Consider the following 46,522-nt stretch of genomic DNA (forward strand, 5'->3'; position numbering starts at 1 on the left):
GCCTTGGAGTGAAGTACCTGCCGGCGAAGGAATGGGGAGAGTTTATGGTGGAGGCCGACACGCAGCTGGGCGCGGTCATGAAGGAAGCCGGAATCGCCAAGTAGAAAATAATTCAGCGAGTATTGAGCCGCCCCCGGGTTTACGCCGGAGGCGGCTTTAATTTATCGGTTTATTTACTTTCAAACAGAGCAATAATCTCATTCGCCATTATGTTGTTAATACCAATTTGCTTTCAACCGAGCGTTAATGAAGAAGCTAATGTTTGAATATCACTGCTTTTAGCTATTCTAACTTTAGGCCTTTTATTTCAAATTGGTATAAAATCATACGGAACCTGAAATCCCTTGAGTTCATCTTTAAGAAAGCCTGTTCGAGCCGCCGGTTTCTTCGAATATTCGGAGGCAATCGCCTGGACAATCACCTGGGGTTTGCCATGGCTGGTTATAATAAAAGGAAATCCCGCTTTTTGATTTCTTTCAGGAACGATTGTTTAAGTGAGTATCAGTGAGACTCGGCGTTTTGTCATCTTATGTCCCGGTCCATCTCCAGGGTGGAGGAGGACCAGGCGAACAGCACCCAGAAAATCCCCGCGTCCAGAAGAAAGTTCAGGAGACCGCTGCCGTAGTCGTTGCCTCCATTGAGCCACTTCAGCAGAAAGACGCAGATCATCGCGCTGAACAGGGCATACATCCAAAAAAAGGCTTTCCCCGGTTTTCTGCGGGCGTTCATCATCATAAAACGCAATATAAAAAAGACAATCCACAGGCCAAGCGTCAGTAGTCCCGAGGTAAACCCGAACTGACTGATGACCCTGAACGGCGAAGGCACCCGGGCGGCCGAGGCCAGAAACATTTCACTTATGGTAGAAAACACGGCGATGGCAAGACAACACAGAAAGACCGTCCCGATCAGTTTTTCCCGCAGGAGATAGTCTTTCATCGTATAGCTCTCGGCCTTTTGCTTCTGCGCCTCGCGGATTCTACGGAAAAGCTCCTGAGGATCCATGGGCTCCGCTGCCTTCTTCGGCGGCTGAGGGGGCGGCGGCGTCTGCTTCTCATGGGAAACGCTCTGGGGCTCCGAGTGAACGGAAGCGTCATAAATGGGTGAATTCGCCGCGAAACCATGAGTGTGGTCGTAATCAAACCGCTTCGCCGGCGTGCTCAGTACGTCATAAGCCTCCAGCACAGATCTGTATTGCTCTTCAAAACCCTCTCCCGGGTGAAGGTCAGGGTGATACTGTTTAATGATTTTTCTGAAATGATTTTTCAGATCTCTGGGCGAAATCCTGGGGTCTACACCCAAAATTTCGTAATAACTTTTTTTCTCACCTGCCATATCTCTTTCCCTCCACCCGACACCAACCTGCCTGACTGTGGGGTCATTTTATCAGATGATCCCACCCCCGCAAGCCACCATGTCGCAAATTCACCTCTCAAAATCGCTCTCATGCCCAAATAATCTTCCGCGACATACAGGCTGTTTCTCCAACTCTCCGTAAACGTGAACCTGCCAGCTTCCAATTTCCGAATATATTGACAGAGATATAAATAATGTTAATTTCCAAACATGGCTATTGAGTTTTTTCAGCAAGCTTTGGCCCCACGAGTTGGGGATAAGTTACTGTTACAGCAGAGGTCAGCCCTCCAATAATTTAGTGAAAGCTGTTTTCCAAAGTTCAGAACATATCCATCATACATAATAGTCATGATCTGTATTAGTATACTATACGTACGTATTTTTTCGGAAACATCACTCACCTTCTCAGGAAAGGCCGAACGCAGACGGGTGTGGGAATATGCGTTTCGAAGACCTCATCCAGGCTGCCCCATTGGGAATCTATTCTGAAAACCACGAGATTATTCGTGTCCTGGTTGGCCACCAGAAGATAGCTGCCCTCCGCAGTGATGGCAAAGCTCCTTGGGGTTTTCCCCCGACTGGAGACGTTTTCTCTGAGAGACAGGAACCCTTCGGAGGTGATTTCCAGGATGGACAGGGTATCGAGTCCCCGCACGGACGCATAGAGATATTTCCCGTTCGGTAAAATACCGATGTCCGCTCCAATGCTTCCGCTCCGGTCCACGCCGTCGGGCACCAGAGAGACCGTCTGACGATGGATGAGAAAACCCTTTCCGTCGTACTCGAAAGCGCTCACCGAGAGTTCCAGCTCGTTGATCACGTAACAATACCGTCCGGATGGGTGAAATACGCAATGCCGCGGCCCGGCTCCGGCCGTTACGGACACGGGAGGCGGCCCCTTTTTCAGGCCTGCGCCCGAAAAATCCGTTTCATAGACCACGATTTTATCGATGCCCAGATCCGGAACAAAAGCGTATTTTTCCTCCCGGTCGAAAACCGCGGAATGGGCATGGGGACCCTGCTGCCGCAATGGATGAAGGCTTTTTCCCTCGTGCTGGGCGAAAAAAACGCGCTCCCCCAGGCTTCCGTCTTTTTCGACGGGGAAAACGCAGACGCTGCCGCTCATGAAATTCGAAACGGCCACATGAGTATTTTTCGTGTTGACGCTGATGTAACAGGGATCGGTTCCCCCTGTGGCGCGGCTGTTCAAAAAACGGAGCTGCCCGCCCTCTTCCACGGCAAAAGCGCTGGCCGCTCCCGAGGCAAGGCCTTCATATTCTTTCAGTTCGTTTACGCAATACAAAAAACTTCCGCAGGACGAAAGAGTGAGATAAGATGGATTGGGCACGTTCTCCGTCACAAACAGATACGTCAGCTCCCCTGTTTCAGAATCCATTTTATAGCAATAGATACCCTCGCCTTTTCCCACCAGAACGTTTCCCGTTCCGAAAAGAACCGGCTGAGTGTATGTGCCGACGTAAACAAACACCTCTTCCCTCATGAAACAACCCCCGCTCTGCCGCTTTCGAACTGCGCTCTTTTTCAGCTATATTTTTTTATTATAACGTATGAATTAAATATTCTTTGACCATGCGACAAAAATGCGACAAAAAACAATGCAAACCATGAAATGAAAAAACAATGAAAAAAGCGATCTCCCCGTCGAAATTTCTTTCGAAACGAGGAGATCGCGTTCGATGCCGCCAAAACAAAAATTTACGAAAAAAACGTCAATAACTCTATTTTGCGGCAGCAGATCGGCTCTTTTCTCTTTTTGCCAGATACCGCTGGATGAGGAAGAGCGCGACGAAAATCGCGAGGCCGATGAGGTCTGTGCTCATTCCGCTGTCGATGAGGCACAGGGCTCCTCCAAAGACGACAATTCGCAGAAGCGGGTTTATCGTCGTAAAGAGATACCCCTCCACCGCCGCGGCGATCATGAACACGCCGATGCAGGCTCCCGCCGCCACCCTCAAACCACCCAAAAGCGACGTATTGATCAGCAGCAGCTCCGGACAGTAAATAAACATATAGGGGACGATAAAACCGCCTATCGCCAGTTTCACCGAGGCGACACCCGTTTTCATGGGATCTCCCCCCGACAGGCCCGCCGCCGCAAAAGCCGCCAGCGCCACAGGCGGCGTCAGATTCGCGAACATGGCGAAGTAGAAGGAGAACATGTGCGCCGAAATGGGCGGAATCCCCAGTTTCGCCAGCGCCGGAGCCGCGATGGTCGCCGTGATGATGTAGGCCGGGATGGAGGGAACCCCCATACCCAGAATCATGCAGGTGATCATCGTGAAAATCAGCGTGAGAATCAGGCTCTGACTGCCCAAAGTGATGATCGTGTTGGCCATGGTGAGGCCAAATCCCGTTTTGGAGGTGACGCCGATGATGATTCCCACGCAGGCGCAGGCCATCGCCACCGGAACCGTGGCCCTGGCGCCCTCCGCGAAGGAGTCGCATATGTCCCTGAAGCTCATTCGCGTGGCTTTTCTGATGCAGGCGATAACCACTGTGGCCGCAATGGTTATGACGGCTGAAAACACCACCGTCGTCCCGGAAAAGAGAAGCAGATAGAGAAGAAGCACGATGGGAACCAGCAGATGGCCCTTGTCCCTGAGAACGGCGCCGATGCGGGGCAGTTGCTCCCGGGGCAGACCGTGAAGGTCGTTTTTACAGGCTCGCAGATGGACCTGGATGATGATGCCCAGATAGTAGATCAGCGCAGGGATGGCCGCGTGCACGATGATCACCGAGTAGGGAACGCTGAGAATTTCGGCCATGATGAAAGCCGCCGCTCCCATGACGGGGGGCAGCAGCTGACCGCCCACCGAGGCCGAGGCCTCCACCGCGCCGGCAAACTCTTTGCTGTACCCCATTTTTTTCATCAAAGGAATGGTGAAAGCTCCCGTCGTAACCACGTTGGCCACGGCCGAGCCGTTGATGGACCCCAAAAAGCCGGAAGCCACCACGGACACCTTGGCCGGTCCGCCCTTGGTGTGACCCGCCAGAGCCATGGCAACGTCGTTGAAAAACGCCCCCATCCCCGACTTTCCCATCACCGCTCCGAACAGGATGAACAGATAGATATAGCTGGCCGCCACGCTCACCGATGAACCGTAAATCCCCTCCGTGTTGGCGAAGAACTGATTGGAGAGCTGAAGCCAGGAGTATCCCCGATGCCCGAACAGGCCGGGAAGGCTGATGTGCCACAGTCCGCGGGGACCGCAAAGCCCGTAGGCTATGAAGACGATGCTCAGGATGGGCAGGGCCCAGCCGGTCATGCGCCGGGAGCCTTCCAGCACCAGCAGAACCAGCAGCGTGGCCACGATGAGATCGGGAGTGTTCGGGTTTCCCGCCCGGCTGATGATGCCGAGGTAATCCACCCATACATACAGGGGCACCGCCGCCGACAGAAGAATCAGAATCCAGTCGAACCATGTCACTTTTTTCCCGCTTTTGCCGCTGAAGGGATACATGATGAACCCCAAAATCAGCATCATGCCCACGTGCAGCGAACGATGCTTGAGCACCACCGGCGTTCCCAGGAAGGAGGTGATGAAATGGTACAGGGTGACCGCGATGCAGGCCACGTAGAAAAGCTTCGCGACGAAAGCGCTGTCCAAAGAACGCGTCGCGGATTCCTTGTCGAGTTTTTCGATGAGCTCCCGCTGCTGCTTCGTCAGTTTGCCTTCCATGGCTCTGGCAATGGCTTCCTTCGAAACCTCGTCCTCCAGGGGTTGGGACGCTGCCTCCTTTCCCTGAGAATTTTCATGCTTGTCGTCAAAATCCATGCAAAACCACACCTCTCAAAATTATTAAATCATTTGGCAAAAGCCGCAATTGCCCATTGGTATCAGTGCATCAGCAGCGTCGGAAGCCAGGTGGAAAGCGCGGGAATGTAGGACACCATCAACAGAACAATGAGGCAGACGATCAGATAGGGCATGTTGGCCCCCACGATTTTGCTGATGGAAATTTTTCCGATGCTGGAGGCCACGAAAAGACACACCCCCACCGGCGGAGTGATCAGGCCGATGACCAGGTTCAGCACGCAGATCATCGCCGACTGGATGGGGTCCACCCCCACCTGGGTCAGCACGGCCAGAAGCGTCGGAAACAGCGTCATCAGCGCCGCGATCGTCTCCATGAACATCCCCACGAAAAGCAGGAAGATGTTGATAATCAGGATAATCAGAACTTTGTTGCGGGTAAGCGAGAGCATCGTTTTGGCGATGAGCTGAGGGATCTGCTCGCTGGCCAGAATCCACCCGAACACGTTGGCAAAGGCCACCAGCGTGATGATCGACGCCGACATAATCGCGGACTCCTTCAAAACCCGCGGAACGTCCTTAATGTGAAGGTCTCTGTAAATGACCAGTCCCACGAAGAGCGCGTAGACGCAGGCAACGACCGAGGCCTCCGTGGGGCTGAACCATCCGCTGAGAATTCCGGCAAAGATGATGACGATCATGAAGATAGCCCAAATGCCCCCGAAAAATTCCCGCAGGAAAACCCTCCAGGTCGGTTTGGGATACTTGGGATAACCCCGTTTCACCGCAATCCAGTAGGTTATCACCATCATGAACCCGCCGATCAGCAGGCCCGGAATGGCTCCCGCCAGAAAGAGCTTGCCCACGGAAAGCCCCGTCAGCGTCCCCGCGATGATCATGGGCATCGAGGGCGGGATGATGGGACCCAGACAGGAGGAAGAAGCCGTGACGGCACAGGAAAAATCCATGTCGTAACCGTCTCTGTGCATGGCCGGTATCAAAATGGCCCCCAGACTGGACACGTCCGCCACGGCCGTCCCGGACACCCCCGCGAACACCATGGAGTCCACCACGTTGGCCAGGGCCAGCCCTCCGCGAATGTGCCCCACCAGCGCGTTGGAAAAACGCACGATGCGGTCGGAGATGCCCCCCTGGTTCATCAGGTTCCCCGCCAGAATGAAACCCGGTACGCACAGCAGCGTAAAGGAGTTGATTCCCGCGAACATGCGCTGGGGAATCACAGAGAGGGGAATCCCCGCTCCCATCAGATAGAGAAGGGAGGACAGACCCAGAGAAAAGGCCACGGGAATGCCCATGAACAGAAATACCACGAAGCTAAGAAACAGCAGCGTTACCATGATTCACTTCTCCCTTTGCCAGAGATTTGAGGTCTTCGACCACGAGCATAACCGTATAGAGCAGAATACTTCCGGAGTGGAGAACCATGCTGGCGAAGATCCAGTGCATGGGGATCTCCAAGGATGCCGAGGTTTGAATTCTCCCCACGAGGGCGTTTTTCCAGCCATACCAGACCGTGGCCACCATCAGGGCGATGGTCAGAAGGTCGATGACGAGCTGGATCAGGGTTCTCAGACGACCTCTGGTGAAATTGATGAACACGTCCACGTTGACGTAGGCCCGTTCTTTCGCGGCCAGCCCCGCGGCGAAGGCCACCATGTAAAGCATCAGGAAACGGGAGGCCTCCTCCGTCCAGTGGGGAGATTTGGGCAGAAACATCCTTGCGTAAACCTGCAAAAGCACAACGGCAATGAGCCCGGCAAAGAAAATGGAAGACATCCATTCCAGAAAACGATCCAGCGTATTCCTGAACACAATTTCCACCTCCACACACGTGTAATGCGGCACTGATTTCGGTTACAAGTCTGCCTGCGCGTCAAACCTTACAAAGGGCGGGTAATTTTTCTGAAACTTCGCAATATCGTTCCTGACATTACCAACAAAGATATTATATTCCATTCTCATACCTTCCAATCGGTTGAATTTCAATGACCAGACTGGTAAAAATCATGAAACAGAAACTCGGAGGAAAAAAGCAGAGCGTTACAGGATATGACGTACAAAAGTATATCATGGGAACAACAGCGCCCCGCCGAAACGCGGGCAGCCAAAGTTCTTCGGGGGTGCATTCGGGCCGGCCGAAACCCGCTAATTCGTCTCGTCGGCCTCTATGACCAGGGAGGGGCAGACCCTCTTCATCTCGCTCAGAATTTTTTCTCTGTCGTGGCTCTGGATGACGCAGGACTTTCCGTTTTTCAGCTCGATTCGAAATCCCGGCCCGCTGTCCGTGGCGTAAAGGGATTCCCGACCAAAGAAAAAGGCCCTGTTCGTCGGCGCGATGCCGCTGAAAATCCTTTCGGAGCCAATACGCGTCCTGCTGATGCTCTTTATCGCGTCATAACGGATGGTTCGCCGTCTGAAGAGAAAGCCCGCCCACACCTTCAGCTCCGATTCCGTGAGGATGATGCGGGTGCCTCCAAAAGTCACGAGGGCGACCAGAATGATACAAACGGCGAAGACCAGGCGCAAACGGATTTCCGCCGCCAGCGACTCGCCCAGGACCTCCAGAAGGAAAAATCCCAGCGTCACATACAGCGCGAATCCGGCGACCAGAGCGACCACACAGTACTTCGACCATTCGCGGCGCCTGTAAATGTATCCGGTCACGGCGTCTCCTCCTTCCATTTACCCCCGACGAGTTCCCCTGACGAGCCAGCTCAGTGCCGTTCTCGATATTCTTTGATCCGGGCGTGCCATTCGGGCACGTCGCCCTCCGGAGGAACCGTCTCCTCTCCCAGCAGCAGGTCGACGAGATACCGCGGTTTCTTCCCTCCAAAATGCATCGAGCGGACGCAGGTCACGCAGTAGACCGCCACCTCGTCGCAGGGCATGGAAGCGGCGCGCTCCTTCATTCTCGCATGAATCTCCTCCAGAGGCAGATCCGGGTAATAGCTGTCCCCGCAGCATCGGGACGAGGCGGCGTGAAGGGCCGCTTCCACAACTTCGATGTTCATCTTCTTCAGGAGACTCCGGGCCGCCCTGTGAACCTGGGGCTTCGATCGAATCGGACAGGGGTCGTGGAGGCTCATTTTCCGGCCTTTGTAGTCCGGGTACTGAATCCCCTCCACACCGTCCAGAACCTCCCAGAGGGTCAGAGTGGAAATTCCCTCGTACAGCTTGTTAAAACGTCTGTCGCACCCCGCGCACACCACCACGATGCAGGACCCCTTTTCCACCTGGGGATCGTGGTGACAGCAGAGACTGTGCAGCTCCACATTCCCGTCGTATTTGTCGCGCAGCAGCTTCAGAAGCGCGACCTCCGCCTCCGGTTTGTGGATGGTCAGAGCGCAGCCTGGATTGAAATACGTTTTCCCCATCTTCATCCTCTCTTTTCTCTCTGTGTTTTCTCTCTTTTCTTTGTTTAAAGTCGGGGCAGGGCCGCCAGCAGCGCCTGAGTGTAGGGATGAGTCGGTTTTTCCAGCAGGTCGGCGGCAGAACCGGACTCCGCGATTTCCCCCTTCCAGAGAACCAGAGCGTACTCCGCGGCGTAACGGGCAAGCAGCAGATCGTGAGTCACGAGAATCATGGACATTCCCCTCCGAATCCGGCGGCTCAGAACGTCCAGCACCTCTCCCCGGGTAGAAACGTCCTGCATGGCGGTGGGCTCGTCCGCCAGAAGCAGCTCCGGCTCCAGAATCAGAGCCCGGGCTATGGCCACCCTCTGACGCTGGCCCCCGGAAAGGGCATGGCGCACACGAACGTTCCACAGGGATTCGGGCAGCTTCAGCTCCGTCAGAAGTTTCTTCGCCCGATTCAGCCCCTCTTCCCTCTCCCGCCGGGAAGGGTGCACAAGGGTCCAGGGCTCCAGAACGGCCCCCAGAACCGTCAGCGTCGGCGGCAGAGAGCTGTAGGGGTCCTGGGACACGTACCCGCAGCGACGGCGCATGGTCTGGCGTTCTTCCGCCGTCATTTCGGCCAGATCCCGCCCCTGAAAGGTCACGCTTCCCTCCGTGGGAGGCACGAGGCCCAGGAGCGCCCGCAGCAGGGTGGTCTTTCCGCTGCCGGATTCTCCCACGATGGACAGGGTTTTACTCTCTTTTTCCAGGTTCAGGGAAAAGTGCCGCAGAGCCCAGACGCCTCCCCTTTCAATCCCCGGGAGTTTTCGCCGTCCCTCAAAATGTACCCCCAGGTCCGTCGCCGTCAGCAGCGCCGTCATGACTCGGCCTCCGCGACCAAAGCCCCCGGCCGCTCCATACGCCGCAGAGCTTCGATCAGCTCCCGGGTCGAAGGGCTTCGGGGATGTTCCACCACCTGACGGCAGGGTCCGTTTTCAACGATGCGGCCCTCCTTCATCACAACCAGGCGGTCGCAGATCCCCGCCGCCAGAGGCAGATCGTGGGTCACCAGCAGAAGCCCCATACCGCGGCTTCGCACCAGAGACACGATCATGCTCAGCACTTCCTTTTGGGTGACCACGTCCAGCGCCGTTGTGGGTTCGTCCGCCAGCAGAAAATCCGGATCGCAGGCCAGAGCCGTCGCCAGCGCCGCCCGCTGTTTCTGCCCGCCCGAAAGCTCGTGGGGATAACGGGCGAAAAAGGACGTCTCCAGTCCGGTGGTTTTCAGCAAATCCATGGCGCGGTTCCTGGCCTCCTCCTTCTTCATATGGAAATGGAAACGCAGAACTTCCATGATATGACCGCCAATGGAGATCTGAGGGGTGAAGGAAGCCCCCGTCCCCTGGGGAACCAGAGCGAAACGACGCCAGCGCCAGGTGTTCAGCGCCTCTTCTCCCAGAGAAAGGAGGTTCTCCCCGTCGCACAAAATCCGGCCCGTAACGGCGGTTCCTCTCGGCAGAAGACGGGGGATGGCCATCAGCACGCTGGTCTTTCCGCTGCCGGACTCTCCCACGAGGCCCGCCACATCTCCCCGGGATACGGAGAAACTGCATTCCCGAACGGCCGGAATTTCACCCCTGGGGGAGGAATAGGTGACGGAGAGATTTTGTATATCCAGCGTCACGCTCATGCCGCGGGCCCCCCTTCTCCGTCGCCCCGGCCGTTACGGAGGGAATCCGCTCCCGCCGCGCCGGGCGGCAGTTCCTGAGAAAGACGGGGGTCGGCTCGCTCCTCCAGCCGGCGTCCTATGTCCATAAAAATCAGGCATATCAAAGAAATACCCAGCCCCGGAGGCAAAATCATCCACCACGCCCCGTTGGTGAAGGCCCCAAAGGTGTGAGCCTCGTGAAGCATACGCCCCCAGGAGGGCAGTCGGGGATCGGAGAGGCCGAGAAACGCCAGCCCCGCCTCGGCGAGAATCGCTCCCGGCACGCCCAGGGCGATGTTCGCCAGCAGCAGGGGAAGGGCCTCCGGCAGCAGATGACGGAAAAGAATGTAATTTCGCTTCGCCCCCAAAGCTCTCAATCCCTCCACCCAGGGCGCGTCGCGCAGGGTGAGGGTCAGGGAGCGCACCGTGCGGGCCGTTCCCATCCATGAAAAAATCGACAGGATCAAAACGAGGTTCCACAGGCTTTTACCCCACAGGCCGGCGATGACCATCAGAATCGGCAGCGTGGGAATGGAGAGCAGCACGTCCACAGCCCGCATGATCAGAGCGTCGGTGAGGCCCCCCGCGTAACCGGACAAAAGCCCCAGAGACAGCCCCGCCAGAGTCGCGATCAGCGTGGCGGCAATGCCCACGATCAGGGATATGCGAATACCCCGCACGAACAGGGCGGCAACGTCTCGCCCCCGCTGGTCCGTCCCCAGAAGTCCCCATCGACCGCCTTCAATCTTCATGAAAACATCGCCGCTGCCCACCAGGGAAAGACGATATTCTCCCTTTTCGGGGAAAAGCACCGCGGCCATGTTCACAAAGGGCCCCAGCCCCATGGCTTTTTTGAAGGGAATATCCCGGGCGTCCAGGTCAAGCTCTCCGGCGCCGGAGGCCGGAACGAACCGCCCCGATGGCGTGATCCATCGCAGCTCTCCCTTCTCCCCCAGGCTTCCGGTCAGGGAAACCCTCAAAGGAGCGGCATAATTCCAGTTCAGGACGACTTCCGGTGGAACCGGCGTGTCCTCCGCTCCATCCACATGCAGAACCTCCACCGGAGCGATGGAGTCGTCCATCCACTCCGGCTTCGAATACGGCGGCGCCTGAGGACCGTCTTTCAACCCCAGAGTCTCGGGCCCCAAAAAAGCCATCAGCACCAGCAGCAAAAAACAAAAAGGGGCGACCTGATGAAAAATACCTTTCACTTCATTTGGACTCCAATAATATCGACTCCCATTTTCACCGGCCCCGAAAGGTCCCGGGAGAATGGGGCTTCAAAACAGATTATTAACACAGGTTCTTAAAACAGGTTTTTAAAACAGGTTAATGGAGGAATCTTTGCGGGATTCCTGCGATTCCTGCTCTTCTTTTTCCTTTTCGTACTGTTCGACCAGAGCGTCCACCTGTTCGAGGTTGATCTGCACGCAGTTTTGAAGGTCGAACAGGGTGAAACAGTCCTCGGCGTAGGCCCGGCAGTCGCTCATCTCAATATCTCCGATCTCCCGGCGCTTCACTTCCCCGCGCCATTCCGGGAACCGGTTTCGAATCTCCAGGGCCAGCTTTTCCGCCTGTTCCTGGGCGTCGTGGTGACGCACCGAGTAGACCACGAAAAGCGAGAAAACGCAGGGGACCTCCGCGGGAGGCTCTTCTCCTCTGGGGTCGTAGTCGATCCAGTAACCCATGACGTTGGCGGTGTACTTCTTACCCTCGTTTTTCATGTAGCTCCAGAGAGGCGCCGTGCGGGCCAAAAGGGACTCCGGCAGAATTTCGCGGCGATAGCGGCAGCAGAGCCAGTTTTGCAGGGTTATCTTCGCCTTTTCCTCGAAGAAGAAATTTTTGTCCGGCTGCATGGCGGGGATGATGTTGTGCTTGGAGATGGCGAGGCGCAGGGACCCTCGCAGCTCCACCACGGCCGGCTCTCCGTCGAAGAGACAATCCAGGTGCAGGAGGCTCGGGTGCTTCGCGTGGGTCAGCTCCGGAGATGCCGTCGGAATCCGCTTGGCTCCCACAAATTCCACCATGGGCTCCAGCACCATGTTGTCGTTCATGATGTCTCCGTCATGAGAAACAACACAAAGATACGTGATGTCTTCGTTCAGTGTCTTTACCAGGCCGGGATTGTAATTTCTCAGAATATCCACGTTGATCATACTGCATTGACGCCATTTCGTGTCTTTGTTCCACATGATCTATACCTCGCAATACAAGGGAGTCGAGTACAGCGTTACCGTATGCTGGAACGGGTGAAAAGGTTTCGTCGCCCCTTTGGGCTTGCGACGCAACTCTTCGACCCTCTGCGCCATTTCTTTCAGAATCTTCAGATCCTGTCCTGTTATTTTCTGTCTCTTCAGCTTATGCAGGAAAAGCTCTCCATCCGGGAAAGGACGTCGGGCCGTGGCGCCGATGCGGGGAACGGCGACCTGCTCCACCCGATCCGCCACCTCCAGGCAGTACAGCAACAGCTCCTGCTGAGCGGCATTGGGGGCCCTGTCGCTGAACCAGGAATATAACACTCCGGGAGAAACCTCGAAAAGAAACGCCAGGTCCTCGCAGGAAAGCCCCAGGATTTTTCGAAGCCGCACCAGCTGCTTGCCCGTGGCGGTTGGCTCCGAAACCTTTTTTCCGCCCTCCGGTCCGGATTTCTGTTCGGTGGAACCCGTCGGGAAGAAGGGCGCTTTTTTGGGCTCCTGCGGTGGCGTGAACTTCTCGAAATCCGTGGAGACCATGGGTTCTTCGATTTTTTCCGATGGTTCCGGCTTCTCGATTTTGGGAAGCTCCTCTGCCTTCTCAGCATTTTTCAAATTTTTGTCGGACTTCGTGAACTTCGACATGGCCGCGCTTCCAAAGGAAAACAGGGAGGAAACCTTCGGACGCTCCCCTGCCGTCCCCTCTGCGGAGGACTTCTCCGTCCCGCCCTCCGTTCGACCGGACAGACCGGCCAAAAAGTCCCTGACGTCCCTGGCCGCGCCCCTGGGGGGCTGTTCGGGCTCCGAAGACCTGCGAAGCTCGTCGAAACGCTCGGAGCGGACGGGCATGAAGAAGTCGTCGGAGGGAGCGGGGGAAGCGTGAGGCTTTCCGCCCGTTTTCGACGCGTCTTCCACGCCTGAAACTTCACCTCTGGGCGTCCGTTCGGCCGATTTGCGCTCCGTTCCTCCGTCGAAATAGCCTTTTTCCTCTGAAACCGGAAAAGGTTCCGAATCCATATAATACTTGTCCTTTATATCCTGAGCGGACCCCCTGTCGGGGGAGTCGTCAAGACGCGAGGAGCGCACCGGAGCGTAAAAATCGTTGAGGCTGTCCGCATCCGTGAAAAATCCCGCCCCCTGGTCCGTCGCCGGAGCCGGATGAGGCTCTTCCTTCACCTTCCCCCCGAAGAACTCCACCGACTCGTCCATCCAGGATTTGGTGTAGGTTATTTCTTCTTTCACGGTTTTGGGCGCGTCCGCTTTTTGGGGCGGCTCCACCTTTGGAATCTCCGGTTTTGGAGTTTCCACTTTTGGGATTTCCACTTTCGGGACTTCCGGTTTTGGAATTTCTGTTTTTAAAACTTCTGTTTTTAAAACTTCTTCCGCCATCGGTTTCGGTGCGGGTTCCGGCTTTGCCGCATCCGGCGTCGTTTTCTTCGGCTGCAGGGCGTCCATTTTCCCGGCCTCATCCAGCAGGTCCGCAAGCAACTTTCCGTCGGAAATACCGGCAAAGCGCAAAAAGGACACGTAACTGACGACCTTTTGAAGGTCCGCTTCACTCAGCGCGCAGATCATTCGATAAAGTTTCTCCCGGTCCACGGATGGCCCTTTCGTCACGAAAAAAACCCCTTTCCGAATGTAAAAATCATTGTACACCGCCCCGACGGACGCGAGGATCGACCAGTACGCAAAGCAGGTCCGCAAGAAGATTGCAGCCCACCGTCAGGAGCGCCAGAAGAAAAAACGCGGCCCCCGCCGAGGGATAATCGTGGGAATTGGTGGCCTCCAGCAGAAAACGGCCCGCTCCGTTCAGGGAAAACACCGTCTCCGTAATCACGGCTCCGCTCACCACTCCCGGCAGGGAGAGCAAAAGGATCGTCACCACGGGGGGCAGCACGGATCGAAAGGCGTGGTTCCAGATCACACGCCTTCTCGGCAGTCCCCGGGCAATCGCCATGAGAACATAATCTTCTCCCAAAGCCTTCACCATCATATTGCGAACGTAAAGCGCCCAGCCCCCGAAACTCAGGACGACCAGGGAAAACAGGGGAAGCGCCAGATGCCACAGGTAATCCACCGCTCCCGCGAGACCCGTCCGGGGCGGAATGGAGGAGCTGCCGCTCAGGGGAAAGATCGGCCACAGCCACGCGAACCCCATCAGCAGAAGAATCTGCACGAAAAACGAGGGAAAGGAAAAGGACGCCGCGCCGCTCCAGAGCACAAGCCGCTCCACAATCGAGCCACGTCTCAGCGCCGCCTTCACCCCCAAAAAGATGCCCAGAGCCGCGGAAAACAGCAGCGCCGGAAGCAGAAGCGCCACCGTATTGGGAACGCGGTTTTTCAGCTCATCCCACACCGGCTGCCCCGTCATCATGGACAGCCCAAACCGGAAGGACAGCATCTCCCGTATATAGACGAAAAACTGCTCCCTCAGAGGCCGGTCCAGCCCCCACTGAGCGGCGAGCTGCTGTTTCGCCTCAGGGGAAAAACGCGGATCCACGATGCCGGTCAGAGGATCCCCGGGCATGATGCGGAAAAGAAAGAAGTTCAGCACCAGCACGATCGCCAGCACCGCCAGAGCTCCGCCGAGACGCTTCGCAAAAGCCTTCATTCTTCTCCCTCCAGTCTTTCCTTCGTCGTCGTCATCAATTCATCATCATCAATTCATCATTATCGATACGGCGTCGCTCACCGCCCGGGCGGAAGGGGTGGAAACCGCGGCGGGAGCGTACAGCAAATAATGTTCGTTTCGCGTCATGTGCACGTACTCCCCCGTTCGGGACTCCCGAAAGGTGAAGGGCCCCGTCCCGATCAGTTCGGTCATCTCCGTGCCGTCCAGCGCCGAATGAATGCGCAGCGTGGGCTGCCAGGCCCGCCAGTCCGGCACATTTTCCAGAATGTGTTTCGGCAGAACCGGCATTCCTCCAATGTTGTGCAGGTGCCAGTAACTCGTATTCGCCAGGGCCACGCGCAGAATCCGCGAGTCTTTGTCGACCTCAATGGATTCAATATCCTTTACGCTGTCATAAAAACGGGGAATATTACGATCTTTGATGTACCCAAGGGAAAAAGCCACGTCCTCCACGGTCAAAGGCCGGCCGTCCTGCCATTTCAGCCCGTCTCGCAGCGTAAAAGTGAGGACCGAGCCCTTTTCTCCCGTCGTGATGTCCCAGCTCTCGGCCAGCCAGGGAACGTCCTCGAAGGTCCAGGGGTCCACGGAAAGCATTGAGTCGTAAATCGTTCCCAGCACCGTCCAGTCATAGGCCGTCGTGGAAACAAAGGGATTCAGCGTCCGGATTTCCTCGGGAATATTCCAATAGATGGGCCGGTCCGGGCCTTCCTTCGGGGTCATGGAAATGAGCGTCAGCATGTTGTCCGAGGTGGAGCGCTCGGTGGTGAAAACGCCGTTCCAGTCGCTGCGTATCGCCGCCACCGAATAACGGCTGTAGATGGGCGCCACCGGAACCAGCCGGCAGAGAAGTTTCTGGGCCTCCAAAGCCCGAACCCGCGCCGCGGCCTCGTCGGGAGCGTAACGCAAGCCGGCCAGAACGCCGTCCAGCTCGGGGTCCGCGATGCCGCTCAAATTATACCCTCCCTCCACGTCCATGGAAGAGTGATAAAAAGCGTAAAGAACGTCCGGATCCCGCGACATCGTCCAGGCGTTGGTGCAGGCGTCGAAGTCATGACGGTCCACCCGGGCCAGCATGGTCTGAAAGTCGATGGGCTCCGCCTCCACGGGAAGCCCCAGCTCGTTCAGCGCGTCCGCCATGAGCTGGGCGATTTCGGTGGTCGTCGCGGCCACGGAGGAGGGCGGGCAGAGAATCTTCGTCGGAGGAACCGGTTGTCCGTCCGGCGCGATCAGCCGCCCGAACCGGTCCCAGGTCCACCCGGCGGAGGCCAGACGGCTGCGGGCCGCCTCCATCCCCTGCGGAAGTTCCTCGGGCGACGGGTCGCACCAGGGAGAAACAGGCGGCAAATACGTGGTCAGAGGCTCGCAGTATCCGGAGAACAGATCCCGCGTCCACTGCCGGCGCTGAACCACCTGCGCCGCGGCCTGCCGAAGCTCCACCCGGTTCCAGGGAAATTTTCGAGTGTTGAAAGTAATCATAAAAGAGTGAAAGGTAGGGGCAAGAGACAGCTCCACCCCTCCGGACTCAGACAGCCGCCGGATGTCCGCCGGACGGTAAATGTCCGACAGAACGTCGAGTTTGCCCGTGGACATGGCCAGAAGCTGGGCGTCCATATCCCGGATGACGGGATAATAAAGGTCCTTCATCCTGGGGCCCTCAAACTGGAAAATATCGAAGGACGAAGCCAGAGCGGGCGGAGGAGAAAGAAGCGATACGAAAACGGCGCAAAAAAACACCGTAAAAAACGTAAGAGAGAAGAAGGCAAACAAAGGCTCCTTCGTCAAACGTCCCCAAAAACGCGCTCCGGTGCGTTTCATCGCCTTTTCTCTCATCGCCTTCTCTCCTTTCCGTTCAAATTTTCCGGCCTCAAATTCCGGAGGGTTTCTTTCATCGGCCTCATTCCTCCAGAGGCACCCAACTTATCAGAATTGCACGACAAATTTCCTGGTAGTCCTCTTTTTTCTCCTGAGGGCATCGAAATTCGGCGCTGTAAAGGACGTTGTTCTCCAGACGGCGCACCACCACACAGGCAAAGCCATCCACTTTGTAGCGCAGCAGGTATCCCTGGTCCAGTTCGTTCGATTCGATTTTTTCGGCCCCCGGCGGAATGTCGGTTTCTTTGAAATTCGGCACTTCCGTCACACCGGATACGGCAGAAAAACGTATCTTCATTTCCGGATCCTTGCGGGAGACAAAGGTACGCCCGCTTTCATTTTCGGCCTCTTCAGGCGAATCAAAAAGGTCCTCCGGGACGTCGACTCTGTAACCAAACCGCCGATTGACGTATTCCTTAGCGTCCGCCGCGTCTCTCATTCCGGCCTCAAAACACAGCAGCACCAGCAACGCTCCACAAAGGCCACGGCCATAGCTGCGCATCCACCGTTTCATCGAAAGCCTCCTGTTTTTTCAGAGACGAAACATCGCCCGGAAAAGTAACTAATTCGTTTATTATAACCTCTTTCTTAAAAAAGAGGCCACCCCTCGGCGGCCTCCTGCAACATTACACGATTAATTAAACCTGAGAAAATTATACTTCTCAAAAAGGTGAGTCGAAGGGACGATCACACGGACTTTTTGCGGGCGAAGAACAGCGGGGCCGCCAGCAAAAGGGCTCCCAGCCCGAAGGCGCTGCAGGTACCGCCCCTGTCGTCCTCGTGCTCGGCGTTGGCGTCGTCCAAGGGGTTGACCCGCAGAGTGACGGACTGAGTGGAGATGGTGCCCTCTTCCTCTTCGTTCTGGTAACTCACCACGTCCTCAATCGTCGTTCCGTCCGCCGTGGTCCCGGCCAGCGCGATCGTGTAGGAGAAAAACGTGTAGGCCGGGTTGTAAAGATCGCCTTCCGTCCCTCCGGTGTTGATCGCGGAAAGGGTCAACGTGGCGATTGTCGTCGGGTATCTGGTCTGAGTGGGCGTCAGGCCCAGCAGATTGGAGTGGGACGCGCTTGCCCTGGCGATTGACGGGTCGTCCACAACCACGGTGGGAGTCATCGTATAGCCCGTAGCACTGACAGGGAAGATAAAGTAGTCCAGGTCGTCGATCTGGTGATCTCCGTTGAAGTCATCCGTATCCACGTAGAGAGTCGTCGTCGAACCTCCCGTGATCGAAATCTGCGAGGTGATCTTATTGTGGTTCCCGTCCCGGATGCTCATGCTTTTGGGAATATACAGGTAATACAGATCGACAGTGGCAGTCGTCACAAAGCGAATGGGGAAAACGCTGGAATAAGCGAACGTGGTCGGGCTTGTCACATCACCCTGACCATACTCCAGCTGAAAAGTCATCGTAGTGTTGATCACATCAGTCGCCGTGACCGCAATCGTCCCTATTCTTTCCGAAAGGGTGGAAGTGAGGCCCATACTGGAGCCCTGAGCAATAAAACTGGAAGACAGTCCTGCCACAGAGCCGGTATCTGCAAGACTTACGTAGATACGTGCATCATCGCTTACAGTCCATTGATGAAGGTCACTGATATCAAGAATGCCATCGTCATTGCTGTCTCCCGCGTACACATTCAGCAGCAGCGTCTGATGCGGGGCGATGTAAACGGTGCCTCCCGGCTGAATTTCCGCGCCCGTATCCTGCCGAAATATCCTCATCTGACGCAGTGTATAACAGACCGACGCATGAGCTTCCTGAACACCAGCCAATACAAATACCGCTGCCAGCAACAACAAAACCGCTGTCGATTTCCTCACAGTAAATCCCTCCAGCTTCAAGTTTCGCTTTAAATTTTTCAACAATAAATAATAAATTTCCCGGATCTTTTTTCTTATAAAGAACATCCTCAAAAAATACTTTCGCCATTATATCATTCAAAATATATGTAAAAAAGGCTTATTTGAGAAAAACAGAATTTTTTTATTACTGATGAAGCACATGAAACAGGCGGGTCGAAAGCTCGACCCTTATTCTTCTTCTCCCAAATAGGCCTTTCGAATCAGGGGATCTTCGATAAGCTCCCCGCAGGGACCGTTTTTCACCATTTCCCCCGTCTGGAGCACGTAGCCCCGATCACCGATTTCAAGGGCCCTCAGAGCGTTTTGCTCCACCAGCAATATCGTGACGCCTTCGTCGCGAATACGCAGAATGGTCTCAAAAAGAGCGTCCGTCACGATGGGGGCCAGTCCCAGCGTCGGCTCGTCCAGAAGCAGCACGGAGGGGCGGCTCATCAGCGCCCGAGAAACGGCCAGCATCTGCTGTTCTCCGCCGGAAAGGGTTCCGGCCCTTTGAGACAGGCGCTCTCTCAGCACGGGATAAAGCTCGAAACACCGCTCCATGTCCCTTGCGATTTGGTCGGGGTCTTTGCGCCGCACCGCCCCCATGACGAGGTTTTCCCGGACGGTCAAAGGGGCGAAGAGCCGCCGCCGCTCGGGAACCAGAGAAACCCCCAGCCCCACGATTTCGTGAGGTCGGGAAGGCAGAGGCCGGCCATCCAGCAGGATCTCGCCCTTCGTCGCCGGCTGCACTCCGGCGATTGTCCACATGAGAGTGGATTTTCCCGCTCCGTTGGCCCCAACCACGCACACGATCTCCCCTCTGTCCAGCCGGAGATCCACACCGTGGAGCGCGTGAATGCCGCCGTAGTGAACATGCAGGTTTCGCACCTCCAGACAGGCGTCGTTCACGATAATTTCTCCTTTTCCGTTCGTGTTTCCTCTCGTATTTCCGCCCGCCGGGATCGGGGCCGGGCCTCGCGAGTCCGCCCCAGATAGGCGGCCACGACCCGCTCGTCGGACCGGACGGTTCGAGGGGTTCCCTCGGCCAGAAGCATCCCCCGATCCAGAACGACGATGTGAGAGCAGAGCTCCATCACCATGTCGATATGATGCTCGATCAGGAGCACCGTCAGGCCGAAACGACCCTTCAGGTCCCCGATCGCCCGGGCCAGTTCCCGGGTCTCCGCTTCGTTCATGCCGGCCGCGGGTTCGTCCAGAAGAAGCAGACGATCCGGGGAGCCGGCGGAAAATAACTCCTCAGCCCCAAAACAGGCCAGAGCCCGGGCAATTTCCAGCCGTCTCTGACGACCGTAGGGCAGGGTCGCCGCGATTCTGTCCGCCACGTCCAGCGTTCCCGTCTCGGCCATGATTTCGAGGGCGGCTTTTTTCGCCTCTCTTTCCCCGGCGGAGACGGCTGGCGTGCGGAAGAGAGACTGGATCGGCCCGCAGGTTCCCCGGGCCAGAAGAGGAACCATGACGTTCTGCAGGCAGGTCATGCGCCCAAAGAGCCGAATATTCTGAAATGTCCGCGCCACTCCGATCCGAACGATCTCGTCGGGACGCCGGCCCGTCAGCTCCGCTCCGTTCAGGCGAACCGACCCGCCCGAGGGATTGCAGACCCCCGTAATCAGGTTGAATACCGTGGTTTTCCCCGCTCCGTTGGGACCGATCAGGCCGGTGATTCCATCCCGGGCCGCGTCGAAGGAGAGATCGTCCACCGCCCGGATGCCCCCGAAGGTCCGGGAAAGATTTCGCACCTCCAGAAGGGCCGGCATCACCCGTTCCTCCTTCGAAAGAACCGGAAGATCGTCAGGTCGGAGAGCTCCCGGTAGCCCAAAAGCCCCTGGGGCCGGTAAACCATGACCACAACCAGAAGCAGCCCGTAGGCCGGAAGACGCCACATATTCAGGGTCCGCAGCATCTCCGGCAGCGACGAGAAGACGAAGGCCACGATGAGGGGCCCCGAAACGCTTCCGATACCTCCGGCGATCACCGAGGCCAGAAGCTGGGTGGACTGAGTCAGAGTGAACATGACGGGCTGAATGAACGCCAGACGATGGGCCAGAAGAGCCCCCGAAAGGCCGCAGAGCAGGGCGCTCACAAAGAGGGAGAGCAGGCGGTTTTTGAAGAGGTCGATTCCGGCCATCTCCGCCGCGACGGGATCCTCCCGAATGGCGATGAAGGCCATGCCGAAACGCGATTTCAGAAAATTGCGGGTCACGAAAACGCTACCCGCCAGAGCGCACAGAATCCACACGGGACTGCTGAGGGCGTCCAGAGAAAGTCCCCGGGCGCCGTTGGTGATGGAGAGATTTTCCAGACACACCCGCAGGGCCTCTCCAAACCCCAGAATCGCGATGGCGAAGTAGTCGCTCCGCAGCTTCGCCCGCAGCGTCGGAATACCGATAATGAGGCTCGACCCACCGGCGGCGGCCATCCCCGCCAGAAGAGCGGGAAAAAAGGGAACGTTCCAGTGATACGTCAGCACCCCCGATGTGTAGGCTCCAATGCCCACAAAAGCCGCGTGACCCAGGGAAAACAGGCCGGTAAACCCCGTAAAAATCGTCACTCCCAGAACCGCGATCATATTGATGCAGGCCAGGAGCACCACGTTCAATTCATAATTCATGGGGGTCCCTCACACCTTTTCCTCGGAGTCCTGCCCCATCAGGCCGTTGGGAAGCCAGATCAGGAGGGTGATCAGCATGGTGAAGCTGAACACGTCCCTCAGAACGCTGGAAACGTAGGTGGAGACCAAAGTCTCCAGCACGCCCAGGATCAAACCTCCCAAAAGAGCCCCGGGCAAACTGCCCAGCCCTCCGATGACCGCGGCGATGTAGGCCTTGTTCGTGACCCAGCCCATCGTGGGATAGACCAGGTATTTGACCCCGAGAAACACCCCCGCCACCCCCGCGAACCCTCCGGCCAGGAAAAACACGATGGCGATCAGGCGGTCCGTGTTGACCCCCATCAGAGAGCACATCGTCATGTCGCTGACCCCCGCGCGAATGGAGATCCCCGTTTTCGTACGGGTGATAAAAAGGTGCAGGGCCAAAATCGAGCCGATGGACACCGCGAAGGCAAAAAGATCCAGCAGCGAGAGCACGCTTCCCCCCACGCTGACCACCTGCCGCCGGAAAAACTCCGGAAAGGCGTAAAAACGCGAACCGATTGTGGCGTAAACCATGTTCTCCAGAAACACGGAACACCCCATGGCGCTGATCATCAGGTAGAGCGACGGGGCCCTGCGGCGGCGCAGAGCGGCATAGGCGACCCGTTCGTTGAAAATCGACAGAATTCCGGCCCCCACCACACTGCCCGCCACCACCAGTCCCAGCCCCAGATGGAGCTTCGTCGCCAGAGCGAGCCCGATATACGCCCCCAGCATGATCACCGCGCCATGAGCGAAATTGCTGAAGGACAGCACGCTGAAAATCAGGGAGTATCCAACAGCCATCAGGGCGTAGATACCCCCTATGGAAAGACCGGTTACGAGGGTTTGCAGAAACACGACAGATCCAGATAGTTCATTATTTTTTCTATTCTCCCTATTCGCCCTGATATTTCTCGACGAAAACGAAGGCTTTCTTCGTCACATCGACCTTCTGGATGACGGCGGGCTTGTTCAGGGGATTGTGGTCGGCGGGGTCCACCGTAAGCGTGCCGCTGGTCACTTTGATGTTCTTCAGATTCGCCAGAGCCTCGGCCAGCTTGGGTCCCTCCACGGAACCGGCTGCTTTCGCGGCCTCGACGATCATGATCAGAGCGTCCTGAGCCATAATGGGGTTCGGCAGAACGGGATCCGCTCCGAACGCCGCGCGGTACTCCGCCACAAAATCGCGAATGTCCGGGTCGTCCAGGTCGGCCAGGTTCACGAAGTAGGCTCCGTCCACCGCCTCGCCCCCCAGGTCGATCAGGTCCGGGCTTCCCCAGTTGTCGGTCCCCAGGAAGGTCGCAGCTATCCCCAGATCCCGCGCCTGACGGGCGGCCATGGCCGCTTCCTTCTGGCTGGTGGGAATGAAAAGCACATCCGGCTTCAGATCTTTCATTTTGCCCAGCTGCGCTCGATAGTCCAGTTCCTCCGAGCGGAAGGCCTCCTTCGCCACAACCTTGCCGCCCCGGGCCGCGAAAGCCTCCTCAAAATATTTGGCAAGCCACTGCCCGTAATCCGAACCCACATCGTAGAGGATCGCCGCCGTCTTCGCGCTGAGTCTGTCCACGGCGAAACGGGCCGCCACCGTTCCCTGGAAGGGATCGATGAAGCAGGGACGGAACGCGTAGGGACGCACCTTTTCCGTTCTCTGGTCGACGGTCACGTAGGGATTGGTGGCCGTGGTGACGATCATCGGGATCTTCGCCCGCTCCAGAACCGGGGCGGTGGCGATGGAATTGCCGCTCTGAGCGGGGCCGATCACGGCGATGACCGAATCTCCGGCCAGCCGGTTGGCCACGTTCACCGACTCCACGGCGTCGGCTCGGTTGTCGTAGCGGATGATCACGATCTGACGACCCAAAATTCCGCCCTCGGCGTTGATTTTCTTCACCAGCATGTCCACCGCGTTGGCCTCGGACTGTCCCCACATCGAAGCCCCACCCGTCAGAGAAACGGTATGCCCGATCGAAATCGCCTGGGCTGCCGGGGCGGCGCCCGCAAACAACAACAGTCCTCCAATAACAAAAGCGCAACTCAGCAGAAAACTTATTCTCTTCACGATCAAATACACCCCTTCCATAAAGCAAATTTAAAAGCAAATTGGTATTAATCTTGTTATTTTAAAACCTTGCTGTTTTAAAACCACATGATTTTTAAATTCCACTATTTTAATACAAAAGCCTCTGAGGGATGCAGTCGCCGGCCAGCAGGTCCTCCCAGGTCTGCCGGGCCACGATGAGATCCGACATTCCGTCCCGCACGAGGACCACCGCCGGACGCAGCAGGCGGTTGTAGCCGCTGGCCATGGAGAAATTATAGGCTCCCGTGCTGAAAACCGCCAGAACGTCCCCCCGCTCCACTCTGGGCAGTTCCGCCGATTCGACCAGAATATCCCCCGTTTCGCAGCATCGACCCGCAACGACGACTTTTTCCTCGGGAGGCAGCCCGATTTTGTTCGCGAGTTTGCAGACATATTGCGCCCCGTACAGAGAGGGCCGCGGATTGTCGGCCATCCCTCCGTCCACTCCCACATAGGTCACGTCCTTCAGGCGTTTTATCGTCTCCACGGAGTAGAGGGTGATCCCCGCGTCGGAAATGATCCAGCGCCCCGGCTCAATGGTCACGGACGGGCAGGGCAGTTTTCGCGCGGCGCACTCCGCCTTCAGGGTCTCCATCATGGCATCGGTAAAATGGCGCAGGGGAAGGTGAGGCTCGTCCGGTGCCGCGGGGACGCCAAATCCGCCCCCAAAGTTCAGTTCCCGGGTCTCGAAGCCGAATTTTTCGCGCATTCTCCCCATGCAGGCGACGATACGCTTCACCGCCTCGATGTAAGTGGCGTTTTCGAAGATCTGCGAGCCGATGTGAAAATGAAATCCGGTAAGGTCGAAGGTCCGCGAGGCCATGGCGAACCGCACGGCTTCCGACAGCAGCCCGTCCTCGTCCGAATCGGTTTCCAGAGGCAGACCGAATTTGCTCCCCACCTGACCTGTGACCAGATAGGTGTGGGTGTGAGGCTCCACCCCCGGCGCCACGCGAAGGAGAACCCGCGGGCGTTCACTCACCTCCGGAGCGCGGTGGATTTCCTCCGCCAGACCATCCAGAAGCTGCAGCTCCATAATGCCGTCTGCGATGATATGCCCCACCCCCGAGGCGAAGGCGAGACGAAGCTCCTCCTCCGACTTCGCGTTGCCGTGAAGCTCGATGCGGGACGGGGAAAAACCGGCCCGAAGCGCGGTGTAAAGCTCTCCGCCGGAGACCACGTCGAGGCCCAGCCCTTCCTGGTTGATAATCCACGCCATGCAGGTCGTCAGGAAGGCCTTGCTGGCATAACAGGCGGCGCTTCCCGGCCAGCGCTCCAGAAAATCGGTCCGAACCTCCGCGCACCGGGCCCGCACAATTCCTTCATCCACAACATACAGCGGCGTCCCGTAAGTACGCGCGAGCTCAACGCAGTTCGCTCCACCCCACACAAGATGCCCCATCTGAAATCATCCCCCTGAAAATACAAATCTGATCAAATTATGATTCGGGGACCCCTTTAAACTTAACGGTTTCCCCTGAGACTTCTCTCATTCGATACTTTCGTTCATCATAAGCATATTGGACAGCTCCTCCGGAATGCGAAATTCTCCGAAGCTGTCCGACACGTTCACCCGCATGGCAAGAAGTCCCTGCATCGTCGCCAGCTCCTGCAACATGTGAGACCCCCGCCGGTCCATGGAGAGCATGGAATTTTCCACCCGGAAGGGCTGTTCCCCAAGGACGTCCATCCACACCAGAAGCCGCCGCAGGAGCTTGTCGAACAGAAGGAGCCATCGCAGAAGCTGGGGAGCGGGCAGCATCGACAGCGAAAAAAGCATGTAGACGAAAACCGCTTTCGACAGCACCTCCCTCGGATTGAGCTCACGGGGCACGGGTTTCGCGATGTAGCGTTCGAGAAACATGAAATCATCGGGGGTACGGCACTCCTCCATTTTGACCATGCAGGCCATCAGCCCAACCACCAGCGCCGGAATCACGGAGGGGGAGGCCTCCAGCCTCTGACGGATATACCGCCACACCGTCAAACCGCCCTTCAGCGGATAATTCAGCGCCCGGGAGGTGAAGGGCAGGTACTGTTCCCGCAGCATACTGTCGATGAGCTCTCTGTCGATGATGTTCGTATAGGGCACGCCCTCCGGAACCACCGGGACGAGGCAGAGGGGATACATGGGCTCGTAGGGGACGCTGGAGCGGCTCAGAACGCAGTCCCTGAAGTTCGCCAGCAGGGACTGAAAGGGAATTTTTTCCGTATTGTAAAGGTAAAAACGAGCCCCCGGAGTGCTGCCCTTCAGCAGTTTACAGGTAAAATCGGTCTGCCCCGAGGCGTTGACCGCCAGAGGGTTCGCCCCGTAATACAGAAGTTTTTTCATGATTTCCGGATCTCTGGTGCACATCATGGGCGTCGAAGCGCCATAGCCCTGACTGTTGTGGTCCGCTTCCGCCCCCATTTCCAAAAGGCGGGTCACGGACTTCGAATAGCCGCACCGGGCCATTTCCATCAAAAAGGTATCCCGATGCCCCTCGCCGAAAGAGGCTGAATTGCAGTTCCAGCCGTTTCGAATCAACTCCGTGATAACATCCAAAAAAATTTGATCTTTCAGGTTATGGACCTCGTGAGGGGCCCACTGGGTCACACCGAACAGCGGCAGCAGACGATTTTCCGGGATGTTCAGAAGCTCCGTCAGAAGATCCCGGGTTTCCATCAGCTCCCGCGCTCTCACTATTCTGACCCTAAACCTGTCAAGATTCGGAACCGCGTTTGCCACGGAACTCCCTCCAACTTCTACGCTGTGGCGTCAAATTTTGATTAAATTTTGATCGATTTATTCGCCTTTTCCTCAGCCGTTTTCGCGAAATGCGCGTAAATGGCCGCGAGTTTGTCGACTCTGGCCCGGGCCATGGCCGGATCAGGCAATTTATCTATCATAGCGCAAAGCGACTTCCACTCAAAATAACGGTTTTTCGCTCTCGGTTCATTGCAGCCGAAAATCTCGCGATTCATCATGAGGTCGTGAGGCATGTTGAAATCCTCGCGCGTACGTCCGTAATCGAAAAGATAGTAGATCTCCCTGAACCCGGACCAGGCCAAAGCCGACGCGCACATGCAGCAGGGCTGGTGGGTCGACAGAAAAACGCAGTCGTCGGGGTCGGGATGTCCCTGAAGCTCGAAGAACAGCTTCATCGTATAGATTTCGCCGTGCCAGAGAGGAGAGAAAGCCGCATGACTGGTTTCGGCCAACACGAGGGACAGGTCGGCCCTGCGGAGCACCGCGGCCCCGAACACGCGGGACCCCGTCTCCACAACCGCGGCCGTCAGTGGCGCAATGTCGTTCTCTACAACATCCAGCAATCTGTGAAATAATTTTTCGTCGGACATGTCGGCACACTCCCAAAATAAACTCCACCTGAGGCATTATACCTAAAAAGAGATAATTATCACTCTCTTTTTGTCAGGAAAAATTATAGTGGAGTTGCAAAAATCGACGGCTCCAGCATGAAAAAACGCCGGAGCCGTCGATCTGTGAGGTGGAAGTGTTTCACAAAGCGTCACAGGAAGATCTCTGCTCTCAAAGCTCTTGAACGAAAAACTTCTTCGTTCCCCTGTGATACTGATATATTAACAGTCGTTCACATTCGGGAACAGATAAAACTACTTTCATTAAGCTATTGAATTATACCGATTTACCTGCGGCAGAACTTTCCCACGCTTTTTTGGTTTATTTATACAGATTATTGCGGGAGATTATTGAAGCATGTTATCGCAAATTTGAGGACTTTGCTCCTTTTTGAACGAGAAGCTCCGCCGCAGCCTCATTTTTGAACTCCACCGCGTATCGCCAGGCCGTCCATCCGTCGCCGTCCCAGGCCTCCAGTTCCGCTCCCGCGTCCAAAAGGTCGGAAAGGACCTCCAGGCTTCCCCGCCGCGCCGCGGCCATGAGGGGAGTCAGATTATAAGCATCCCGCGCGTTGGGGTCGGCTCCCCCGGAGAGGAGAATTTTGACGATCTGCCGGGAGCCGGATTCGATACCCATGAACAGAGCCGTGACTCCGTCCACATTTGCCGCGTTCACGCTGGCTCCGGAACGGATCAGCAGCGACGTCAGCTCCGTATGGCCCCGATAGGCGGCGGAGATCAGGGGCGTATTTCCCTCTCCGTCGGGAATGTTGACGTCGGCGGAGGCCTCCAGCAGCGTCTCAGCGATACCGGCGTCTCCGCTCACGGCGGTCCACATGAGCGCGGTCCAGCCCTCCCCGTCCTCGGCGTTCACCTCGGCTCCCGCGCCGATCAGGGCGTTCACGATGTCCCGGGACTGCCTTCCCGAGGCCGCCATCAAAGGCGTTACGCCATTTCCGCTGCTGAGGTTCACGTCGGCACCGGCTTCGATCAGGAGCCGGGCGATGTCCTCCCGACCGTCGAATACGGCGGACAGAAGAGGCGTCAGAAAGGCGGAAGTTTGAGCGTCCACATCGGCGGAGGCGGCAAGCAGCATCTTCACGATGCCCGTATCCGCTTCCACCACGGACCACATCAGCGCGGTCCAGCCGTCATTGTCCACCGCGTCCACGTCCGCGGAGCTCCGGAGCAGAACTTCGACAATTTCCGGCCGGTTCAGGTTCACGGCAAGCATCAGGGGAGTAAAGCCGTTTTCGCCGGGCTCATTGACATCCGCCCATCCCGCCAGAGCCGCTTCCACCTCGGCAGGGGTTCCGTCGGCGCAAAGTTCAAAAAAGTTAGGCGCCTCCTCCGCCGCCCGAACCTGAAGGACCCCGCCCCGCCCGGTACAAAAAACGGACCACAAAAGGCACAGTAAAATACAGGCTTTTTTCACATCGATCCCCCCGCCTCGGCGACTGCATCGGCTTCAACAGAACAGAGACCGGAACAGAGACTCAAAAAAACGTCCGACCGGCAACCACCCGCCGCAGTTCCTCATTTCTGAAAAAACGGATGACCTGAGCGTACCGTCCCGAACGCCGCCATCTTCCGTTGAATTTCATGTACTCAAGGGCGGACTTTCCCGAAGCGTCCCTGGCGTCGATATCCGCCCCCGCCGCCAGAAGCCGTAAAATTCCAACGGGGTCAATGCCCTTCCGCACGGCCTGCATCAGCGGTGTGATCCCGCTGGCATCGGCGCAGTTGACCTCCGCTCCGGCCGTGAGAAGCTCCTCCAGAAGCCCCAGGCAGTCACTGGCGGAAACGGTCAGAGACAGGGGCGTCCACCCCTCCGGCGAGGCCGCGTTGACGTCCGCTCCGCCGTGAATCAGAAGGCTCGCCACCGCCGGATTGGGGTTGTCGCGAATGGCGTAAAGCAGCGGCGTCCATCCCGCCTGATCGCGGATATTCACATCGGCGCCTCTGTCCAGCAGCGTTTTCAGGATCTCGGAAGAAACGTTGTATTTCGCGGCCAGCAGAAGCGGCGTCACACCCGTAAAATTTCGCATATCGATGGACGCCCCTCTGTCGAGCAGGGCCCGAACGATATTCGCGTTGGCGTTGGAGGCCGCGGCGTACATCAGAGCCGTTTCGCCTCCCGTTCCGTTGCGGTCGTCAATCCCCGCCGCCCCTCCCATCGCCAGCAGGTCCACCACATCGTCGGTGCTCCTGGCGATGCGCGACAGAACCGCCAGAGGACGCAGACCCTTTTTGTTGGGCCGTCTGACGTCCGCCCCGTACTGGACAAGAGTTTCCACCACTTCCATGGGAAGCTCAAGGTTCAGGGCCAGCAGCAGCGGGGTGGTGCCTTCTCTGTTTTCGAAGTTGAAATCCGCCCCGGCGTCTCCCATCATTTTCACGATTTCGCACATTTCGGCGGTGGAGTAAGTGCCCGTCAGCGCGCTGAATACAGGAGTCGCGTCGAGGGCGCCCCGGGCGGCGTTCAGATTGGCTCCCGACCGGATCAGCATACGCGCGATGTCCAGATTTTTATTGCACACCAGAGCCCCCGTCAGTACGCAGTTTCCCCTGTTGTCCACGGCGTTGATGTCGGCGCCGGCTTCGATCAGAGCCTGGCTCACCTCCAAAACGGGATTGAGAGCGGCCGCCGTCATAATCGGCGTCGTTCCGTCCAAAGCCCTGGCGTTGACATCCTCTCCCGCCTCAATCAATATCCGGATCACCTCGGGGTCCGGATTGCTCATGGCGGCAAGAAACAGCGGAGTCCGTCCTTCCGTGTTCCTGCTGCCGAAATAATAGATCGTCCCAACCACCTGTCGTACTTCTTCCGCCGTCCCGGACTGAAATATCTCGCCCGGAATTCTGTGGGAAAGCAGGTGTATCACCCCAAAAACACCGCCGGCTATCGCCATCAGGATGAGACTTCCCGAAATAAAATTCCTTCTTACCCCCATCATTGGACCTGCAAGCCTCCGATATCGATACAAACATACTGCCCTGGACTTCCAGAAAACACCTGCGAAACGACCTTCTTCTAAATTAAAGTGCTGATTAAAAATACTGAAAAAGGTCAAAAAACAAAACAGTGAAACTCGTTAATTATTATTAAAAATTTTTATATTAAAATTCTGGTACACTTAATTTTCTAATATAAAAACTTCTTTAAGTAAACAACACTCCTTACGCTCTCCCGCGCCCCTCCCCTTATACATTCTGGTTACTATAAATTCTCCGCCGCGAACTTCAACAGTATTCCTGTCGAATTATCAATGATCGTTCATGGATCGTTCAGGATCGCTTATGAACGCCGTTTCGTCAGTTTTCCGGTCTTTCGGCGAAACGCTCCGGGAAAAACTCCCGGACTTCCTCCAGAAACCGCTCCACACGCTCGGGAGTATGAATAAAGTTGGGGTCGGAGAGATCCAGCACGAGGAAATTCGGGATATCCACCTCCGACTTCACGAAATCGATGAAGGGAGAGTAAGCGCCATACAGGGCCTTCCAGTACTCTTCCCCGGCGATGATTTCGTCCTCCCGCCCCCGGGCGTAAATGCGTCTCATGATTTCCTCGAAGGGACAGTGCACGAGAATCAGAAGACGCGGAGCTTTCGTGTGGCGAAGAAGAGAATCGTAGAGAGTGAGGTAGCAGCCATACTGGCTGTCTTTGAAATAACCCTGTTTATAGTAGAGCGTGGCGTACACCTTGTCGCCGAAAATACTCCGGTCCATGATATAGCGGTCTTCCTCGGAGGCGCAGAGGTACTGCGCGAACCGCGTCACCAGAAAGTTGAGCTGCATTGGAAACGCCCACCGCCGGTCATGGTGAAACCGGCTCAGCAGGTCGAGCTGGTCGCGAAATTCCTCCGGCATGACCTCGAACCCCAGCCGCTGCGACAAAAGATTGACGATTGTCGATTTTCCGCTGGCCGTCATGCCCTCGACAATAATTTGTATCTGCCCCATTCAGGAAAAACCTCCCTGTAAAATTTCACGCGGAAGAATCCGCGGTTTCCGCAAGAACCGGCTCCTGTGCCTGCTTCGAACGGTTTCCTCCACTTTTCTTGGCCTCGATCATGGCATCGTAGGCCAGGGCCACCAGGGTCGGGACGTCCATGCCCTTCCGAAGCTCCGCCACGCCCGCGCTCACCGTCAGGTGGGTTTCATCGCCCAGGGTCTGATGATCGATCATGTCGCGAACCTGCTCCGCAAACTGGATGCCCGCGCTCACCGGCAGGGGGATCAGAACCATGAACTCGTCCCCTCCCCAGCGCCCCAGAAAATCGGTGGAACGGACGCGGCTCCGGAATACGTTCACCAGCTCTTTGAGCACCCGATCGCAGGCGGCGTACCCGATGCGTTCGTTGAGCTCCCGAAAACCGTCTATATCGAACACGATCATCGACAGCGAGCCCCGGTAGCGCAGGGCGCGCTCGACCTCCGTTTCGAGGACCCGCTCCATGCCCGCCCTGTTCAGAGCTCCCGTGCAGCTGTCCGTGGTGGACATGCGCTTCAGTTGTTCCTCGGTGCGGTGCAATCGCGTGTTGTCGAGACAGTGAACCAGAGTGGCGCTTTTTTCTCCCCACTGGACGGAAACTCCCTCCAGGGTCAGCCAGAGGCTCTCGCCCTCCTGGGTGCAAAACTGACAGTCCATAGCCTCATTCCATCCATGACGGATCCTGTGGAGGATTTTTTCCCGCAACGCCTCGTCGGAAGCGCTGTTTCCCCCGCCAAGCTCCCAGAAGGCACGGCCGGCCGCCTTTTCTCCTCTCAGGCCCAAAACCCGAAAGAAGGGCTCGCTGGCTTCGAGGCAAATCCCGTTTTCGTCCAGAACAACGCACATCCCCGGCAGGGCGTTCAGCAGCTCGGTCTGCAGGGCAAGTTTCGAAAACCGGGGCTCTTCCACCTCGTCCTTCGCCTCCTCCGGCTCGGGTTCGGGGGGCGTTTCAGGGGAAGCCGCGAGGCTTTTCGGATGAGTGGTCAGATAAACCACAGCTCCGGCGATACTGCCCGTGGATGCCACAAGAGGAGCCACCGTCACATCCCACTGGTTGCTGCCGCTTTCCTCGCCCTTTTCCATGAGAGAGGTCATTCCCGTCTTTCCCTCGCAGGCTTCGAAAATCAGCTCGTGCAGCTCCATATCGAAGGCCGTATCCAGCGAGGCCGGATAAACGAGGCCGCAGACACATTCATGTCCCAGAAAACGACCCGCCACCTCCCGATAGCCTCGCGTAGCGTACAACAGAACTCCTTCCCGATCCACGGCAAAACACAGGAGTCCCGGGCAGCTGCTCAGGAGCGGAAGGGCCCAGGCGGGGCCATAATCGGAGGGAGGCGGAGTTTCCGCCTGACCTCGAACCAGTTCCGTCACATCGAAGGCAATGCACTGAACCGCCGGGCTTCCCTGCCACATCACTCCGGCAAACTCCATGTCCAGCCACCCCAGAGCTCCATCCGCGCGCACCACCGGCAGGGTGACGCGGGTGGACTTTCGAAGCGCGTCCTTCAGGACAAACTCCACTTCTCCCGTATAGCCGGGGCCGGAGAGGGACTGCAGGGTAACCTCCACGCCGAATTTGAGATGAAATCCCAGAAATTCTTCCGCCCGGTGGTTCATCATGCGCAGCACTCCCGAGGGAGAAAGAAGCATGTACAGAAAAACGGCGCTGTCCATAAGGGTGAGATAGCGCTGCTCCGTCTCATACAAAACCTTCTCCGTACGCCGCACCTTCATCAGTTCCCGTTCCAGCGCAACGACACGCATCACCAACGGGTCTTTTCCCGCTTCGGAATCAGCAAACTCTTCCTCTTCCAGCAGATCCCGTGCAGACATGGACATCCATTCCTTCCGTAAATGCCATATATTTTCATTATTTTACATTAAATTAGGGTCCACAGCCACGCCGTCGCCAGACTCAAAACCGCTTTCACGAAGAAACTTCAGGGTCTTTTGGGGAACCAGCCTCCGGTGCAGCGTTTGACGTCAGAGACCGTAACGAACCCCTGATCGCCGAAAATTTCCTGCACCGCGCGAACGTCATGACGGCGGCAAAAAATCCGGATCACCAGCTTCGGCCCGCTGAGCCCGTTTCCGTGAATCACCGTCGCCCCCAGTCCCATGGCCCGTACTGCGTCTATATCCACAAGAGCGTCCTCGTTGTCGTCCAGAATGGCTTCCACCAGAATAAATGTGTTGAGCAGACGCTCCTCCAGCCAGGAGCCCACCAGGTTTCCCGTGGCGAATCCTCCGCAATAAAATATCAGCTGCACGGCGGACAGCGTTTTGCCCCCTCCCAGAATGAACCCCAGAGCCAGCATGTAGATCATGACCTCAAAGAAACCGATGCACGCCGCAATGACGCGCTGCCCCTTGACAAGAAACAACAAACGAACCGTATTGCAGCTCACATCGACAATCCGGGCAAAAAAGATCGCGAAAAGCCCCAAAATACTCATTCTTTTTCTTCTCCTCTTATCATTCACCAGCTTCTGACAACTGAGCCTATTTTTTCTTATATTATCATACGGAATCGATATTGAAGTATGAAAAACACCAGTATTACAAAGAAAAAGAGCGGGCTCCGGAGGCCGCTCCGGAAAACCCGCTGAATTTTAAAATATGAGTATTAAAATTTAAAATATAAGAATCAATATTCAGTTCCGTCCGGCCAAAATCAGCGTCATTCCGTCTCCAGACGGACCTTCCGGAAGGAGTGGTTGTCGCCCGCCCCCGCGATGAAGCCTTTCACGTATTTTTGAGTTCCCACAAGGGCGTCGTCACTGTGCAGGTAGACCATCGGCGTCTGCTCGTTGATGTAGAGCTGCATGTCCCTGTAGATCGCCGCACGTTCTTCGCTGTCGGGCAGACTGCGTCCTTTGGCCAGAAATTCGTCCATTTTCGGATCGCTGCAGGAGAAATAGTTGGACCCGGCCCCCGTTTCCAGAAGCCCCACCACCGAAAAGTTGGGATCGGGAATGGAGGACACCCATCCCATGATAAACAGATCGTGGGCCTTTTCCCGAAGTCCCTTCAACAGCGCGCCCCACTCCAGAATTTTGATTTCGACGTCGATTCCCACCTCCTGAAGCTGGGCCTGAATGATCGTCGCCATGTCGATGCGTTCCTTGCGCTCGTTGGTCCAGACCTGAAGTTTGAGGCCCTTTACCCCCGCCTCGGCCAGCAGTTTTTTCGCCGTTTCCACGTCCTGCGCGTGAGGGGAAATTTCAGAGTCGATGGAATAACGGACCGGAAGGGGAATCAGAGACCTCGGAACCCGCCCGACCCCGCGCCAGACGACCTTATCGATGCCCTCCGTGTCCAGAGCCAGAGAAATGGCCCGACGCACCCGAACGTCATCCAGAGGCTTCTTCGCGAAGTTGAACCCCAGATAGTGGACGGAGGTCTGAGGCTGACGGATGAGGTCCAGCCGCTCATGCTCCTCCACCCGCCGCAGGTCGTTGGCAGCGAGGGGATAGGCGATGTCCACGCCGCCGGTCTCCAGTTCGATCATGCGGTTGGTGGGCTCAGGAATGGAGCGAACCTCCAGGGTTTTGAAATTTATCTTCGGCCCCCAGTAGTCGTCGAAGCGTTCCAGAACGTACCGGTCGCCCTTTTGCCAGCTCACAAATTTGAAAGGCCCCGTTCCCACGGGATTCATGCCGTAGTTTTCCCCCGCGGCCTCCACGGCCTTTCGATTGAGGATGGAAGTCCAGTTGTGGGTAAGCGAGGGAAAGAAGGAGTAATCGGCGGCTTTCAGACGGATAATCACGGTGTAATCGTCCAGAACTTCCACATCCGCGATATTTTTGGAGTAGGCCGCAACTCTGGCCCCCGCCGGCGTCGTCGCTCTCATGAGAGAAAAACGGACGTCGTCGGCCTTCATCTCCTCCCCATTATGAAAGCGAACGCCCTTCCGGAGGTGCATTTTGAACTCGGCCCCCGAGAGAAACTCCCAGGATTCAGCCAGCCCGGGCTTGAACTCCCCCGTTTCGGGATCGAGAAAAATCAGCGTATCGTAGACGGACAGACAGGCTCTGCCGCTGGGAACATCGTTATGCGCCACAGGATCCATGGTGGTGGCGTCGTACTGGTCGGCCACGATCAGCCGATCCTTCGCCTCCGCTTCACCGTACAGAGCGCAAGCCAGAATACAACATATCGCCAGGACAAAAACGTTCTTCTTCACTGTTGCACCTCTCCCTTCTCAGTCTCTCCTGAAAAACTCAATCTCTCCTGCATGCAAAAATTCAGGTTCTTCACTTCGAGTTCTTCAAACTCTCCCACCATCGCGCCAATATCCATATAATTATTTTTTATAACACGTCATTCTTCATTTTACAACAGCAGTTTCGGAAAGCAGCCGGTCCGAAAAAAGGCCTGGACAAGTCGAAAAAGGACAAACGCGGCGACGCGAGCGCACAGTTTCAGGATTTTCTGTACCGGAAGATCTTCGCGATCTGAGAGCGCATGGCCTTTCGGATCTCCGGGTCCAGGGGTTCCCCGCCGAAGTAGACATCCTCGAAGCGACGGACGAAGGGCAGAGCCAGGAATCGGAGCTTTCCGTCGTCCACCCGGGCCAGAAACGTTTCGAGCCCCTCGCTCTCCTGCCGGACGTAGCCCTGACGTTTCATTCCGCTCAGGAAACGGCGCAGCAGCACGATTTCGGGACGCCGGCTCCGTAAAACACGCAAAAAGTAAAAGAGCATCCCCACCGCGACGCCCCCCGCCAAAAGCGCCGCGGGAACGGACAAAGCAGCCCCCAGTCTGCGCATACCGTCTCTGGTGGGGGTCAGGGAGGCCTTCGGGTTGCGCAGAATTTCTCTCAGGCCCCGCAGAAGGTCCACCTGCATCTCCCAGTTGTAGTTCACGACCAGCTTCGACCACTGGTAATCCATCATATCCAGGTAAAAAGCCAGGGCGCCGAACATGTCCTCCGTCATTGAGTCTCTCACGGGAGTGGGGTCGCAGCGCACCCACGCGGACACTTCGCCGTCCCAGGCCTCCACCCAGACGTGGGCCCTGTCCTCCTGCACGATGTAGTAGCCTCCCACGTCGTTGTAAACGCCGCCTCTGTATCCGCTCACCAGGCGGGAGGGGACTCCGGCCATCCGCAGCATGACGCCCATGGCGGAGGCAAAATACTCGCAGTTTCCCCGCTTCGTCTCGAAGATGAACTGTTCGAGGGCGTTCTGAGGGTTGGAGGGCAAACCCTCCAGGGCGTAGGTGAAAGCCGGAGGCGACAGGTAGCTCAGGATGGCAGTCCGTTTTTCCTCGTCGGTCATCCCCCGGGTCAGGTCCGACACAACCAGCCACAGGCGCGGAATAAACCGGGGAGGCAGCATGAGGGTGCGCTGCCTGTTGAAATTCGAGTGAAGGGGCTTCATCCGGTAGGACAGGGCCGAACTGACCTCGTACTGAAGTCTGCGCCCGGCGTTCCGGCCCGTGTAGGCGTAGACTCCGTCCCCCAGGTCGGCGACGTCAGCGCCCGAAACGTAAACGGGCTGGTCCAGCGTGAAAAGGAAACCCCGATTGCCCGGCTCCAGAAAGATTTCCTGCGCGATGCGGGGCTCGGCGGATTCCGGAATGAAGGGCGCCCGCTCCCGACGGCCCCGGCCCGCGACCCACATGCGCTCGCTGAACACGTCCAGCACCCTGCCCCGCCAGTAGGGCGTCCGGTTCTCCGGAAGGGGCTCCATCACGGCGCGGAAGGCGAGCCGGTTGTTGTTCTGAATCGCGGCGGCGTCACCGAGCTGCAGCTCATCGGCGAACCCCGTGGCGGCCGTGCCGTATTGTCCCCGTATTCCGAAAATGGGGCTGGCTGTTCGGGGCATCGCGTAAAAAAGCAGCAAACTCAGCGGCAGCATCATCCCGAAAAGAGCGCAGGCCCGCAGACACACCTGCTTCAGATCCCCTCCTGTCAGGCGGGCGGCGGGCTCCCTGGAAAACCAGGCGGACAGAATCAGGACCAGCGTGCAGAAGAAGGTCGCTCCAAAACAGTACAGAATGAAAGTTTTTTCCACGGAAAGCATGGCGTAGGCGATCACCGCCGCCAGAGTCAGACCCGCCACCTGAACGTAGTCCCGGGACTCCTTTTTTTCCAGCATTTTGATGGCGGTCATCAAAAGAACCGACTCCATGAAGCTCTCCACGACGGTGGTGCGGCGCACATGGGTAAAAATGGTCAGAAGCACGGCGACGGTGGACAGGTTCACCAGAAGGCGCGGCGGGTGGGGCAGATTTTTCCACTCCAGAAAGACGGCGAATCCAAGAACCGTCAGAAAAGAAAACGCGTAAACCGGTTCGATCACTTCCTGACCCATAAAAAAGGACAAGAGAGCGCAGGCCAGGGCCGTCAGGTTCAGCAGGCTCTTCAGGGAACGGCCGGAACCGGAGGGCGCGAAACCCGAAACTCTAGACGGCATGGAGAGCCAGCCTCCTCAAAAGGTCGAGCTTGTGAGGGCGGTCCGACACCGGAAGAATGGTCCGGCCCCGCCAGCACAGGCCCACGGCGAGCCCCGACTTCATGGATTCCATGATGGTCCAGGCCGCCATGGAAAGACCGCGTTCCGCCTCGCCGGCCAGCAGCCGGTCCAGATCGATGATCCGTCCGCTCCGGGCGGAGGAGCCGTCGTAAAGGCGGGTTTTCAGCTTTCCCGTCCGGGCGGAGGACTTCCAGTGAATGCGCTTCATGGAGTCTCCTTCCACGTAGGGACGCACCCCCACCACGTCCGTCTCTCCCACGGGCACGCTTTCATCGCGTCCGTCGGACTCCGGCTCCCGGACAAAAACGGACTCGGCCTCGCAGCGCAGGGGGCAGGGAAAAACCGTCACCTCGTCCCTGCAGTCGGTCGTCCACCAGCGCACGAAAAAGTTGAACGGGTAGACAGAGGAGAGCCGCACGCACTCGTCGTCGATCTCGAAGCGCCCCCGGGCGGGAAAGGTGACGAAAAGCGTCCGGCTTTCGACCGTTCCCGCCGGCACCGACCCGAAGAAAACGTTTTTTCCATAAAGGGAAACTTCAATGAGAAAAAGAGAGACGAATCGATTGTCGTTGCGCACGTGAACGGATACGGGACAGGGAACCTGCGCGTAAATTTCGTCCGGAAACGTGAAGGAGACCTTCGCGCTGCGAATGTTGCGCCTTCCCGCAATTCCCGACCCCAACATGTACCCCAGCAGGACGGTGGTGGCGAGATAGAGGAGGTTGTTCGTGCTGTTCACCGCGATTACGCCGAGAACGATCGAGATCGCGATGTAGATCGACCCCGAGCGGCGCACCCGTATGACGTCCTTCCAGGTTCGGTTCTCGCTCATGCGATGGTCGGCACCTCCTGAAAAATTCCCCGCAGAATCTCTTTTTTGACGGCCTCCGACCCCTGACGCAGCTGAATGCGATGGAGCAGAACATCCTCCGCCATGACCTGAATGTCCTCCGGAAGCACGTATTTACGGGTCTGCATCCAGGCCGCCGTTTTCGCCAGAGAAAGCAGGGACATGGCCCCACGGGTCGAAATGCCCGCGACGATATTGGGATGATCCCGGGTCTTCGCGGTCACCTCCAGCAGGTAGTCCAGAATTTTGTCGGAAACCGTGATTTCCAGCTCGATCATTTTCTGTATTTGCAGAATTTCCTCCGGGCTGAACAGGGCGGGAAGCGTCTCCAGCTCGTTTTTCCGGCTGCCGACCCGCAGAATTTCACGCTCGGCGTCCCTGGACGGGTAGCCGATGGAAACCTTCATCATGAAGCGGTCCATCTGAGACTCCGGCAGGGGAAAGGTCCCGGAATGCTCCACGGGATTCTGGGTGGCGACGACGAAAAAAGGCCGGGGCAGCCGGTAAGTGACGCCGTCCACGGTGGACTGTTCCTCACCCATCGCCTCCAGCAGGGCGCTCTGGGTTTTGGGCGTGGCACGGTTGATCTCGTCCACCAGCACCAGGTTGTTGAATATCGGCCCCGGGTGAAACTCGAAAACGCCCTTTTCCGCCTTGAAGATATTCAGGCCCGTGACGTCCGTGGGCAGAAGGTCGTTCGTGCACTGGATGCGCCCGAAATTCAGGCCCAGCAAACGCGCCACGGCGATGGCCAGCGTGGTTTTGCCAAGGCCGGGCAGGTCCTCCAGCAGGAGGTGCCCGTTCGAAAAAAGACACGCCAAAACCTTGATCAGAGCTTCGTCCTTGCCATTCAAAACCAGCGCCAGGCGGTCGATGGCCGACTGAACCCGAGGATTGGAGACTCTGAACGTGAACCCGGAAGAACCGGACACGGAGTTGAAGACATTCATCGGCTGTTCTCGAAACCTCCAGAAATTCAGAATTGAAATCTTTTCCTTCGTCCAGGGCTCAAACCCGCTCAGTGTTCAAACCTGTCCCGAAAGAACTCCGCAAATATACTATAAATTAAGGAAATTTACGATAGAAACGGCTACAACGATATTACGCAGTCCAACTCCGGTCTTTTTGCGAATGCGTCTGAAGCCGGGACGCATGTTATACTTTAAAACGATAAAAAAACGATAAAAAAGGTGGAAAAATTGTTCATCTGCGCACGCGGACACGTAAAGAAGCACGTAAAAAAGCAATATGCGGAGACAGACTCCTGAAAGTGGGATTCCCATGTTTGATCTGTTTTTTGGAAAATATCTGCTGGAAAAAAAATTTATCACGCTCCCCCGTCTCAGAAGTATGCTGGAGCGTCTGAAAAAAGTGCGCGTCCGTCTGGGAGTCCTCGCCATCCACGCGGGGCTGCTGACCGGAGAGCAGGTCGACAATCTGGCCCAAATGCAGCGCAGGGAGGACATTTCTTTCGGAAGGCTGGCCGTTCGGGAGGGGCTGCTGACCAGCGATCAGGTGTTCCTCCTTCTGGAAGAACAAAGCAGAGCCCGTTTTTCCCTGGGACAGCTTCTGGTGGACGACGGAATTTTCACCTACGAAGAGCTGGAAAAAATTTTCAACGACTACAAACAGACCTCGGAGCTGACCTCTTTCGAGCTCGACGCTCTGCACCGCAACGATATGGCCGGCGTGCTGGGCTCCTTTTTTCACTCGTCGGAGGACGACACAAACCGGTATGGCGCCTGCGCGAGTTTTTTTCTGAAGAACGTCATCCGCTTCATCTCGGACGACGTGCAGTTCGAACGCATGCAGTCCGCGACCTCTTTCACCTGCCGAAACTTTATCTGGCAGCAGCTCACGGAAAACGACTTTTCCTCCGGCATTTCCCAAAATACGGAAAACGGCTTCATCTGCGGGCTGGAAGGCGAAGCGTCGAGTCTGTTGGCGTTCTCCCGTCTTTTCATGCCCGTGATGTCCGTGGGGCTGGACGAAGTGGCCCGGGACGCCCTGAGCGAATTTCTGAACCTCCAGAACGGGCTCTATCTCTCCTGGCTTTCCGAAAAAGGCATGGAAATGCGGCCTTCGCCGGTGGAATTCCGAAAAGACGTCGAAGTGACAGGCTCTTCCGTTCTATGGGTTCCCTTTTCCATCGCCTTCGGAAAGTACAATATCGTGATGGCCGTCAGACCCGAATTCAAAAACACCGTCGTGCCAAAGGGAAACCGGAGAGAGCGTATTCTCGTCACAGACGATTCCGCCATCTCCCGAATCATGCTGGAGGACATTCTGACCCGAGGCGGGTATGAAATCGCGGGAGAAGCCGCAGACGGGGAGACGGCGATCCAAAAATATCAGGAGATTCAGCCGGACCTGGTGACGCTGGATATTACCATGCCCAAAAAGAGCGGTCTCGACGCCCTGCAGTCCATTCTTCAGATGGATCCGGACGCAAGAATCGTCATGATTACGGCTCTGGCCCAAAATTCATCCATTTTGCAGGCCCTCAGACAGGGGGCCATGAACTACATCCTTAAACCTTTCGACGAGGAAACCGTCCTCTCCGTTATCGACGACGCCCTGACCCACAGAATATGACGCCAATTCCCCCTCCGGACGCGAGTTCGAATGCGCCACGAAGGGGGAATCCGGTGCAGCTGGCCTGTTTTATTTTGGCCGGTTTATGGTCTGCGCTGAGTGCTGACGTTCTCGAAGGGCCTTTGTCCGGGAGCGTCGTTGCGGGGAGCGCGGTTCGGAGCAGGTCCCCGGTCTCCCGAACCGCCCCGACGAAGGGCCCCGCCATTCGGCCTTTGTGAGGTCGAAGGCCTTTCCGGGGTCGAAGGCCGACGGGACTCGGAAGGACGTCTCACTTCCGGACGGTTTTGCTGAGGCTGAGGCGAACGCTGAACGCTGGGGGGACGCCGGTCTTCATTGCCGGGGCGACGATTTTCCCGCTGAATCCGCGGGGGTTGGCGCTGTTCTCCCCGACGCTCCTCCGGCGGGCGCTGCGCGCTGGAAGGACGCCGGTCTTCATTGCCGGGGCGACCTTCTCTCCCTTCTCTCCGCCGGAACTGCGGAGAGCGATGGTCGCCGTTTCCGGGCCTGTCTCCAAAGCGCGGGCGGGCATCCCGAAAACGGGGCTCCTTCGGCCTCAGCCTCATCCGGGGAACCGGCAGAGGATCACGCTCCGTCCACCGGCGCTGGCCTGGAAACGGTCGCCCCAGGCTGCGGCTGTCATGCCTGGGATCGTAATGCTGACGGGTGTAGCGCATGGAGTTCTGCCACATCAGGGGGTGCAGGCGACCCGCGCCGGACGTTTCGTAACGATAGCCCGGGACGGGAAAGGCGCGGCGGGAGCGAGACCCCAGAGGCCGCCAGTAAGACCCGAAGAAACGATAATAGTAAGCGGGGCGGTAGACGAGAGCGCTGTGCCAGTACCAGTCCTGCCCGGGGACATAGTAGTAGTACCGATGGTGGACGACGTCGTCGATGACCCCGATGAGGCTGGCCGTAGCGTAGATCAGATCGGCCACGTCGGCAATGTCGTCGGCGGGGCTTCGTTTCACCACAACGGTAGTTGAGGTTTCGGCCCTTCCGCCCCTGCCTGCGGGGTTTGAGCTCAGAGCCAGAGCTTCGGACCAGAAGTAGAGACTCCCCTGCCGCCAGGGCGTTCGAAGGTCGTCGCACAGAAGCCCCAGGGTCTGTGCGTTGTCCTGCAGCAGACTGTAGGTTTCGTTTTTCAGCCCTGTGGTTCTGTAGCCCACGTACCAGCCGCGTTCATTGCCCTTCAGCGCGTAGAGGGACGAGGCGTCCGGCGGAAGCGATTCCGGATCGAAATAATCCAGAATCGAGGCAAGAGGGGGAACCGAACTGTCGTTCGCGTCGCTGTAATACGTCTGAGCGGCGGTCTTGAGCGCGGAGAGATCTCCCATGACCCACTGAATTTCCTCTTTTTCATCGAGCCTTGTCGCGGCCGCGAAGGCCCTCTCCTCCATCACCGCCGTCAGCAGCAAAGATGAAAGAGCCGCCAAAAAACATGCCCGGCATTTCCCCGATTTCCACATTTTCCATGTTGCCCATGATTTCCATGTTTTCCTCTGCATTGCATTCTGCCTCCTTTGGAGAGAGATTCTTCGGACTCCCGATTGTCTCGTCTCTATTTTACCCAGACCTTCCATACAAACCAAATCAAATCAAACAATACAATCCAAACAATACAAAGTCTCAATTTCTTATTTCTATTCTTTATTTCTATTCTTGTTTCAAGAGGCATGATACGAAAACCTTATGGGAAAGATATGGACGCAATATGAAAATAATATGAAAAACAAAAACTGCCGGATATATTCAATCCGACAGCTCTGCACAGCGCGTTTTTTGAACACGAAGAAGATAAAAAGAAGATAAAAATATGTCCTGAACACATGATTCCAGTTTGAAATCAAAGGTCCGGCACGGTCGGCCGCATCATTCTTCGGGAGAAAAGGCTCTCTCCTTTCCGGCCCTGCGAAGGACGGGGACGGCCTCCGCCGTCAGAACGCCCGCAAGGATGAGGGAAGAGGCGATGAAGATCTTCCAGGTCATGGGCTCGTTCAGAAAAAGAATCCCAAGGCCGCTGCCGAAGACGCTCATCATGGAAAGCAGGATGGCCGTGTGGTTTGCTGTGGTGTATTTCTGAGCGAAGCCCTGAAGCACAAGGGTCAAACCGAACCCCACCGTCGCCGAGTACAGAACCGCCCCCCAGGCCGCCGCCGGAATATTTCCGGGAAAGGGCTCCAGGAGAAGCGCCGCCGCCAGAGCGGGAGGCATCGCTCCGAGAGCCTGCCAGCAGGCAAGACCACAGGGATCGACGTCCTGAACGTACTTCTGCACCAGCAGGATATAGCCCGTCAGGAAACCCAGGGCGACGATACAAAGCGCATCCCCGACGTTGACCCGAAAGTTTTCGTCCACCATCAGGCCAATCATGCCCAGCGTGCACAGAATCACCGCGGCGGCGATATGCCATCCCGGAAATTTTCTCGTGAGGAACCAGGTCGCCAGGGGCACGAAAACAACCGGCATCGACAGAAAAAACGACTGATTTCCCGCCGTCGTGTACAGAAGCGCCACGGTCGCCGACAGATAGGAGCAGATCAGAACCACCCCCAGGAGGACACCGGAGCGCCGGGCTTTTACCGGCATGGCGACGGCGCGTTTTCGGAAACAGATTGCCAGCACGGGAATCGCGATAAGAAACCGCAGCGCGCAAAACCAAAACGGCGTCAGGCCCGTCAGCGCATCGCGAATTACGACATTGGTCGACCCCCAAATGAACGCCACCAAAAGAATGATCGCGTCCCCGAACAAAACCCGAAGTTTTGTTTTCATAAAGACAACCTCTTCCCCCGCAATCGACGTAAAAAATCAGGAACCGTCCGGTCAAAATCCGGTTGTCATTATACAACGGCCCATCCGGTTCCTTTTTGTCTTGTTGGGGTTTGCCGCGCTCGGAGCGGGGAGATTTCGGGGGCAGAGGGCCGCGGCTTTACGCCGTCAGTTTCTGCCCCCCAATCCTCAATCGGCGCTGCTCAATGCCGTCTGGGTGCTCAATCCCCTGACGGATGATGGATTTCTTCGGGGCACTCTCACTTCGTCGTCGGCGTCACGGAGTCTGAAGCGGGACAGGGCCTTCGCCAGAGTCTGAGTATGTCCGCTCATGATCTCGGATTGATCCGCGATGGCCTGGGCGGTTTTTGCCGTTCCATCCGCCGCTTTCTGGATTTCCGACAGGGTTTCCGCCATTTCCACCGTGGACCTGGTGGCCTTGTCGATGGCCGTCGCCACTTCCTTGCTGGACGCGGCCTGCTCCTGGGCCACCGCGGCGATGCTCTGGATGGAGTCGTTGGCCTTGTTGATTTCTTTCAGAGCTCCGTCAAGTTCCTTCTGGGCCTCCGCCGCCTGGTTGAGGGTTTCACCCAGGGTGCGCCCGGCCTCGGCAGTGGAGGCGATGCTCTCCTGAGCCTGCTTTTGAAGCTCGACGATGATGCCGTTCACGCTCTGGGCTGCTTTCGCAGATTCTTCAGCTAATTTACGCACTTCTTCCGCCACCACGGCGAAGCCGCGCCCCACCTCTCCGGCCCGGGCCGCCTCGATGGCCGCGTTCAGGGCAAGGAGGTTCGTCTGGTCCGCGATGCCCGTGATGACCGACACGAAGCTGCTGACGTTCTCCACGGAGTTGACCAGCTGTCGGGTCTTTTCCTCGGCGGTTCTGGCGTTCTCGTTCACGCCCTTCATTCCCTCAATTACGGCGTTCACGGTATGAATGGCTCTGCTGGAGGCCTCCGTGGTCTGAGCGATGAAGGCCGCGCTGTCCGTGGAGGACTGGGCCACGGTGTCCGCTCCGGCGCTCATTTCCTCAACGCCGGCGTTGCTTTCCTCCAGCGCCGCTCCGTTGTTCTCGCTCAGGTCGGAAACGTGGTCGAACTGTTTTTTGACTTCCTTCATGGCCTCGTTGGTTTCCTCGGCTATTCCGGACAGCGTGACCGCCACGCCCTCCAGATCCGTGGAGGCGCTTACCACGTTCCGCATGGCGTATTCCTGGGCGATCACCATCTCGGACAGGGCGTCCGCCAGTTTTCCCAGTTCGTCTCTGCCCTCGTAGTTGAAGTCCTTCCGCTGGATGGTCAGATCGCCCTCCTGACAGCGACGGGCCAGTCCCACGATGGTGTTGAGGGGTTTGGAGATGGAGCCGGCGATGAACAGGGCGGTCAAAATTCCAAGAATGATGGAAACCGCCGCGGACGACAGCAACACCATTGTCACCACGCGCACCAGGTCCATGTTATCCTGATTGACCGATTTGACGATGTCCTGGGCGGTCTGGGAGAGTTTCACGGTCGCGTCCTTGTAGGAGGCTATCGTAAGTTCCCGGGCCCTCTCCAGTTCGCTCACTTCGCCCACCGCGCGTCCTATTATCGCGATGTTGGTCTTGTACAGCTCAAGGCCCTCGATCACTTTATCCATCAAAGCCCTGCGGGTCGCGTCTCTCGTGGAGTCTTTCAACGTCCGGGCCGGTTGTTTGAGGGTGTCGCAGACGGCCCCGAGCTTCAGCACCGCCGCCGCGTCGCGAGCGGAGTCCGAGGCTAAGACGAGCTTCGTCCGGATGTCGGAAAATCCGCCCATCAGCTTGCCCAGCAGGTAAAACTGTTCCACGCGCTCATTTTTGTTTCTGTCGTCGTCCGCGGCGTGAGATACTTCATAAAAACTGTCCTGAGCCGTCTGGATGCTGGCGGCCACCTCGGCCCCCGTCCTGAGCAGCTCGGCTCGGGCCTCCGCTTTTCTCATGAGGGCCTCGTGGGTTTTGATCATTTGGTCCAGGTAGGTTTTATGAATGGGAAGCAGGGTCTCCCGCACCAGTTTCGGGGTCTTCAGATTGGGGAAAGAGGCTCCCATGGCATCCATGGCGGCCAGTGTCTTTTCAAGCTCGGCGACCTTCGCCTTGTCTTCTTCGATGCCCTGGAGGGCTTCTTTATAAGCCGTTCCTCTGACGCTCAGAAAAAGCTCATACACACTGCGCTCGATGTCGATGTCCACTTTCAGCGTCGGCAGGATCTGCTCCATCACAAAAGCGGACTCCCTGTCGAGTTTCGCCAGGTTCCGCCACGTGATGCCGATGCCCGCGGCGAACACCAGAAGAACCACACCAAATCCCACCAACAACTTCGAAGTCATCTTCAGATGCTTCAACATTCTCTCTCACTCTCCCTTTCTCCTGTCTCTCGTTGCTGCTTCTCTGCCCTGCGGAGAAAAACACGACGCACAACGACGTTTCCCCCGCGCTCTCGACTCTTCAACTGCCGTAACAACCCATAACAGACATATTAAAACTTAAAACAAAAAACCTGAAACGGTAACGCGCAAAGCGGAAACTTTGCAGCCTCCGTCTCCGTTCAGTCTTTCCAGTTCCACCATTTGAGTTTTTCCGGATCAAGGGATTTTTCTTCGTTTTCGGCAAACCAGACAGCGAGCCGATAAACGTAGAGTGCACACCTGTCCACCTGGCGGCCCTGAAATGAACAATCTTTGATGTAGATTTCTTCCGGGTCCTGTCCTTTCAGGGATTCGATAGTAGAGTAACCAATATTCCTCAAATGCCGCGCCATGTTTTTTCCGACGCCGGGGATTCTTTCAAGTTCAGATTTTGTCAATGTCCTCATCCACAACCGCTCTCCCTGACGTACAGGATCGCGTTCACCACTGCGGAGATTATCCCGCCTCACAGAACACCGCAGTCCTGAATAACATGGGACAATTCTCCCGCAGGTGTTCTTTCGTAACTTTCGCAAAAAGTGTAGCAAAAAAATCCATTCTTTACAATAGTGGAAACAGAACCA

The 46,522-nt window shown here is 57.0% G+C and carries 39 protein-coding genes; 1 reads left to right on the forward strand and 38 read right to left on the reverse strand.

Annotated features, from left to right (window positions below; translation table 11 throughout):
- Nucleotides 1-522: 522 nt before the first annotated feature.
- The 34 genes from LBR61_05980 to LBR61_06145 all read right to left on the reverse strand — a co-directional run bounded on the left by LBR61_05980 (nt 523) and on the right by LBR61_06145 (nt 39,100).
- A complete protein-coding gene (locus LBR61_05980; protein ID MDR1731626.1) occupies nt 523-1,335 on the reverse strand; it encodes a DnaJ domain-containing protein in 813 nt (270 codons plus the stop codon).
- Between the two features lie 418 nt (nt 1,336-1,753).
- Nucleotides 1,754-2,857 (reverse strand): lactonase family protein, encoded by a 1,104-nt coding sequence (locus LBR61_05985; protein MDR1731627.1) that lies wholly within the window; start codon nt 2,855-2,857, stop codon nt 1,754-1,756.
- 238 nt (nt 2,858-3,095) lie between these two features.
- A complete protein-coding gene (locus LBR61_05990; protein ID MDR1731628.1) occupies nt 3,096-5,153 on the reverse strand; it encodes a TRAP transporter permease in 2,058 nt (685 codons plus the stop codon).
- A gap of 62 nt (nt 5,154-5,215) precedes the next feature.
- A complete protein-coding gene (locus LBR61_05995; protein MDR1731629.1) occupies nt 5,216-6,490 on the reverse strand; it encodes a TRAP transporter large permease in 1,275 nt (424 codons plus the stop codon).
- Nucleotides 6,468-6,965: a TRAP transporter small permease gene (locus LBR61_06000; GenBank protein ID MDR1731630.1), complete on the reverse strand. Its 498-nt coding sequence runs from the start codon at nt 6,963-6,965 to the stop codon at nt 6,468-6,470. Before LBR61_06000 ends, LBR61_05995 begins: the two co-directional genes overlap by 23 nt.
- A gap of 333 nt (nt 6,966-7,298) precedes the next feature.
- Complete coding sequence (locus LBR61_06005) at nt 7,299-7,817, reverse strand: hypothetical protein (protein ID MDR1731631.1); 519 nt, start codon at nt 7,815-7,817, stop codon at nt 7,299-7,301.
- Nucleotides 7,818-7,867: 50 nt separating this feature from the next.
- On the reverse strand, nt 7,868-8,533 hold the full coding sequence (locus tag LBR61_06010) for a (Fe-S)-binding protein (protein MDR1731632.1): 666 nt from the start codon (nt 8,531-8,533) through the stop codon (nt 7,868-7,870).
- Between the two features lie 38 nt (nt 8,534-8,571).
- The gene (locus tag LBR61_06015; protein ID MDR1731633.1) at nt 8,572-9,366 is read right to left on the reverse strand and encodes an ATP-binding cassette domain-containing protein; all 795 of its coding nucleotides are present in this window, start codon (nt 9,364-9,366) and stop codon (nt 8,572-8,574) included.
- Nucleotides 9,363-10,175: an ABC transporter ATP-binding protein gene (locus tag LBR61_06020; protein MDR1731634.1), complete on the reverse strand. Its 813-nt coding sequence runs from the start codon at nt 10,173-10,175 to the stop codon at nt 9,363-9,365. Before LBR61_06020 ends, LBR61_06015 begins: the two co-directional genes overlap by 4 nt.
- Entirely contained in the window at nt 10,172-11,404 is a 1,233-nt protein-coding gene (locus LBR61_06025) for an ABC transporter permease (GenBank protein MDR1731635.1), read from the reverse strand. The genes LBR61_06020 and LBR61_06025 overlap by 4 nt, the downstream gene beginning before the upstream one ends.
- A gap of 108 nt (nt 11,405-11,512) precedes the next feature.
- Nucleotides 11,513-12,385: a hypothetical protein gene (locus tag LBR61_06030; GenBank protein MDR1731636.1), complete on the reverse strand. Its 873-nt coding sequence runs from the start codon at nt 12,383-12,385 to the stop codon at nt 11,513-11,515.
- A gap of 3 nt (nt 12,386-12,388) precedes the next feature.
- The gene (locus tag LBR61_06035) at nt 12,389-14,002 is read right to left on the reverse strand and encodes a hypothetical protein (protein ID MDR1731637.1); all 1,614 of its coding nucleotides are present in this window, start codon (nt 14,000-14,002) and stop codon (nt 12,389-12,391) included.
- A 28-nt stretch (nt 14,003-14,030) separates the two neighbouring features.
- Nucleotides 14,031-14,996 (reverse strand): ABC transporter permease, encoded by a 966-nt coding sequence (locus LBR61_06040; protein MDR1731638.1) that lies wholly within the window; start codon nt 14,994-14,996, stop codon nt 14,031-14,033.
- Nucleotides 14,997-15,044: 48 nt separating this feature from the next.
- On the reverse strand, nt 15,045-16,847 hold the full coding sequence (locus tag LBR61_06045; GenBank protein MDR1731639.1) for an ABC transporter substrate-binding protein: 1,803 nt from the start codon (nt 16,845-16,847) through the stop codon (nt 15,045-15,047).
- Between the two features lie 64 nt (nt 16,848-16,911).
- Nucleotides 16,912-17,403, reverse strand: a complete 492-nt coding sequence (locus LBR61_06050) for a hypothetical protein (protein MDR1731640.1) — start codon at nt 17,401-17,403, stop codon at nt 16,912-16,914.
- A gap of 173 nt (nt 17,404-17,576) precedes the next feature.
- Complete coding sequence (locus tag LBR61_06055) at nt 17,577-18,413, reverse strand: hypothetical protein (protein ID MDR1731641.1); 837 nt, start codon at nt 18,411-18,413, stop codon at nt 17,577-17,579.
- Between the two features lie 88 nt (nt 18,414-18,501).
- Nucleotides 18,502-18,819: a hypothetical protein gene (locus LBR61_06060; protein MDR1731642.1), complete on the reverse strand. Its 318-nt coding sequence runs from the start codon at nt 18,817-18,819 to the stop codon at nt 18,502-18,504.
- 101 nt (nt 18,820-18,920) lie between these two features.
- Complete coding sequence (locus tag LBR61_06065; protein MDR1731643.1) at nt 18,921-19,640, reverse strand: ABC transporter ATP-binding protein; 720 nt, start codon at nt 19,638-19,640, stop codon at nt 18,921-18,923.
- Nucleotides 19,637-20,506, reverse strand: a complete 870-nt coding sequence (locus LBR61_06070; protein MDR1731644.1) for an ABC transporter ATP-binding protein — start codon at nt 20,504-20,506, stop codon at nt 19,637-19,639. Before LBR61_06070 ends, LBR61_06065 begins: the two co-directional genes overlap by 4 nt.
- Nucleotides 20,506-21,360: a branched-chain amino acid ABC transporter permease gene (locus LBR61_06075; protein MDR1731645.1), complete on the reverse strand. Its 855-nt coding sequence runs from the start codon at nt 21,358-21,360 to the stop codon at nt 20,506-20,508. The genes LBR61_06070 and LBR61_06075 overlap by 1 nt, the downstream gene beginning before the upstream one ends.
- A 9-nt stretch (nt 21,361-21,369) precedes the next feature.
- On the reverse strand, nt 21,370-22,242 hold the full coding sequence (locus LBR61_06080; GenBank protein ID MDR1731646.1) for a branched-chain amino acid ABC transporter permease: 873 nt from the start codon (nt 22,240-22,242) through the stop codon (nt 21,370-21,372).
- A gap of 37 nt (nt 22,243-22,279) precedes the next feature.
- Nucleotides 22,280-23,443 carry an ABC transporter substrate-binding protein gene (locus LBR61_06085; GenBank protein MDR1731647.1) on the reverse strand — a complete coding sequence of 388 codons (1,164 nt, stop codon included), beginning with the start codon at nt 23,441-23,443 and terminating at the stop codon, nt 22,280-22,282.
- Between the two features lie 109 nt (nt 23,444-23,552).
- On the reverse strand, nt 23,553-24,866 hold the full coding sequence (lysA, locus tag LBR61_06090) for a diaminopimelate decarboxylase (protein ID MDR1731648.1): 1,314 nt from the start codon (nt 24,864-24,866) through the stop codon (nt 23,553-23,555).
- 87 nt (nt 24,867-24,953) lie between these two features.
- Nucleotides 24,954-26,192 carry a hypothetical protein gene (locus tag LBR61_06095; GenBank protein ID MDR1731649.1) on the reverse strand — a complete coding sequence of 413 codons (1,239 nt, stop codon included), beginning with the start codon at nt 26,190-26,192 and terminating at the stop codon, nt 24,954-24,956.
- Between the two features lie 41 nt (nt 26,193-26,233).
- Nucleotides 26,234-26,803: a nucleoside deaminase gene (locus LBR61_06100; protein MDR1731650.1), complete on the reverse strand. Its 570-nt coding sequence runs from the start codon at nt 26,801-26,803 to the stop codon at nt 26,234-26,236.
- A 379-nt stretch (nt 26,804-27,182) separates the two neighbouring features.
- Complete coding sequence (locus LBR61_06105; GenBank protein MDR1731651.1) at nt 27,183-28,256, reverse strand: ankyrin repeat domain-containing protein; 1,074 nt, start codon at nt 28,254-28,256, stop codon at nt 27,183-27,185.
- Nucleotides 28,257-28,317: 61 nt separating this feature from the next.
- The gene (locus tag LBR61_06110) at nt 28,318-29,778 is read right to left on the reverse strand and encodes an ankyrin repeat domain-containing protein (GenBank protein ID MDR1731652.1); all 1,461 of its coding nucleotides are present in this window, start codon (nt 29,776-29,778) and stop codon (nt 28,318-28,320) included.
- Nucleotides 29,779-30,136: 358 nt separating this feature from the next.
- A complete protein-coding gene (locus tag LBR61_06115) occupies nt 30,137-30,784 on the reverse strand; it encodes a deoxynucleoside kinase (protein MDR1731653.1) in 648 nt (215 codons plus the stop codon).
- Between the two features lie 25 nt (nt 30,785-30,809).
- Nucleotides 30,810-32,651, reverse strand: coding sequence for a diguanylate cyclase (locus tag LBR61_06120; GenBank protein ID MDR1731654.1), 1,842 nt, complete (start codon nt 32,649-32,651; stop codon nt 30,810-30,812).
- Between the two features lie 107 nt (nt 32,652-32,758).
- A complete protein-coding gene (locus LBR61_06125) occupies nt 32,759-33,274 on the reverse strand; it encodes a DUF5698 domain-containing protein (protein ID MDR1731655.1) in 516 nt (171 codons plus the stop codon).
- Between the two features lie 224 nt (nt 33,275-33,498).
- Complete coding sequence (locus LBR61_06130) at nt 33,499-35,004, reverse strand: ABC transporter substrate-binding protein (GenBank protein MDR1731656.1); 1,506 nt, start codon at nt 35,002-35,004, stop codon at nt 33,499-33,501.
- Nucleotides 35,005-35,242: 238 nt separating this feature from the next.
- Nucleotides 35,243-37,240 carry a DUF3488 and transglutaminase-like domain-containing protein gene (locus LBR61_06135; protein MDR1731657.1) on the reverse strand — a complete coding sequence of 666 codons (1,998 nt, stop codon included), beginning with the start codon at nt 37,238-37,240 and terminating at the stop codon, nt 35,243-35,245.
- Nucleotides 37,230-38,132, reverse strand: a complete 903-nt coding sequence (locus tag LBR61_06140) for a DUF58 domain-containing protein (GenBank protein MDR1731658.1) — start codon at nt 38,130-38,132, stop codon at nt 37,230-37,232. Before LBR61_06140 ends, LBR61_06135 begins: the two co-directional genes overlap by 11 nt.
- The gene (locus LBR61_06145) at nt 38,129-39,100 is read right to left on the reverse strand and encodes a MoxR family ATPase (GenBank protein MDR1731659.1); all 972 of its coding nucleotides are present in this window, start codon (nt 39,098-39,100) and stop codon (nt 38,129-38,131) included. Before LBR61_06145 ends, LBR61_06140 begins: the two co-directional genes overlap by 4 nt.
- 331 nt (nt 39,101-39,431) lie before the next feature.
- Here LBR61_06145 and LBR61_06150 point away from each other — a divergent pair, with 331 nt between their 5' ends.
- Nucleotides 39,432-40,745, forward strand: a complete 1,314-nt coding sequence (locus tag LBR61_06150; GenBank protein ID MDR1731660.1) for a response regulator — start codon at nt 39,432-39,434, stop codon at nt 40,743-40,745.
- An 83-nt stretch (nt 40,746-40,828) separates the two neighbouring features.
- Here the strand turns inward: LBR61_06150 and LBR61_06155 are convergent, their stop codons facing one another.
- The 4 genes from LBR61_06155 to LBR61_06170 form a co-directional block, all read right to left on the reverse strand.
- Nucleotides 40,829-42,250: a hypothetical protein gene (locus LBR61_06155; protein MDR1731661.1), complete on the reverse strand. Its 1,422-nt coding sequence runs from the start codon at nt 42,248-42,250 to the stop codon at nt 40,829-40,831.
- A gap of 364 nt (nt 42,251-42,614) precedes the next feature.
- Nucleotides 42,615-43,517 (reverse strand): DMT family transporter, encoded by a 903-nt coding sequence (locus tag LBR61_06160; GenBank protein MDR1731662.1) that lies wholly within the window; start codon nt 43,515-43,517, stop codon nt 42,615-42,617.
- Nucleotides 43,518-43,703: 186 nt separating this feature from the next.
- The gene (locus LBR61_06165) at nt 43,704-45,878 is read right to left on the reverse strand and encodes a methyl-accepting chemotaxis protein (protein MDR1731663.1); all 2,175 of its coding nucleotides are present in this window, start codon (nt 45,876-45,878) and stop codon (nt 43,704-43,706) included.
- A 200-nt stretch (nt 45,879-46,078) separates the two neighbouring features.
- Nucleotides 46,079-46,522 (reverse strand): helix-hairpin-helix domain-containing protein (locus LBR61_06170; GenBank protein ID MDR1731664.1); only part of this gene is annotated, 444 nt, incomplete at its 5' end.

The organism is Synergistaceae bacterium (genome assembly GCA_031272035.1).
Taxonomy (GTDB): domain Bacteria; phylum Synergistota; class Synergistia; order Synergistales; family Aminobacteriaceae; genus JAISSA01.

Coding starts and splice junctions, on each gene's coding strand:
- LBR61_05980 (MDR1731626.1), bottom strand. CDS start 1,335: ATGGCAGGTGAGAAAAAAAGTTATTACGAAATTTTGGGTGTAGACCCC.
- LBR61_05985 (MDR1731627.1), bottom strand. CDS start 2,857: ATGAGGGAAGAGGTGTTTGTTTACGTCGGCACATACACTCAGCCGGTT.
- LBR61_05990 (MDR1731628.1), bottom strand. CDS start 5,153: ATGGATTTTGACGACAAGCATGAAAATTCTCAGGGAAAGGAGGCAGCG.
- LBR61_05995 (MDR1731629.1), bottom strand. CDS start 6,490: ATGGTAACGCTGCTGTTTCTTAGCTTCGTGGTATTTCTGTTCATGGGC.
- LBR61_06010 (MDR1731632.1), bottom strand. CDS start 8,533: ATGAAGATGGGGAAAACGTATTTCAATCCAGGCTGCGCTCTGACCATC.
- LBR61_06015 (MDR1731633.1), bottom strand. CDS start 9,366: ATGACGGCGCTGCTGACGGCGACGGACCTGGGGGTACATTTTGAGGGA.
- LBR61_06020 (MDR1731634.1), bottom strand. CDS start 10,175: ATGAGCGTGACGCTGGATATACAAAATCTCTCCGTCACCTATTCCTCC.
- LBR61_06030 (MDR1731636.1), bottom strand. CDS start 12,385: ATGTGGAACAAAGACACGAAATGGCGTCAATGCAGTATGATCAACGTG.
- LBR61_06040 (MDR1731638.1), bottom strand. CDS start 14,996: ATGAAGGCTTTTGCGAAGCGTCTCGGCGGAGCTCTGGCGGTGCTGGCG.
- LBR61_06045 (MDR1731639.1), bottom strand. CDS start 16,847: ATGAGAGAAAAGGCGATGAAACGCACCGGAGCGCGTTTTTGGGGACGT.
- LBR61_06050 (MDR1731640.1), bottom strand. CDS start 17,403: ATGAAACGGTGGATGCGCAGCTATGGCCGTGGCCTTTGTGGAGCGTTG.
- LBR61_06060 (MDR1731642.1), bottom strand. CDS start 18,819: ATGGCGAAAGTATTTTTTGAGGATGTTCTTTATAAGAAAAAAGATCCG.
- LBR61_06070 (MDR1731644.1), bottom strand. CDS start 20,506: ATGCCGGCCCTTCTGGAGGTGCGAAATCTTTCCCGGACCTTCGGGGGC.
- LBR61_06075 (MDR1731645.1), bottom strand. CDS start 21,360: ATGAATTATGAATTGAACGTGGTGCTCCTGGCCTGCATCAATATGATC.
- lysA (MDR1731648.1), bottom strand. CDS start 24,866: ATGGGGCATCTTGTGTGGGGTGGAGCGAACTGCGTTGAGCTCGCGCGT.
- LBR61_06100 (MDR1731650.1), bottom strand. CDS start 26,803: ATGTCCGACGAAAAATTATTTCACAGATTGCTGGATGTTGTAGAGAAC.
- LBR61_06110 (MDR1731652.1), bottom strand. CDS start 29,778: ATGATGGGGGTAAGAAGGAATTTTATTTCGGGAAGTCTCATCCTGATG.
- LBR61_06115 (MDR1731653.1), bottom strand. CDS start 30,784: ATGGGGCAGATACAAATTATTGTCGAGGGCATGACGGCCAGCGGAAAA.
- LBR61_06120 (MDR1731654.1), bottom strand. CDS start 32,651: ATGTCTGCACGGGATCTGCTGGAAGAGGAAGAGTTTGCTGATTCCGAA.
- LBR61_06125 (MDR1731655.1), bottom strand. CDS start 33,274: ATGAGTATTTTGGGGCTTTTCGCGATCTTTTTTGCCCGGATTGTCGAT.
- LBR61_06135 (MDR1731657.1), bottom strand. CDS start 37,240: ATGCCGTCTAGAGTTTCGGGTTTCGCGCCCTCCGGTTCCGGCCGTTCC.
- LBR61_06140 (MDR1731658.1), bottom strand. CDS start 38,132: ATGAGCGAGAACCGAACCTGGAAGGACGTCATACGGGTGCGCCGCTCG.
- LBR61_06145 (MDR1731659.1), bottom strand. CDS start 39,100: ATGAATGTCTTCAACTCCGTGTCCGGTTCTTCCGGGTTCACGTTCAGA.
- LBR61_06150 (MDR1731660.1), top strand. CDS start 39,432: ATGTTTGATCTGTTTTTTGGAAAATATCTGCTGGAAAAAAAATTTATC.
- LBR61_06155 (MDR1731661.1), bottom strand. CDS start 42,250: ATGCAGAGGAAAACATGGAAATCATGGGCAACATGGAAAATGTGGAAA.
- LBR61_06160 (MDR1731662.1), bottom strand. CDS start 43,517: ATGAAAACAAAACTTCGGGTTTTGTTCGGGGACGCGATCATTCTTTTG.
- LBR61_06165 (MDR1731663.1), bottom strand. CDS start 45,878: ATGTTGAAGCATCTGAAGATGACTTCGAAGTTGTTGGTGGGATTTGGT.